Origin of the sequence: Bradyrhizobium sp. DOA1 (assembly GCF_001593325.1) — a bacterium.
Lineage (GTDB): Bacteria > Pseudomonadota > Alphaproteobacteria > Rhizobiales > Xanthobacteraceae > Bradyrhizobium.
The window spans coordinates 3,691,501-3,732,622 of sequence record NZ_JXJM01000001.1; the positions used below are offsets into that span (position 1 = coordinate 3,691,501).

At 64.3% G+C, this 41,122-nt stretch carries 37 protein-coding genes and 1 pseudogene; 10 read left to right on the forward strand and 28 right to left on the reverse strand.

What is annotated here, in order from left to right; translation table 11 throughout:
- Positions 1 to 172: 172 nt before the first annotated feature.
- The 6 genes from SE91_RS17605 to SE91_RS17630 all read right to left on the reverse strand — a co-directional run bounded on the left by SE91_RS17605 (position 173) and on the right by SE91_RS17630 (position 7,113).
- Positions 173 to 652, reverse strand: a complete 480-nt coding sequence (locus SE91_RS17605; protein ID WP_061848472.1) for a MaoC family dehydratase — start codon at positions 650 to 652, stop codon at positions 173 to 175.
- Entirely contained in the window at positions 653 to 2,371 is a 1,719-nt protein-coding gene (locus tag SE91_RS17610; protein WP_061848473.1) for an AMP-binding protein, read from the reverse strand.
- Positions 2,371 to 3,261 (reverse strand): 3-hydroxyisobutyrate dehydrogenase, encoded by an 891-nt coding sequence (gene mmsB, locus SE91_RS17615; RefSeq protein WP_061848474.1) that lies wholly within the window; start codon positions 3,259 to 3,261, stop codon positions 2,371 to 2,373. Before mmsB ends, SE91_RS17610 begins: the two co-directional genes overlap by 1 nt.
- Positions 3,262 to 3,285: 24 nt before the next feature.
- Positions 3,286 to 4,353: an enoyl-CoA hydratase/isomerase family protein gene (locus tag SE91_RS17620; RefSeq protein ID WP_061848475.1), complete on the reverse strand. Its 1,068-nt coding sequence runs from the start codon at positions 4,351 to 4,353 to the stop codon at positions 3,286 to 3,288.
- A complete protein-coding gene (locus tag SE91_RS17625; protein WP_061848476.1) occupies positions 4,350 to 5,495 on the reverse strand; it encodes an isobutyryl-CoA dehydrogenase in 1,146 nt (381 codons plus the stop codon). The genes SE91_RS17620 and SE91_RS17625 overlap by 4 nt, the downstream gene beginning before the upstream one ends.
- 121 nt (positions 5,496 to 5,616) lie before the next feature.
- Positions 5,617 to 7,113, reverse strand: coding sequence for a CoA-acylating methylmalonate-semialdehyde dehydrogenase (locus SE91_RS17630; RefSeq protein WP_061848477.1), 1,497 nt, complete (start codon positions 7,111 to 7,113; stop codon positions 5,617 to 5,619).
- 102 nt (positions 7,114 to 7,215) lie between these two features.
- Here SE91_RS17630 and SE91_RS17635 point away from each other — a divergent pair, with 102 nt between their 5' ends.
- Positions 7,216 to 8,130: a LysR family transcriptional regulator gene (locus SE91_RS17635; protein ID WP_061848478.1), complete on the forward strand. Its 915-nt coding sequence runs from the start codon at positions 7,216 to 7,218 to the stop codon at positions 8,128 to 8,130.
- Between the two features lie 103 nt (positions 8,131 to 8,233).
- On the opposite strand, the gene SE91_RS17640 is transcribed toward SE91_RS17635, so the two are convergent.
- Together SE91_RS17640 and SE91_RS17645 are read right to left on the reverse strand one after the other, a co-directional pair.
- Positions 8,234 to 8,848, reverse strand: coding sequence for a TetR/AcrR family transcriptional regulator (locus SE91_RS17640; protein WP_061848479.1), 615 nt, complete (start codon positions 8,846 to 8,848; stop codon positions 8,234 to 8,236).
- A 68-nt stretch (positions 8,849 to 8,916) separates the two neighbouring features.
- Positions 8,917 to 9,447, reverse strand: a complete 531-nt coding sequence (locus SE91_RS17645) for a PaaI family thioesterase (RefSeq protein WP_061848480.1) — start codon at positions 9,445 to 9,447, stop codon at positions 8,917 to 8,919.
- A gap of 152 nt (positions 9,448 to 9,599) precedes the next feature.
- Between SE91_RS17645 and SE91_RS17650 the strand changes: the two genes are divergently transcribed.
- The 4 genes from SE91_RS17650 (at position 9,600) to SE91_RS17665 (ending at position 14,941) form a co-directional block, all read left to right on the forward strand.
- The gene (locus SE91_RS17650; protein WP_061848481.1) at positions 9,600 to 10,370 is read left to right on the forward strand and encodes an enoyl-CoA hydratase; all 771 of its coding nucleotides are present in this window, start codon (positions 9,600 to 9,602) and stop codon (positions 10,368 to 10,370) included.
- A gap of 322 nt (positions 10,371 to 10,692) precedes the next feature.
- Positions 10,693 to 11,889, forward strand: coding sequence for an acetyl-CoA C-acyltransferase (locus SE91_RS17655; RefSeq protein ID WP_061848482.1), 1,197 nt, complete (start codon positions 10,693 to 10,695; stop codon positions 11,887 to 11,889).
- Between the two features lie 111 nt (positions 11,890 to 12,000).
- Complete coding sequence (locus SE91_RS17660; RefSeq protein ID WP_061848483.1) at positions 12,001 to 13,290, forward strand: MFS transporter; 1,290 nt, start codon at positions 12,001 to 12,003, stop codon at positions 13,288 to 13,290.
- A gap of 175 nt (positions 13,291 to 13,465) precedes the next feature.
- Complete coding sequence (locus SE91_RS17665) at positions 13,466 to 14,941, forward strand: FAD-binding oxidoreductase (RefSeq protein WP_061851182.1); 1,476 nt, start codon at positions 13,466 to 13,468, stop codon at positions 14,939 to 14,941.
- 7 nt (positions 14,942 to 14,948) lie between these two features.
- Here the strand turns inward: SE91_RS17665 and SE91_RS17670 are convergent, their stop codons facing one another.
- The 6 genes from SE91_RS17670 to SE91_RS17695 all read right to left on the reverse strand — a co-directional run bounded on the left by SE91_RS17670 (position 14,949) and on the right by SE91_RS17695 (position 22,198).
- Positions 14,949 to 15,602, reverse strand: a complete 654-nt coding sequence (locus tag SE91_RS17670; RefSeq protein WP_082813918.1) for a TadE/TadG family type IV pilus assembly protein — start codon at positions 15,600 to 15,602, stop codon at positions 14,949 to 14,951.
- Complete coding sequence (locus SE91_RS17675) at positions 15,602 to 16,153, reverse strand: TadE/TadG family type IV pilus assembly protein (protein WP_061848484.1); 552 nt, start codon at positions 16,151 to 16,153, stop codon at positions 15,602 to 15,604. Before SE91_RS17675 ends, SE91_RS17670 begins: the two co-directional genes overlap by 1 nt.
- A gap of 12 nt (positions 16,154 to 16,165) precedes the next feature.
- Positions 16,166 to 17,575, reverse strand: a complete 1,410-nt coding sequence (locus SE91_RS17680; RefSeq protein ID WP_060737684.1) for a TadE/TadG family type IV pilus assembly protein — start codon at positions 17,573 to 17,575, stop codon at positions 16,166 to 16,168.
- 355 nt (positions 17,576 to 17,930) lie between these two features.
- Positions 17,931 to 19,625 carry a GMC family oxidoreductase gene (locus SE91_RS17685; RefSeq protein ID WP_008552311.1) on the reverse strand — a complete coding sequence of 565 codons (1,695 nt, stop codon included), beginning with the start codon at positions 19,623 to 19,625 and terminating at the stop codon, positions 17,931 to 17,933.
- A 109-nt stretch (positions 19,626 to 19,734) separates the two neighbouring features.
- Positions 19,735 to 21,294, reverse strand: coding sequence for an acyl-CoA carboxylase subunit beta (locus tag SE91_RS17690; RefSeq protein WP_060735801.1), 1,560 nt, complete (start codon positions 21,292 to 21,294; stop codon positions 19,735 to 19,737).
- Positions 21,224 to 22,198 carry an IclR family transcriptional regulator gene (locus tag SE91_RS17695; RefSeq protein ID WP_061848485.1) on the reverse strand — a complete coding sequence of 325 codons (975 nt, stop codon included), beginning with the start codon at positions 22,196 to 22,198 and terminating at the stop codon, positions 21,224 to 21,226. Before SE91_RS17695 ends, SE91_RS17690 begins: the two co-directional genes overlap by 71 nt.
- 94 nt (positions 22,199 to 22,292) lie before the next feature.
- On the opposite strand from SE91_RS17695, the gene SE91_RS17700 reads away from it, so the two are divergent.
- The 4 genes from SE91_RS17700 (at position 22,293) to glsA (ending at position 27,929) form a co-directional block, all read left to right on the forward strand.
- Positions 22,293 to 22,514: an acyl-CoA carboxylase biotin carboxyl carrier protein subunit gene (locus SE91_RS17700; protein WP_008552338.1), complete on the forward strand. Its 222-nt coding sequence runs from the start codon at positions 22,293 to 22,295 to the stop codon at positions 22,512 to 22,514.
- A gap of 167 nt (positions 22,515 to 22,681) precedes the next feature.
- Positions 22,682 to 23,848, forward strand: a complete 1,167-nt coding sequence (locus tag SE91_RS17705) for a TAXI family TRAP transporter solute-binding subunit (protein ID WP_060737683.1) — start codon at positions 22,682 to 22,684, stop codon at positions 23,846 to 23,848.
- A 139-nt stretch (positions 23,849 to 23,987) separates the two neighbouring features.
- Positions 23,988 to 26,060 carry a TRAP transporter permease gene (locus SE91_RS17710; RefSeq protein ID WP_061848486.1) on the forward strand — a complete coding sequence of 691 codons (2,073 nt, stop codon included), beginning with the start codon at positions 23,988 to 23,990 and terminating at the stop codon, positions 26,058 to 26,060.
- 21 nt (positions 26,061 to 26,081) lie between these two features.
- Positions 26,082 to 27,929 (forward strand): glutaminase A, encoded by a 1,848-nt coding sequence (glsA, locus tag SE91_RS17715; protein ID WP_061848487.1) that lies wholly within the window; start codon positions 26,082 to 26,084, stop codon positions 27,927 to 27,929.
- A gap of 157 nt (positions 27,930 to 28,086) precedes the next feature.
- Here the strand turns inward: glsA and SE91_RS17720 are convergent, their stop codons facing one another.
- The 14 genes and pseudogenes from SE91_RS17720 to SE91_RS17785 all read right to left on the reverse strand — a co-directional run bounded on the left by SE91_RS17720 (position 28,087) and on the right by SE91_RS17785 (position 40,133).
- A complete protein-coding gene (locus tag SE91_RS17720) occupies positions 28,087 to 28,389 on the reverse strand; it encodes a nucleoside triphosphate pyrophosphohydrolase family protein (RefSeq protein WP_008552344.1) in 303 nt (100 codons plus the stop codon).
- Between the two features lie 25 nt (positions 28,390 to 28,414).
- The gene (locus tag SE91_RS17725) at positions 28,415 to 28,942 is read right to left on the reverse strand and encodes a carboxymuconolactone decarboxylase family protein (protein ID WP_061848488.1); all 528 of its coding nucleotides are present in this window, start codon (positions 28,940 to 28,942) and stop codon (positions 28,415 to 28,417) included.
- A gap of 483 nt (positions 28,943 to 29,425) precedes the next feature.
- Positions 29,426 to 29,785, reverse strand: a complete 360-nt coding sequence (locus tag SE91_RS17730) for a Zn-ribbon domain-containing OB-fold protein (RefSeq protein WP_061848489.1) — start codon at positions 29,783 to 29,785, stop codon at positions 29,426 to 29,428.
- The gene (locus SE91_RS17735) at positions 29,782 to 30,918 is read right to left on the reverse strand and encodes a thiolase family protein (protein ID WP_061848490.1); all 1,137 of its coding nucleotides are present in this window, start codon (positions 30,916 to 30,918) and stop codon (positions 29,782 to 29,784) included. The genes SE91_RS17730 and SE91_RS17735 overlap by 4 nt, the downstream gene beginning before the upstream one ends.
- A 141-nt stretch (positions 30,919 to 31,059) precedes the next feature.
- Positions 31,060 to 31,299, reverse strand: a pseudogene (locus SE91_RS17740) (CoA transferase); the annotation flags it as partial.
- 125 nt (positions 31,300 to 31,424) lie between these two features.
- Positions 31,425 to 31,631: a hypothetical protein gene (locus SE91_RS17745; RefSeq protein WP_008552364.1), complete on the reverse strand. Its 207-nt coding sequence runs from the start codon at positions 31,629 to 31,631 to the stop codon at positions 31,425 to 31,427.
- Positions 31,632 to 31,772: 141 nt separating this feature from the next.
- Positions 31,773 to 32,942: an acetyl-CoA acetyltransferase gene (locus SE91_RS17750; protein WP_061848492.1), complete on the reverse strand. Its 1,170-nt coding sequence runs from the start codon at positions 32,940 to 32,942 to the stop codon at positions 31,773 to 31,775.
- A 60-nt stretch (positions 32,943 to 33,002) separates the two neighbouring features.
- A complete protein-coding gene (gene eda, locus SE91_RS17755; RefSeq protein WP_008552369.1) occupies positions 33,003 to 33,653 on the reverse strand; it encodes a bifunctional 4-hydroxy-2-oxoglutarate aldolase/2-dehydro-3-deoxy-phosphogluconate aldolase in 651 nt (216 codons plus the stop codon).
- Positions 33,654 to 33,678: 25 nt separating this feature from the next.
- Positions 33,679 to 34,665 (reverse strand): sugar kinase, encoded by a 987-nt coding sequence (locus tag SE91_RS17760; protein WP_061848493.1) that lies wholly within the window; start codon positions 34,663 to 34,665, stop codon positions 33,679 to 33,681.
- Between the two features lie 23 nt (positions 34,666 to 34,688).
- On the reverse strand, positions 34,689 to 35,675 hold the full coding sequence (gene denD / locus SE91_RS17765; RefSeq protein WP_061848494.1) for a D-erythronate dehydrogenase: 987 nt from the start codon (positions 35,673 to 35,675) through the stop codon (positions 34,689 to 34,691).
- A gap of 80 nt (positions 35,676 to 35,755) precedes the next feature.
- The gene (locus tag SE91_RS17770; protein WP_060735798.1) at positions 35,756 to 36,679 is read right to left on the reverse strand and encodes a carbohydrate ABC transporter permease; all 924 of its coding nucleotides are present in this window, start codon (positions 36,677 to 36,679) and stop codon (positions 35,756 to 35,758) included.
- A complete protein-coding gene (locus SE91_RS17775) occupies positions 36,672 to 37,625 on the reverse strand; it encodes a carbohydrate ABC transporter permease (RefSeq protein WP_082813746.1) in 954 nt (317 codons plus the stop codon). The genes SE91_RS17770 and SE91_RS17775 overlap by 8 nt, the downstream gene beginning before the upstream one ends.
- A 65-nt stretch (positions 37,626 to 37,690) precedes the next feature.
- Positions 37,691 to 39,010 (reverse strand): ABC transporter substrate-binding protein, encoded by a 1,320-nt coding sequence (locus SE91_RS17780; protein WP_060735797.1) that lies wholly within the window; start codon positions 39,008 to 39,010, stop codon positions 37,691 to 37,693.
- Positions 39,011 to 39,065: 55 nt separating this feature from the next.
- On the reverse strand, positions 39,066 to 40,133 hold the full coding sequence (locus SE91_RS17785) for an ABC transporter ATP-binding protein (protein ID WP_060735796.1): 1,068 nt from the start codon (positions 40,131 to 40,133) through the stop codon (positions 39,066 to 39,068).
- Between the two features lie 203 nt (positions 40,134 to 40,336).
- Between SE91_RS17785 and SE91_RS17790 the strand changes: the two genes are divergently transcribed.
- The coding region (locus SE91_RS17790) for a LacI family DNA-binding transcriptional regulator (protein WP_061848496.1) at positions 40,337 to 41,122 on the forward strand (786 nt) is incomplete at its 3' end.

Consider the following 41,122-nt stretch of genomic DNA (forward strand, 5'->3'; position numbering starts at 1 on the left):
AGCGCCGGATGAGGGTTGTCTTTACAAGCGAGTCCGCGGAGAGAGACCCCTCACCCGGCTTCGCTCCGCGAAGCCACCCTCTCCCACAAGGGGAGAGGGCGAAAACGCGCGATTTGACAGCTTTTTGAGCAGCGATGGGTTGCCGGGTCAAGCCCGGCAACGACGGCGGAGCCTACGCGAAATAGATCAGACCCAGCCATTCCGCGACCAGCGCGGGCTTGTCCTCGCCTTCGATCTCGATGGTGACATTGGTGCGGGACTGCAATTCGTTCGGCTTGCGCAGCTTGGCTTCGGCCAGCACGAAGCGGCCGCGAACGCGCTTGCCCGAGCGGACCGGCGAGATGAAGCGCAGCTTGTCGAAGCCGTAGTTCACACCCATCGTGGTGCCCGCGATCACGGGCATCACCTCGTAGGACATGATCGACATCAGCGACATCGTGAGGAAGCCGTGGGCGATGGTGGTGCCGAACGCGGTCTCTTTCTTCGCGCGTTCGGGATCGACGTGGATGAACTGGTGATCCTCGATCACGTCGGCATAAGTATCGATGCGGGGCTGGTCGATCAGGTGCCACGACGACACGCCGATCTCCTTGCCGACCATGGCCTGATAGGCATCGAGCGTAATCGGCGGCTTCTTCCAGACTTCGTTCACTTAGGCCTCACCTCGTGTCTTCGCCAGCTCCGGGAAATCCTCCTCACGGAATTCCCGGCCGCGCAGCGGATCATTGCGATCATCGTCGCGTTCCAGCCTGCGTAGCTGAACGCGGCGGATCTTTCCAGAAATCGTCTTCGGCAGCTCCGTGACGATTTCGAGGCGGCGGATGCGCTTGAACGGCGCAAGGCGCGTGTGCAGGTGCTTGAAGATGGAGAGAGCGGTCTCCGGCGAGCGCTCCGCACCTGAGGTCAGCAGCACGAAGGCCTTGGGAATGGCGAGCCGGATCGGGTCGGGGCTCGGCACCACCGCGGCTTCCGCTACCAGCTCATGCTCGAGCAGCACGCTCTCCAGCTCGAAAGGGCTGATGCGGTAGTCCGAGGATTTGAACACGTCGTCGGAACGACCGACGAAGGTGAGATAGCCGTCGTCATCGGCGAACACCACGTCGCCGCTGCGATAGAGCTGGCCTTCGGCACCGGAGAGCTTGCCGTCATCGCCCTGGTAGCCCTGCATCAGGCCGGCGGGGCGATCCGGGCCGAGCAGCAAAGCCACCTCGCCTTCCCTAGCCGGATGGCCGTCGGCATCGCTGACCTGCACGCGGTAGCCGGGCAGCGGCCGGCCCATCGAGCCGATCTTGATGGGTTGCCCGGGCGAGTTGCCGGCGAGCGCGGTGGTCTCGGTCTGGCCGTAGCCATCACGAATGGTCAGGCCCCAGGCGGCCTGCACCTGGTCGATCACTTCGGGATTGAGCGGCTCGCCGGCGCCGCAGACTTCGCGAAGCGCGACCTTGAACGAGGCCAGGTTCTCCTGGATGAACAACCGCCACACCGTCGGCGGCGCGCACAGCGTGGTGACGCCGCAGCGGCCGATGGTAGCGAGCAGAGCTCTTGCGTCGAAGCGCGGCTGGTTGACCACGAACACCGTGGCGCCCGCATTCCACGGAGCAAAAAAACAGCTCCAGGCGTGCTTGGCCCAGCCGGGCGACGAGATGTTGAGATGGACGTCACCGGGCTGTAGCCCGATCCAGTACATGGTTGAGAGATGACCGACCGGGTAGCTGCGCTGGCTGTGCCGCACCAGCTTTGGTTTCGCCGTCGTGCCCGAGGTGAAATAGAGCAGCATCGGGTCATCAGCGTTGGTCGGGCCGTCGGCTGAAAAACTGTCCGAGGCGTTCGCCGCCTCGTCATAGGCCAGCCAGCCATCGGATGCCGTGCCGACCACGATGCGAACGATGTTCTCGACCCCAAGGCTGGCGAATTTCGCGACCTGGTCCTCGGCCGCCACCACCGCCTTCGCCCTGCCGCGATCGAGCCGGTCGCGAAGTTCTTCGGCGGTCAGCAGCGTCGTCGCGGGGATCACGACAACGCCGAGCTTCATCGCCGCCAGCATCGTCTCCCATAGCGGAACCACATTGCCGAGGAGCAGCAGAAGGTGATCGCCGCGATTCAAGCCCTGCGCGCGCAGGAAGTTGGCGATCTGGTTCGAACGCTTCGAGAGTGCCGCGAAAGACAGCTTGGTCTGCTTGTCCTGGGCAGCATCGACGATCCAGAGCGCGGGGCGATCCTTGCTGTCCGCATTCGCCGCCAGTTCGGCGTCGAACCAGTCGAGCGCCCAATTGAAGGGAACCGGATCGGGCCAGCGAAAACCTTCGACCGCTGCCTCGTAATCCGTGCGGTGCTTTAGCAGAAACGCGCGCGCTTCCTGGAATGTCGTCATCAAGCTTTCCCGGCTAGACTCCTAACGTGCTTGATAATTCCGGAAAAATCCACCCCGCCCTGGCCTGCTGCGTCGAAAGACTGATAGATCTCCTGCGCATGCTTGCCGAGCGGCGTTGCCGCGCCCGCAGCCTTCGCCGCGTCCTGCGCCAGGGTCAGATCCTTCACCATCAGGGCCGAGGCAAAGCCGGGCTTGTAATCGTTGTTGGCCGGCGAGGTCGGCACCGGACCCGGAACCGGACAATAGGTCGTCAGCGACCAGCACTGGCCCGACGAGGTCGAGGCGACGTCGAACAGCGCCTGATATGAGAGCCCAAGCTTCTCACCGAGTGCAAAAGCCTCGCTCACCGCGATCATGGAAATGCCGAGGATCATGTTGTTGCAGATCTTGGCCGCCTGCCCCGCGCCGCCGCCGCCGCAATGCACGATCTTCTTGCCCATCTTCTCCAGCACGGGCTTGGCCGCCGCAAACGCGCTCTCCTCGCCGCCGCACATGAAGGTGAGTGTCGCGCCTTTGGCGCCGCCGGTGCCGCCGGAGACCGGCGCGTCGACCGAGAGCACGCCGTGCTTGGCGGCGAGCGCATGGGCCTGACGCGCGCTTTCGACGTCGATGGTGGAGCTATCGATGATCAGCGCGCCCTTGGTCATGGCGGGAACGACCTCGTTCCAGACGCCGAGCACGTGCTTGCCGGCCGGCAGCATGGTGACCACGACATCGGCGCCCTTCACTGCACCCGCTGCGCTGTCGGCAATATCAGCGCCATCGGTCTTGGCCTGTGCGCGCGAGGCTTCGACGAGGTCGAAGGCCACCACCTTGTGGCCAGCCTTGACCAGGTTGGCCGCCATCGGGCCGCCCATATTGCCGAGACCGATGAATGCGATCGTCGCCATTGTCGTTCCTCCGCTGTCGCGTTGTCAGTTGAACTTCAGCTCATCGGCGCCGATCTCGGCGAGATACGGCGCAAGCATCTCAAGCGTCACATCCTCGATCCGCGGCGGTGACCAGGTCGGGTTGCGGTCCTTGTCGATCACGGCCGCACGCACGCCCTCGCGGAAATCGTCGCTGCGGAACACCTCCAGCGCCGCGCGATATTCTCGCACCAGACACTCTTCCAGGCTCGAAGATTTGCGCGCGAGCCGCAGCAGCTTCAGCGTCACCACCATGCCACGCGGCGATTTTTCGTTGAGCGTCTTCAGCGTGGCCATTGCGAATTCGGAGCCGTCGCGCGCAAGCGCAGCGAAGATGTCCTCCATCCGGTCAAACCCGAACAGCGCATCGATCGCCGCCTGTTTGGCGGCGACCGGTCCGGCCGTCTCGCCCGTCGCGAAGCCATCGATGAGCTTGCTGACATCGGCTGCGCTCGCGCCCTGACGAACCCTGGTCAGCGCCTCGCGCAATTCCGGCCATTTCGCCGCCGGCACCACGGCGTCCGCGAACCTGGCGTGGATCGCATCGGGGCCGTTCATGGTCTGGCCGGTCAGGCCGAAATAAGTCCCGATCTCGCCGGGCGAGCGCGAGAGCAGCCAGGTGCCGCCGACATCCGGGAAGAAGCCGAGCCCGACCTCGGGCATCGCAAGCTTGGTGCGATCGGTGACGACACGATGGCTGGCGTGGCCGGACAGGCCGACGCCGCCGCCCATCACGAGGCCGTCCATGAACGCGACATAAGGCTTCGGATATTTCGCGATCCGGGCGTTCATCACGTATTCTTGGCGCCAGAACCGCGCGCCGAGGTCGCCGCCTGCGTGCGAACTCTCCCAGAGGCCCCTGATATCGCCGCCGGCGCAAAGGCCGCGCTCGCCCGCGCCCTCCAGCACGATCACGGCGACGTCCGGATCAGCCTCGAAACGATCCAGTGCCCCGTCGATGCCGATGGACATCTCCAAGGTCATGGCATTGAGCGCCTTGGGACGGTTGAGCCGGATCACGCCCGCTGCGCCCTCGCGGCGAACGATGAGATCGCCCTCTTCCACTGAACTCATCGCGCGCCCTCGATCAGTTTGCGCGCCACGATGAGCCGCATGATTTCGTTGGTGCCTTCGAGGATCTGGTGCACGCGCAGATCGCGTACGATCTTCTCGATGCCGTATTCGCTGAGATAGCCGTAGCCGCCGTGAAGCTGCAGCGCGTGGTTGGCGACCTCGAAGCCGACATCGGTCCCGAAGCGTTTTGCCATGGCGCACAGCATGGTGGCATCGGGGTCCTTGCGGTCGAGCGCCGCTGCCGCCCGCCACAAAAAGGTGCGCGCGGCCTCGAGCTCGATCGCCATGTCGGCGAGGCGGAATTGCAGCGCCTGGAATTCGTCGAGCCGCTTTCCGAACGCCTTGCGTTCCTTCATGTAGCTGCGCGCCTTGTCGAGCGCGGTCTGCGCGCCCCCCAGCGAACAGGCCGTGATGTTGAGACGGCCGCCGTCGAGGCCAGCCATCGCGATCTTGAAGCCGACGCCCTCCTCGCTCAAGCGATTGGCCACCGGCACGCGGGCGTTCTCGAACATCACGGCGCGGGTCGGCTGCGCGTTCCAGCCCATCTTGCGCTCGTTGGCGCCGAAGGAGACGCCCGGCGTCTTGCCGTCGATCACGAGGGTCGAGATGCCGCCAGGACCGTCACCGCCGGTCCTGACCATCGCGACCAGGAGATCGGTACCGCCGGCGCCCGAAATGAACTGCTTCTGGCCATTCAGGACGTAATGATCGCCTTCGCGCACCGCGCGGGTGCGGAGCGCCGCCGCGTCGGAGCCCGCGCCCGGCTCGGTCAGGCAGTAGCTCGCGATCAGCTCCATCGAGCAGAGCTTCGGCAACCACTTCTGGCGCTGGGTGTCGCTGCCGAAGGCATCGATCATCCAGCTCGCCATGTTGTGGATGGAGATGAACGCTGAGGTGGTCGGGCATCCCGTTGCCAGCGCCTCGAAGATCAGCGCCGCGTCGAACCGCGTCATGGCGGAGCCGCCGACATCGTCGCGGATGTAGATTCCGCCCATGCCGAGGCTTGCCGCCTCGCGCATCACCTCGACGGGAAAATGTTTCTCCTCGTCCCAGCGCAGCGCGTGCGGCGCGATTTTCTCGGCCGCAAACGCGAGCGCCATGTCGCGAACCGCGATCTGATCCTCGTTCAGAGCGAACTGCATGCTGGGCTCCTCACCATCCTCGTCATTGCGAGGAGCGAAGCGACGAAGCAATCCAGACCGTCTCTGCGGAAAGATTCTGGATTGCTTCGCTGCGCTCGCAATGACGGGCTGGGCTACAGCCTTACTTCATCAGCGGGATCGAGAATTCCGCGCCTTCCTTGACGCCGGACGGCCAGCGCGAGGTCACCGTCTTGGTCTTGGTGTAGAAGCGGACCGAATCCGGGCCGTGCTGGTTGAGATCGCCGAAGCCCGACTTCTTCCAGCCGCCGAAGGTGTAGTACGCGATCGGCACGGGGATCGGCACATTGATGCCGACCATGCCGACATTGACCTTGGCCGCGAAGTCGCGGGCGGCGTCGCCGTCGCGGGTGAAGATGGCAACGCCGTTGCCGTAGTCGTGATCCGACGGCAGCGCCAGCGCCTCCTTGTAGTCATGCGCACGGACGACCGAGAGCACGGGGCCGAAGATCTCTTCCTTGTAGATCCGCATGTCCTTGGTGACGTTGTCGAACAGCGAACCGCCGAGGTAGAAGCCCTTCTCGTAGCCCTGCATCTTGAAGCCGCGGCCGTCGACGGCCAGCGTCGCGCCTTCCTTGATGCCGATGTCGATGTAGCTCTTAACCTTCTCGACTGCCTCGCGCGTGACCAGCGGACCGTAATCGGCCGACGGGTCGATCGAGGTGCCGATCTTGAGGCTCTCGACGCGCGGGATCAGCTTCTCCATCAGGCGATCGGCGGTGGACTTGCCGACGGGAACGGCGACCGAGACCGCCATGCAGCGCTCGCCGGCCGAGCCGTAGCCGGCGCCGATCAGCGCGTCGACAGCCTGGTCCATATCCGCATCGGGCATGATGATGGCGTGGTTCTTGGCACCGCCGAAGCACTGGCAACGCTTGCCGGTCTGCGCGGAGCGCTCATAGATGTACTGCGCGATCGGCGTGGAGCCGACGAAGCCCACGGCCTTGATATCGGGATCGTCGAGGATGGCATCGACTGCCTCCTTGTCGCCGTTGACGACGTTGAGGATGCCGGCCGGCAGGCCCGCTTCCATCATGAGCTCGGCCAGGAGCATCGGCACGCCGGGATCGCGCTCCGACGGCTTGAGGATGAAGGCGTTGCCGCAGGCGATCGCGGGCGCGAATTTCCACATCGGAATCATCGCCGGGAAATTGAACGGCGTGATGCCGGCGACGACGCCGAGCGGCTGGCGCAGCGAATAGATGTCGATGCCGGGGCCGGCGCCTTCGGTGTACTCGCCCTTCATCAGATGCGGGATGCCGCAGGCGAATTCGGCGACTTCGAGGCCGCGCTGGATATCGCCCTTGGCGTCGGGAACGGTCTTGCCGTGCTCGCGGGCGAGCAGCTCGGCAAGCTTGTCGTAGTCGCGCTGCACCAGCTCGACGAATTTCATCATGACGCGGGCGCGGCGCTGCGGATTGGTCGCCGCCCATTCCGGCTGCGCGGCGCGCGCGTTTTCGACGGCGGCGCGGACCTCGGCCTTGGACGCCAGCGCGACCTTGGCCTGGACGTCACCGGTCATCGGCTCAAAGACGTCTGCCGTCCGGCCGGACGTGCCCTTCACTTCCTTGCCACCGATGAAATGTCCGACTGAACGCATGGAATGATCTCCTTGAGGCCGAGCGTGAACGCTTTGACAAATCCTATCGACCTGCATTTTATAGGATTCAAGTCTGAGATATTGCACCATAGATGTGCGAAAATGCTGGATCAAGGTAGCATCGACTGGGACGACTTTCGCTTCGTGCTCGCCATCGTGCGGGGCGGCTCGGTGTCGGCTGCGGCAAAACAGCTCGGTGTGGACCATGCCACGGTGATCCGCCGCGTCGACCGGCTGGAGAAGCACCTGTCGGCCAAGCTGTTTGACCGGCGCAAGACCGGCTACCTCCTCACCGAGGCCGGGCAGCGCGTGGCCGACAGCGCCGAAGCGATGGAATCGACCATCGTCGCCAACCAGGAGCAGGTCGGCGGCTCCGTGGCACGGCTGACCGGCACCGTGCGGATCGGTGCGCCCGACGGGTTCGGCACCGCCTTTCTGGCGCCACGGCTAGCCCCGTTCGCGGACCGCTATCCCGATCTCGACCTGCAACTCGTGGCGACCGCGCGGCTGTTCAGCCTCTCCAAGCGCGAGGCCGACATCGCCATCAGCCTGACCATGCCGAAGGAAGGCCGTATCGTTGGCCGCAAGCTGCTCGACTACCGCCTCGGGCTATATGCCGCCCCCGCCTATCTCGACCGCTTTCCAAAGATCGCCTCCCGGCAGGACCTGCCGCAGCACCGCTTCGTCGGTTATATCGAGGAGCTGCTGTTCACGCCGGAGCTCGACTATCTGCCGCAGGTGTCGCCGAAGATCTCCGCGCGCTTCCGCAGCGCCAACCTGATCGCGCAGCTCAATGCCACGCTCTCCGGCTTCGGCATTGCGGTGCTGCCGCATTTCATGGCGAGCGACTATCCGCAGCTCGTGGCGGTGCTGCCGGAGGAGATCTCGATCACGCGGACGTTCTGGATGCTGATGCACGCCGACAGCAAGGATCTCGCGCGGATCCGGGCGGTGGCGGATTATATCGGCGAGATCGTGGACCGCGAACGGGCGTTGTTTGCGGGGCGCACTTCGTAGGGTGGGTTAGCCGAAGGCGTAACCCACCACGTCTGTCTCCGCAGCAATCGGAGAGGTGGATTACGCTTCGCTAATCCACCCTACGCATTCAACGGCACCTCGCCTAGGACTTGGTCTTCTTCGCTGCAACCTTCGGCTCGCGCTTCGCGCCTTCGAGCGCGCTGTCCCGGCCGGCCTTCAGCACCTCGTCCGACAGCTCGCTGGAGCCGGCGATGCGCGCCAGCAGCATGGTGCCGGCCATCGTCGCCAATGTCGCGATCGCCTGCTTGCGTGCCGCCTTGCGCGGCAGGTTGGGAATGTAGTCGGTCATCATCTCGATCATCTCGTCGAGCTTGCCGGCGAAGGCCTTGCGCGTCTTCGGGCTTTCGCGCGCGATCTCCGCGCCGAGCGCGGGGATCGAGCAGCCATGGCCGGGATTGTCGCGATGCAGCGCGGAGAGATAGCTCTCCGCGACCAGGGCCAGCCGCTTTTCGGGCGCGACCTCAACGGTGAGCTTGCGCCAATGGTCCATGGAGCGATCCATGGCATAGGCGAAAGCCTCGATCACCAGCGCCTCGCGGGAATCGAAATGCGCGTAGAAGCCACCATGTGTCAGGCCCGCCTCCTTCATGAGGTCGGCGACACCGATGCCGTGGGCCCCCTTCTCGCGCAGCCGCACCGAGGCCTTTTTCACGATGCGGTCGTGGGTTTCCTGCTTGTGTTCCCGGGAATAACGCATACGGGTCCTATTAAATGTCGAAGATCATCTCATAACACAGAATGGACCAGACGGTGAATTAAATCATGTCAAGTTGTTGCGCTGATCATCGAGAAGGTTGCAGTTGCATGGACCGCGAGCGCGCCTTTGCCGTCGCGCACAAAGCCTTCGGTATAGCTGGTCTGGCGTCCCAGCTTGATCACCTTGCCCTCGGCCGAGATCAACCCCGAGCGGACCGAGAGCGGACGCAGGAAGGTCATCTTCAGATCGAGCGTCACGGACGATTGCCCTGCTTCCAACCGGGTCGAGATAGCGCATCCCATCGCGGTATCGATCAGCGCCGCCGCCGTCGCCCCGTGCAGGAGGCCGATGGTGTTCTCGAGATCCTCGCGCGGCTCCAGTTCCATGACAATCCGGCCCGGCTCGACCACGGCCATGGTGAACCCGATCAGCTTGGCGAAGGGCGGCGGCGGCAGCCGGCCGTCGCGAATGCCCAGCATGGCGTCCATGCCCGACAGGCCCATCGCCACTTTCGCGACCGGCGCGGGCACCTGCCAGTCCACCACCCGCTCACGGCGCTGTTCGGGCGAAAACAGATTCAGTCGATCGGATCCGGTCATGGCGGCCTCTTTGTATGATATACATCATACTATGTCACGGATTTCAGGCTGGCAACTCCGTCGCCGCCCGCTTGACAAGCGGCCCGTTCAGACCGGAAGTGATCCGGACATCCATAGGCGTCCCGACACCACCAATCTTTCGAGATCAAACGATGGAAATGCTCAATCAACACTGCGGCATCACGCGTGATGACCGCGGCGTCGTTCATGTCGCGATCTGCAATGCCGGCTCGCTCAACATTCTCGGCTCGCCCGTCACCGATGCAGTGCGCGAAGGCCTCGAGCAGCTCGCATCTGACCGAAGCATCCGCATCGTCGTGCTGCGCGGCCAGAGCGAGAAGAGCATGATCGGGGGTGCCGATATCAAGGAGATGGCTAAGCTCGACCAAAGATCAGCCGAGGCCTTCATCAGCCGCCTTCGCGATCTCTGCGAAGCGGTGCGCCAGTTCCCTGCTCCCGTGATCGCGCGCATGCCCGGCTGGTGCCTCGGCGGCGGGCTCGAGGTCGCCGCCGCCTGCGATTTCCGCATTGCCGCGCACGATGCGCATTTTGGAATGCCGGAGGTCCGCGTCGGCATCCCATCTGTGATTCACGCCGCGCTCTTGCCGCGCCTGATCGGGTGGGCTCGCGCCCGCTGGCTGGTGATGACCGCGGAGAACATCGACGCACCGACGGCGCTGGCCTGGGGACTGGTCGACAAGGTCGCGCCGGAAGGCGGACTCGATGCCGAGGTCGAGCATGTCGTGAAAGCGCTGCTCGCATGCGGCCCCGAGGCGCTGCGGTCGCAGAAGGCGCTGCTGCGGCAATGGGAGGAATTGCCGCTGACGGAGTCGGTGAACTTGAGCGTCAAGGTATTCGGCCAGTCGTTCCTGACGGACGAGCCGACACGGCTGATGCAGGCGTTCGTGAACAGGAAGCGGTAGGCCTATCGCCTCTGCGCCAATGGGGCACCCTCCAAGCGAAAGGTGTCATGCCCCGGCTTGACCGGGGCATCCAGTACGCCGCGGCTTCTCGGCTTAAACACGACGGCCTCTGGAATACTGGATTGCCCGCCTTCGCGGGCAATGACAGGGTCGTGTGGGACGACGGTTGTACCCACAGGAGCAGCCCATTTGCCCACCTCCTCAATAGAACGAACAAATCTCATCCGACCCACGACATTTTCTCATCCCGAGCGTGGTTGCATTTTTTGCGCCGCATCATATGATGATCATAATCTTATTGGTTACCGCACGGAGTTCCGTCATGGCCGAAGCCGCCGATCCCGTCGTCATCGTCTCCGCAGCCCGCACCCCGCTCGGCCGCTTCATGGGCGAGCTGTCGCCGCTCCCCGCGCACAAGCTCGGCTCTCACGTGATCAGCGCGGCGCTGGAGCGCGCCAAGCTTGCGCCCGAGAAGGTCGACGAAGTCTTCATGGGCTGCGTGCTGCCGGCCGGACAGGGCCAGGCGCCAGCGCGGCAGGCGGCGCGCGCGGCGGGCCTGCCCGATGCCACGGGTGCGACCACCGTCAACAAGGTCTGCGGCTCCGGCATGAAGGCGACCATGCTGGCGCACGACATCATTCGCGCGGGATCTGCCGAGATCGTCGTGTCCGGCGGCATGGAGAGCATGAGCAACGCGCCCTACCTGCTCGCGAAGGCACGCGGCGGCTATCGCGCCGGCCACGACCGCATTATCGACCACATGATGATGGACGGGCTGGAGGACGCCTACGAGACCGGACGCACCATGGGCGATTTCGGCGAGGCCACCGCGGAGGCCTACCAGTTCACCCGCAAGGACCAGGACGCCTATGCGATGGAGACACTCAGCCGCGCGCGCAAGGCCGTCGAGGGTGGCACGTTCAAGGCCGAGATCGCGCCGATCACCCTGACGGAGAAAGCAGGTCCCCGCGTCATCACCAATGACGAGCATCCGCTGAAGGTCGACCCGGCAAAGATTCCCGGTCTCAAGCCGGCATTCCGTGCCAATGGCACCATCACGCCGGCCGCCTCCTCCGCCAACGCCGACGGCGCCGCGGCGCTGGTGCTGACCAGACGCTCGCTCGCCGACCGCGGCGGGCTGCCGGTTCTGGCCGAGATCAGGGGCCACGCCACCCACAGCCAGGAGCCGCAATGGTTCACCACGGCGCCAATTCCGGCGATCCGCAAGCTGCTCGATAAGGTCGGCTGGGCTGCCTCCGATGTTGACCTGTTCGAGATCAACGAGGCCTTCGCCGTCGTGGCGATGGCGGCGCAGCGTGACCTCGGCATCCCCCGCGACAAGCTGAACGTCAATGGCGGCGCCTGCGCGCTCGGCCATCCCATCGGCGCGACCGGCGCACGACTGATCGTAACGCTGCTGCATGCGCTCGAGGCGCAGAACCTCAGGCGTGGCGTCGCGGCGCTCTGCATCGGTGGCGGCGAAGCCACCGCCATCGCGGTGGAGCGGCCGGCGCACTGACGCGAGAAAGTCCGTAAACGAGGGAACTCTGTCATTTGCGACAGACACGTCCCGTGTCATCCTGCAAACTGAGGCGGGTCTCTTGCGACCTGCCATCGATACCGAGGCCCAATGATCTCGAACTGGCTCGCGGCAGCGCTTTCCCGCCGCAACATCCACTACGGCTGGGTGATGGTCGGCGTCACCTTCCTCGCCGCGCTGATCAGCGCCGGCACGGTCGGCGCGCCCGGCGTATTCATCGTTCCCCTCCAAAAGGAATTCGGCTGGAGCACGGCGGAGATCTCGTCCGCGCTGTCGATCCGCTTCATCCTGTTCGGGCTGATGGCGCCGTTCGCGGCCGCCCTGCTCAACCGCTATGGCCTGCGCAACGTCACGTTGGCCGCCCAGCTCATCGTGGTCTCGGCGCTCGTGCTCTCGCTCGGCATGACCGAGGTCTGGCAGCTCATCGCCCTCTGGGGTGTGGTGATCGGCATCGGCACCGGCATGACGGCGCTCGTGCTCGGCGCGACCATTGCCACGCGCTGGTTCGCGGCCAGGCGCGGTCTCGTGGTCGGCATCATGACCGCGAGCGTCGCCACCGGCCAGCTCGTGTTCCTGCCGCTCTTGGCGAGCCTTACCGAACGCTATGGCTGGCGCCTCGCGCTCGGCCTGGTCTGCATCATGCTCGTGATCTCGTCGCTGGCGGTGGTGCTCGCGATGTGCGACCGGCCGAGCGATGTCGGCCTGCGACCGTTCGGTGACGAGGGCACCGCGCCCCTGCCCGCCCCGCCCGCCAGCCACGGCTCGATCACGGGCGTGGCGCTCGGCACGTTGCGCGACGCCTCGAAGTCGACCGCGTTCTGGATCCTGTTTGCGACCTTCTTCGTCTGCGGCGCTTCGACCAACGGCCTTGTCCAGGTGCACTTGATCCCGATGTGCCTCGATTTCGGCATTCCGCAGGTGCAGGCGGCGAGCCTGCTGGCGGCAATGGGCATCTTCGACTTCTTCGGCACGATCATGTCGGGCTGGCTGTCGGACCGCTACGACAATCGCTGGCTGCTGTTCTGGTACTACGGCCTGCGCGGGCTCTCGCTGATCTTCCTGCCCTTCAGCGATTTCTCGTTCTACGGTCTCTCGCTCTTCGCGATGTTCTACGGGCTCGACTGGATCGCCACGGTGCCGCCGACGGTGCGGCTCACGGCCCAGAAGTTCGGACCCGAGCGCGCCAATCTGGTGTTCGGCTGGATCTTTGCCGGCCACCAGCTCGGTGCCGGGGCGGCCGCCTTCGGCGCGGGCTTCTCGCGGACGGTGTATCAGAGCTATCTGCCCGCCTTCTTCATCGCCGGTGCGCTGTGCGTGTTCGCCGCGCTGATCGTGCTGGGGCTGTCACGGCAGCCTAAACTACAGACGGCTGCGGCGTGAGGCCGGTTTAGTATCCAATCGCGATCGCGGCGCCGAGCCCGGCGGCGTCGCCATCCACTAGGCGCAGTGGAGCCTTTGCGCGCCACATTCCTGTTAGACTCCTCGCCGCAAACGTGGACAATGTCCTGAGCACGTCACGTGCGCAGTGCACACCAAGATGCGCCAGAGGAAACACATGCCGGCTGCCCTCCCGTCCTCAGCCCCCCTCATCCCGACCGTTCCCTTGAGCGCCGAGATGCGCGATGCGTTGCGCGCGATCGTGGGCGAGAAAGGCATGATCGAGGACGAGCACGGCAAGCAGCCGTTCGTGACGGATTGGCGGGGATTGCTGGTCGGCGGTGCCGGAGCTGTCGTGCGTCCTGGCAGCACGGAAGAAGCGTCGAGAGTAGTCCGGCTTTGCCATGAGCACGGCATCGCCATCGTGCCGCAGGGCGGCAACACCGGCCTGATGGGCGGGGCGACGCCCTGGCCCGCGCATACCGGCATCGTGTTGTCGCTGGGCCGCATGAATCGCGTGCTGGAGGTCGATCCCGTCGGCTATTCGATGACGGTCGAGGCCGGCTGCGTCTTGCAGACACTCCAGGAGACTGCAGCCAGTCACGACAGGTTCCTGCCGCTCAGCCTCGGCGCCCAGGGCTCCTGCATGATCGGGGGCAATCTGTCGACGAACGCTGGCGGCGTGCAGGTGCTGCGTTATGGCAATGCGCGCAACCTCGTCCTGGGGCTTGAGGTCGTCCTGCCCAATGGCGATGTCTGGGACGGGTTGCGTGCGCTCAAGAAGGACAACACCGGCTACGACCTCAAGCACCTCTTCATGGGCGCCGAAGGCACGCTGGGCGTCATCACCAAAGCCGTGCTCAAGCTATGGCCGGCGCCGAAGGATGTCAGCACCGCGTGGCTGGCGATCCGTGATCCCCGCGCGGCCCTGGAGATCCTGTCCGAAGCGCATGCGGCGTCCGAGGACAATGTCGGCTCCTGCGAGCTGATGAGCCGCGCTGCCATCGACATGGTGCTGCGCCACATTCCCGGCACCCAGGATCCGCTGACAGCGGACACGCCATGGTATCTCCTGCTGGAATGGTCGTCTGCGCGGCCACGCCGGGATGGGGCCGAGGGCATGTCCGAGAAGCTGGAGCAGTTCCTCGCCGATCAGCTCGAGGCCGGCCGCGTGCTCGATGCCGCGATCGCACAAACGGTCAGCCACTCGCGCAACATGTGGCGCATCCGCGAAGGCGTCGCCGAGGCCTCGCGGGCCGAGGGGCCGGGACTGAGCTACGATGTCTCGGTCGCGATCTCAAAAATCCCTGTCTTCATCGACAAGGGACTTGCGGCCGTGCGCGACATTCTCCCGACCATCCGCCCCTACCCCCTTGGACACATCGGCGACGGCAATCTGCACTTCTCGTTCATGGGGCCGGCGGGCATGGATCAGCAGACCCTGGCCCAATACAAGGGCGCTATCACGCGCGCCGTGAACGACCTCCTCACCTCCATGGGCGGCTCGATCTCGGCGGAGCACGGCATCGGCATCGACAAGCTCGACGAGCTCAGCCACTATCGTTCGAAGACGGAACTCGACATCATGCGCACCATCAAGCGCGCGCTCGATCCGCAGAACATCATGAATCCCGGCAAGGTGTTGCGGTTGTAACCTGGGATCAACAGGTCTTCTGCTGCAAGTGCTGGACGCAGGTGCAGGTGGAGGTCGCCGGATACTTCACGTCGTAATAAGGAAAGCTCGAGGTGGCCGGTCCGTTCGTCGAGCAGCGCGGGAATAAATAGTAGCTGTCCGACAGCTTTACGGTCCCGGCGATGGTGAAGCCCAGATTTGGCGTATAGTCGTAGGACACCTCGCTCAGAACCAGCGAGATATTGGCGTTGCTGGTGCCGCTTGGCCCTGTGAAGTTCGACAAGGTCATCTGTTGACCGACGGCTCGCGCCCCGGAGGAGCTCGTGGATTTGCTCCATTGCACGGTTGCTTTGCCGCTGCTGTCGGTCGACACGCCCGAGACCGTGATCGTCATCAAGGAGGTGCTACCGCTCTTGATCGGATAAGGAGCCATGATGGCGCTCGACGCCGCGAGAATGCCTTCCATCTGAGACGTGGTGACAGCCGTGTTCTGCGTGATCATGTCGGCGACGCTGTGCGCGGTCGAGCTGACCTTGACGTTCATGGCCAGGCCGTTGCCGAGCTCGACGCCACCGACATAGAGCACCAGCATGAACGGCACCACCATGGCGAACTCCGTCGCTGCGACGGCGCGGTTATCGGCGAACAAGTGCCGAGCGCGAGACGATAGGGCGGACATCATCATGATGGCTCGTTCTGGAACGCGGCGGTCGACATGATCAGCCGATTGCCATTGCTGAGGTTCGAGAGGTTAAAACCGAGCGGCCCGAGGACGACCGGCCACTCATACATGACGCGGAGCACAACGATATCGCCGCGGTCGCCGTAGTTGTACTGCCAGGTATTGCTGACCTTGCCCGAGCCATCGTAGGTCAGGCTGGGCATTCCCGTGTTCGCCGAGGTCCACGAAGTCGCAACCTGCATATCGACCATCAAGCCGTTGCAATTGAACAGGATCACGATCTGGTCGCAAACCTTCTGCTTGAAAACGGCCTGGCTCATCTGCGCAGATCGAACCTGCCCTGTCATGACGAGGCGACCCGACTGGCGCACGACGGATTCGAGCATCTGCTGGGCAAAGAAGACCAGGAACGTCTGGATCAGCGCGATGATGAGCGCGAGGAACGGCGCAGCGACCAGCGCGAACTCCACGGCCGTCGCGCCCCTGCTGTCCCGCGCAAAGGCGGCGCAGCGGTCGCGGCGTCTCTTGGTCGTTGCGGCGTGGCCGATCATGTCGCGTGTTCTCTACTTCACAAGGCTGGCCGTGCTGGATGCGACCTTGAGGAACAGGTCCGTCAGCGCCGCGGAGATGTCGCCGCCGGTCTGGACGCTCTTGTACAGACCCGGCGAAGCACATGATTGCAGCCGTTGCGCGATCTGGCCCGTGGATGAGGACGGATTGTTGAACTGCGCGATACGGCTGTTGTACCAGCCATCGGTCGGCAACTGCAGATACTCGGTGTAGAGCACCGCGATGCGAATGCCCCGGTTCTTAATCGTCGTGCAGGCCGCTGCATTGAGCGGCTGCTGGCATCGCACTTGCGTGCTGCCGACCGTCGGAAGTGGATAGGTGGCGTTCGGATCGCAGCTTGCTGACTTCAGGATCAGCTTGTCTTCGACCCCGTCGGTTACAAGGAACACCACCTCCTGCGGCGTGTCGCCAGACTGATTTGTGCCGCCGCCTGGCGCGGGCATGATGTTGTTCACGCTCGTCAACCCGCCGGCAATGTCCGAGCCGTAGTCGGTAGAACATTGGTTGATGATCACGCAGTTCTGGTGATCCACCGGCATGAGCTTAATGTTGCCGATCTGCGTGCCCGCGGTCGTCGGTGTCGTCAGCGTCTGGACCGTGTTCAATTTATAATCGAAAGTGTAGATGGCGGCCTTGTATGTCGTGTTGTTGAGCGCGGCCATGCATTGCATGACACCGCCCGAAACACCCGACTGGGGACACGTCCAGGGCCCCACGATCAACTGCTTGACGGCATTGGTCACGAGATCGATGCGCAGCGTGATGTTGTTGGCGCGCGCGACGGTGAGATTGTCCTTGTTCGATGAGCTCGGGTTCTGGTTGTTGGGATGAACCTCATGGCAGGCGAACGCACAGTTCCTCGCGTAAGCCGGCTGACTGCTCGTCGCCGTGATCATGCTGTTGATGTCAGCCTGCGTTGCCCCAAGCGCCATCGACGGAGACACGTCCAACAGCAAATAGAAGTTCATGTTGGGCGCGCTGGACGCCTGCGCCGTGGCGGAGCCGTTGACTTGCCAGGTCTGCTTGCCGAGAACGCCGGGAAAATTGTTGATGGACTGCGCGGTGTAGGCAACCGTGATCGTCCGTGCGAGACCGGAATCGGTGACCGTGACCGTGGGCGTTGGCACCGACGACAGGCCGGGAAGGTTCGCCTTCGTGGCGAACACGGCTTCCGCGGTCGCCTTGACGACGGCCGTGTCGGTCTGCGTCAGCATCGAGGGCCGCACGGCTGCGATTGCGGCGGCATCAGCGGCGGCGTCCAATTGCTCGCGCTTGCGCAAGGCAAGCGTGTAGTCGAGCGTCATGCCCAGAAGAAAGATGATCGGCACCATCATGAGCGCGAAGATAATGGCGACGTTGGCCTTCCGATCTCTCGCGAAATGACGCACTACGCGGCGGAGCATGACCTTCATCCTGATTGCCGGCTTTGCGGCAAAAACACTTCCTGAAATCTCAAGACGCTAAGGGGGCGCAGCTGTCCCGCTGCCGATCCTCCGCGCATCGCAAACCGGAATATGGATATGGCCTTCTTAATCAACGCTTACGGCCACCAGACAAACATGGACCGCAGCGAGGTGCGATCTATCGTATTGAGAAGGCATCATTAACGTCGCCTAAAGGCGATCGCAGAGACTCCGGTAAGGACGAACCCGTCACAGGCCGGGATGCCTGGCTGCCTGTCCTAACTTGAGACACCATGGCTCGAGCTACGGAGGCCCGCAGCTGCGCTCGATACCGGAGGTTTACCCCGCTTGCGCCTTACTGCATCGCAGCCGCGATCTTTTCCGCTGACATCAGGACCGGGAAGTTGGTGTTGGCGCAGGGCACCACCGGGAAGATCGAGGCATCGACGACACGCAGGCCCTGCACACCCTTGACGCGGCCCTGGCTATCGACCACCGCCATGGGATCGTCGGCCCGGCCCATGCGGCACGAGCACGAGGCATGCCACACGCCGATGGTTGCCTTGCGCACGAAGGCCTCCAGCGCCTCGTCGTCGTTCAGCACCTGGTCGAAGGTGAAGCCTTCGACCACGAAATTGTCGATCATGTAGTGACGCAACGCTGCCGGTCCGTCCATCAACGTTGCGGCGATCTTGGTCAGGATCTTGTTCCTGGTGTTGACGACGCCGATCTTGCGGACGCGATCGGTATAGGCGGCCGGAAACGGCTTGTCCGTCACCTTCCTGACGACCTCACTCATCTGCACGGCGGCCATCTTGCGGAAGCCGCTCATCAGCCGATCGAGGTCGCGGCGGTCGGACAGCAGGTTGAACTCGACGATCGGCTCGGCTGCGGGATCGCGCGAGGCGAGCTTGACCTGCCCGGTCTCGGAATAAGTCTTGTTGACGAAGGTAAGGAGCGAGCCGATCTGCGCGCCGACCGCGTGCCAGGCCGATTTGCTGATGACGACGACGAACATGTCGCCCTTCGGTACATCAGGCAGCCCGGAGGAATAACGCAGGCCGAGTTGCATGTGACGCCTGGTGTGCTCGTTCATGCGCGCGTCGCGTCGGACGAAGGACGACAGCGAGATCGAGGGATGATCCATCAGGCGCTGGCCGACGCCCGGAAGCCCCATCAGCACGGGAATGCCCAAATCCTTGAGATGACCGACCGGCCCGATGCCGGCCCGCAAGAGATGCGCCGGCGAATGGATCGCGCCGCTCGAGAGGATGATCTCGCGGCCGCGGAATTCCTGCTCGCGCCCGTCGACCATTGCCTTCACGCCGACGCATTGCGTGCCCTCGAACAGCAGCTCGCGGACTTGCGTGTTGGTGGAGATCGTGAGGTTGGCCCGCTTGCGCGTGTCGCGGTCGAGATAGCCCATCGCGGCCGAGACGCGCTGCTCGGCCTGGTTGGAATGCGTCACCGGGAAATAGCCGTCGACGAACTCACCGTTCTGGTCGGGCACGAACTGGTGGCCGGCCTGCTGGAAGGCTTGCGCGAACGCTTCCGAATGCCGCGTCCAGTGCTCCCGCGGGATGCGGCGGACCGGGATCCGGCCGTCCTTGCCGTGGTACGGCCCGTCGAAATCGAGATCGCGCTCGACCTTCTTGAAGAAGGGCAGCACGTCGGCCCAACTCCAGCCCTCGGCGCCGCGCGCCTGCCACTCGTCGTAATCGGTCGGCGCGCCGCGATTGGCCATCTGGCCGTTGATCGAGGAGCCGCCGCCGAGCACCCGCGCCTGCTCGTATTTGCGCAAGGGCGGACGTCCCTCGTTCGGATTGTTGTGGCTGACGATCTGGGTGGTGACCTTGAGCTCGGTCCAGTGGAAGCGCGGATCGAAATAGGCCGTGCCCGGATAGCTGTCCCTGATCTCGGCCGGCTCGTTGCCGGGTGGCGTGTCCTGTCCGGCTTCGCACAACAGGACCTTGTTGGTGCTCTTTGCAGAGAGCCTGTGGGCCAGCACGGACCCTGCCGAGCCGCCGCCCACGATGATGAAGTCAAACACGATTGGCGCGTCCTCTTGTTCTTATCCGGGGAACGTAGCGCGTTCTTGTTTCGCGGTCACGCCATTGCGGTCGCGACAAGATCGTCGCAGCCGCGATGATGGCTGAACATCACGGCCTAATGGAAAAATTCTCGGGCGGGCCGGCCTTGCGCAGCGGCTCGGCGAGGCGCGCGAACTCGCACAGCAGCGACCGCGTCTTCCTGGGGTCGATGATCTCTTCGACCCAGAATTTTTCGGCCGAGCGGAACGGCGAGCGCAGCTTGTTGAGGCGCTCCTCGATCTCCCTGAGCTTGGCAGCCTTGTCCTCGGCCGCGTCGATGTCGGCGCGGTAGGCAGCTTCAATGCCGCCTTCCAGCGGCAGCGAGCCCCAATAGGCGGACGGCCAGGCGTAGCGGATCGAGAAGCGGTCGGCCGGCTGATGCACGACGCCGGCGACGCCGAAGGCGTTGCGCAGGATCACTGTGCACCAGGGCACGGTGGTCTGGTTCACCGCGGCCATGGCACGGACGCCGTGGCGGATGGTGGCGGCTTTCTCCGCATCGAGGCCGATCATGAAGCCGGGGCAGTCCATGAGATAGACGACCGGCAGATGGAAGGTTTCGGCGAAATCGACCCAGCGCACCACCTTCTGGCACGCATCGGCCGTCCAGGACCCGCCGTAGTGGAAGCTGTCGCTGGCGAGCACCATCACCGCCCTGCCCTCGAGCCGCGCGAGGCCGACAATGATCGGCTTGCCGAAGTTCTTGGCGACCTCGAAGAACGAGCCCTTGTCGACGACGGACTCGATGATGGGCCGCATCTTGTAGACCTGCTTGCGGTTGCGCGGCACCGCGCTCAACAGTGCTTCGTCACCGCGCTCCGGATCGTCCCTGCACGGCAGGGTCGGCGGCAGCTCGTAGACTGACGACGGCAGATAAGACAGGAAACGCCGCGCGCAGGCGAACGCTTCTTCTTCCGTGTCGACGGCATGATCGACCGCGCCGGCGCGGGTCTGGATGTCGGCGCCGCCGAGCTCTTCCTTCGAAAGATCCTGCCCCAGCGCCTTCACCACTGGAGGCCCCGCGACGAACATCGCGGACTTCCTCGTCATGATGGAATAGTGGCTGGCGGCCAGACGCGCGGCACCCAAGCCCGCCACCGAGCCGAGGCCGAGTGCCACGACCGGCACGCGCGACAAATTCTCCGTCGTGAAGCGATACCAGCGCGTGCCGCCGATGCCGCCGGGCAGGTTCGCCGCGCCCTTGGTCTCGATGGTCTTGACCGAGCCGCCGCCGCCGGAGCCTTCGATGATGCGGACGATGGGCAGGCGGAAGTCGTGCGCCATCTCCTCCGCCATCAGCGGCTTTGCGGAAATGGATGCATCGGCCGAGCCGCCGCGCACGGTGAAATCATCGCCGACCACGACAATCGTGCGACCGTCGACGCGCGCCCGGCCGAACACGCAGTTGGCCGGTGTCAGCTTCTTCAGCTCGCCGCTGGAATCGTACTCACCGATGCCGGAGACGGCACCGATCTCGTGAAAGCTTCCCTTGTCGATCAGTCCGTCGATGCGCTCCCGAACAGTCAGCCGGCCCTGGTCATGTTGTCGCTTGACCTTGTCAACGCCGCCCATCTCCCGCGCGAAGGCTTCGCGCCGGGCGAGCTCGTCGAGTTCCGGCTTCCAGTTCATTCACTCCCTCCGAATTGATCGGCTTGTTATTGTTGTGCACGGCGATTGCGACCGGCTTACGCGAGATACGGTTGTTGAAGACGTCGCCCTCGGCGCCTTCCATCAGACTGCCGAGCGAGCGACCGAGCGTGAGCATCAGCGGCGCGACTTCGTCATGCAGGCGCTGTTCGTCATACATCGCCGAGAGCAGGCCGATCGTGATGACCACGAAGGTCTGATATTGCGGCGACCAGATCGGCACCGCGAGCCCGTTGATGTGCGGGCTCCACAAGCCGCAGGCCACGACATAGCCGCGCTCGCGCAGCGACTGCCGGTTGGCCTCGATGCGGGGCTTGAGGATCTTCGCGGCCTCGGGGGCCTCCCGCTCCATGTCGGCGATGAAGGCGTCGCCGATCTCAGGCGCCAGCGCGGCGGTGTAGGCTGCGCCTGCCGCGGTCGAGGCCATCGAGATGCGGCTGCCGGTGCCCTCGTGCAGGCCGAGCGCGCTCGCCGAGCGCGCAAACTGGAGATAGACGAGATGGAAACGATCGGGCACGACGAAGCCGACCGTGCCAGGAAGCTGGTCGGCAACCTCCTGCAGCCGCTGGCGGATCATGCTGCGCAGCTGCGCGCCCTTCATCATCGAGGCGCTCATTGCCACCGCGCTCGGGCCGATACGATATTTTTGATCGCGCGGCAGATAGACGAGCTGGCCCATGCGGGTCAGCGTGTGCGTGAGCCGCGACACCGTCGAGCGCGGCAGACCGCAGCGATTTGAGATCTCGAGATTGCCGAGTCGCGCCTCGTGGCCCTCGAAACATCGCAACACGTCGAACGCGCGCGACACCACCTGAATGACATCACCCTCACCGGCATCGCCAGCGAGCGCGCCTTGCCTACTCAACCGCTCCGATCGTCGTCCCATGTTCCCTACCGTTTGTTCCGCTCTGCGGAATTAAATTCCACTTGCAGACGACGCTACCTCAGGCATTTTGCGACGACAACAAAAAGGCGATGGCATGCCAGAAATTAAGATCGTCACGGAGATCGCGGGCCGGATCTGCGCAACTCCCGTGCAAGTTGGAGGAACCGTCGCGGATGGCGATGAGATTGTGGTAGTCGAAGCGATGAAGATGGAGATACCGGTGCCCTCGCCCGCGAGCGGCACGATCACATCGCTTCTGGTGAAGCTCGACGACGTCGTTGCGGAGGGACAGACCATCGCGATCGTCGCGAGTTGACTGCATGATCCGCTGATTCCGCGACATTCTGTCAGCGCCGTTTCTGCATTCGCGGTCCGGCGTTGCCATCGCTCGATCGCAGTGACATGATCTGCTGCAAACAAAACGTTGTTTCAAACAAAGAACGAAATTCTTCGCGGCAAACGCGAGGATCGATGGAGGGAAACATGCTTCGTGGGCTGCTCGTGCTCGCGCCTGCCTTGGTGGCGGGCATTTCTTTTGTGTCTACTCGCTACGCGTCCGCCGAGGATCTCAAGTTGCCGGCGACGTTGACGTTCACCGCTTATGACACCGGCACCGCCGGCTTCAACATCGCGGTCGGCGTCGGCAAGATGATGAAGGACAAATACGGCACCGATGTGCGCGTGCTCCCCGCGGGCAACGACGTCGCACGCCTCGCGCCGCTGCGTGCCAAGCGCGCGGTCTCGTCCGCGATGGGATCAGGCACCTATTTCGCGCAGGAGGGCGTGTTCGAGTTCGGATCGAAGGAATGGGGACCGCAGCCGCTCCAGATCCTGCTCTCGTCCGTCGACTGCAATTGCGGCTCGCTCGGCGTTGCCGCCGACACCGGAGTGAAGGAGCTGAAAGACCTCAAGGGCAAGCGCGTCGGCTTCGTGGTCGGCTCGCCTGCGCTGAACCAGAACTCGCTCGCGGTGCTGGCTTTCGCAGGCCTCACGCAGAAGGACGTCAAGGCCGTCGAGTTCGCCAGCTACGGCGCGATGTGGAAAGGGCTGATCAACAACGATGTCGACGCCGCCTTCGGCACCACCATCACCGGCCCGGCCAAGGAAGCGGAGACCTCGCCGCGCGGCCTGATCTGGCCGCCGCTGCCCGCCAAGGACAAGGAAGGCTGGGCGCGGATGCAGAAGGTCGGCTCGTTCTTCTTCCCGCAGCTTGCGACCTGCGGCGCCGGCATCACACCGCAGAAGCCGGTGGAGCTCGGCAACTACCCCTACCCGATCTTCGTCACCTATGCATCGCAACCGGCTGACCAGATCTATGCGATCACCAAGTCGATGATCGTGAACTACGATGCCTACAAGGACTCAGCGCCCGGCGCCGGCGGCCTCGGCGCCGACCGCCAGACCAAGAACTGGGTGGTGCCGGTGCATCCCGGCGCGGTGAAGGCGCTGAAGGAAGCCGGCCATTGGAGCGACGCGCAGGAGGCGCACAACAACAAACTGATCAAGCGCCAGGAGGTGCTCGGCGCGGCGTGGACGGACTATGGCAAGTCGAATCCGCCGTCCGACGACAAGGCGTTCGTCGACGGCTGGATGAAGGCGCGCGCCGCGGCGCTTGCCAAGGCCGACATGCCGAACGGGTTCGAGGAATAGACGAATGGCGTCACGCTAGGCGCTAAGAGGCAAGTGCGCAACCTCTCCCGCACGCGGGAGAGGTTGAGCCCGCGGCGCGAGCGTTCGACCAATAGTCATTAGCCTAATCTGCTTTCAGTAGCCCACCAGCGGGGTCGCTATGTCTTCTTCCACTTCCACCGCCCCGCAAGACGCGACCAAGCGAGTCGTGTTCGACGATCCTCACGGCGCCGCCGGCAACATGCAGGAGGCGGAAGTCACGCGCGTGCGCACGTTGCGCGGCACCTGGCGCTGGACGCTTGTGGTCGCGACGGCCGCGACCATCCTGCTCTGCATCAACCAGCAATTCTCGCTGCGCTTCTTCGTCGGCTACACCCAGCTCAACACGGAGTATTTCTATCTCCTGATCGCGTTGATGCTGCCCTTCACCTTCCTGATCTTTCCGGGCGCTGAACGCGCCCCGCTCGACCGGATTCCCTGGTACGACCTCGTCCTGTTCGTGGCGACATTCGCTGCGGCCATCATGCTGATGTCGAACGTGCGCAAGGCCGCTGAGGCCGGCTGGGAATTCGGCGGCGCGCCGCCCCCCGTGATCGCCGCGGGCCTCGTGATGTGGGCGATGCTGATGGAGGCGCTGCGCCGCACCGGCGGCTGGAGCCTGCTCCTGAGCGTGATGCCCTTCACCGTCTATCCGCTGTTCGCCGAGGCCAGCTGGCTCGGGCCGTTCCGCGGCACGCAATCGACGCTGGAACAGGCGACCGCCTATCACGTGCTTTCCGGCGAAAGCCTGCTCGGCATTCCCATCCAGGCCTTTGCCGACACCGTGATCGGCTTCCTGGTGTTCGGAACCGCACTGATGATGACGGGCGCCGGCAAATTCTTCATCAATCTCTCCTTCGCGATGTGCGGCACCTTCCGCGGCGGTGCCGCGAAGGTCTGCATCTTTGCCAGCGGTCTGCTCGGCATGATGTCGGGCTCGATCATCTCCAACGTGCTCACCGCGGGCACCATGACCATCCCCGTGATGAAGAAGAGCGGCTTCCGCGCCTCCTATGCCGCCGCCATCGAGGCCTGCGCCTCTACAGGCGCGGTGCTGGCGCCGCCGGTGATGGGCGCGACCGCCTTCGTGATCGCACAGTTCCTCAACGTCAGCTACGCGGAAGTCGCGCTCGCCGCCATCATCCCGGCCGCGCTCTACTACGTCGGCCTGTTCATGCAGGTCGACACCTACGCCGCGCGTCACGGGCTGAAGGGCATCCCGCGCGCCGACCTGCCGCGGGTCATGGATACGATCAAGGACGGCTGGTACTACGTATTCGTCATCGCGCTCCTGATCGTGATGCTGCTTTATTTCAAACGCGAGAGCCACGCTCCATTCTACGCCACCGCGCTGCTGCTGGTCCTCAACCAGCTCTTCTCCAAGGACACGCGCTGGACGTTCGCGACGATCGGAAAATTCCTGGAGGTCAACGGCCGCACCTTCGTCGAGCTGGTCGGCATCCTCGCCGGCTGCGGCCTTCTGATCGGCGCGTTCTCGATGACCGGCGTGGTCTCGAGCCTTGCCAATGACCTGCTGCACATCGCGGGCGACAATGCCTTCCTGCTGCTCGGCATGTGCGCCCTCACCAGCCTCATTCTCGGCCTCGGGTTGACGACGACGGCCTGCTACATCTTCCTCGCCATCCTGGTCGCTCCCGCGCTGGAGAAGCTCGGGCTCAACCGCATGGCCGTGCACATGTTCATCTTCTATTGGGGCATGCTGTCGTCGATCACGCCGCCGGTCGCGATCGCCTCGTTCGCCGCAGCAGGCATCGCCGGCTCGCCGGCGATGAAGACCGGCTGGGAATCGATGTGGGTTGGCAGCATCATCTATTTCATCCCGTTCTTCTTCGTGCTCAATCCGGCGCTGGTGCTGCAGGGGCCGAGCCCCTATTTCGCCGGCCTCGGCCTGATGGGTCTCGCCGCGTTCGGCACGCTGTTCATCTGCGGCGGCATCCAGGGCTACCAGCCTTTCGTCGGCGACTTGCGCGGCACCGGTGCCCTGGAATGGCCGATCCGCGTGCTCCTGGTGATCGGCGGCTTCGTGGTGGCGACGCCGGGCGGCGGGATCATGCCGCTGTCGCAGCTGCAGGTCACGCTGCTCGGCCTTGCGATCCTCCTGCCCACGGTCTTGCTCGCCCTGCTCCTGGTTCGCCGGCAGAGCATAGTTCCGGACGGGTTGCGCGCACCCTGATTGCGTTGCACAAGTGGGGCGATGAAGCCGTCATCGCCCGCCACCTCCGCCTGGACCCGCTCGAGACCGCCTTTGCTGCGGTTTCTGGACAATTGCCTCAATGAATTCTCGGCCGAGATCTCGGGCAGCGTCGCCGGCTACATTCCCGAGCTGAGCAAGGCGGACCCTGCCTATTTCGGCATCAGCCTCGCGACGCTCGACGGCCATGTCTACGAAGTCGGAGACAGCCGAGTGCCCTTCACCATCCAGTCGATGTCCAAGCCCTTCGTGTTCGGGCTGGCGCTGGACCTTCTGGGTGCAGGGAAGGTCGAAAGCGCCATCGGCGTCGAGCCCTCTGGCGATCCCTTCAACTCGATCCGGCTCAATTCCGACAACCATCCGTTCAACCCGATGGTCAATGCCGGCGCGATCGCCTGCACCGGGCTCATCTATGACAGCAAAGGCGCGGGCGCTTTCGAGCAGATCCGTCTCGCGCTCAGCCGCTTTGCCGGACGCGACCTCGCCGTTGACGAGGCCGTCTACACATCCGAAAGCCAGACCGGCGACCGCAACCGCGCGATCGGCTATCTGCTCAAGACCAATGCCGTGATCTCCGACAATGTCGCCGGCGTCCTCGACGTCTATTTCCGGCAATGCGCGGTGCTGGTCACCGCACGCGACATCGCGGTGATGGCGGCGACGCTCGCCAATCGCGGCATCAATCCGGTAACGGGCGAGCAGGTGCTGACGCCGTACGCGATCTCCCGCACGCTCTCAGTCATGACCTCGTCGGGCATGTACGACTATGCCGGCGAATGGATCTACCGGATCGGCCTTCCCGCCAAGAGCGGCGTCGGCGGCGGCATCCTCGCCGCGCTCCCTGCCCGGCTCGGGCTCGGCAGCTACTCGCCGAGGCTGGACAAGCACGGCAACAGCGTGCGCGGCATCAAGGTCTGCGAGGCACTGTCCTCGCACTACGATCTGCACATGCTCAACCGCAGCGACGACGCGCGCAACGCGGTTATAGCGGACTATGACATCGGCAAGAGCCCGTCCCGCCGCGTGCGCCGGCCACAAGAGCGCGAGATCCTGGCCGCGCACGAGCAGGAGGTGCGGATCATCGAGCTGGTCGGCACGCTGTCGCTTTCCGCCGTCGACTATGTCTCACGACGGCTCGCGGGCCGGCCGCGCCCGCAATTCGTGATCTTCGATCTGCACCGCGTCACCTCGACCACGCGCGCCGGCGCGCGGCTCGTCGCCGAGGCCTTCGAAGAGCTGGCGGCGCTGAACGTCACCGTCGTGATCTCAGGCATCCGGCGCGCCTCCAAGGAATGGGACAGCTTGCGGGAATGGACAGCGGAGCTGAAGAACGTCCGCGATTTCTACCTGCTGGATACCGCGATCGAATGGACGGAGGACCAGATCGTCTACCGCTATGGCGGCTCGATCGACTTCCACGAGACCACCGAGCTTGCCGAGCAGCCGCTGCTCGCCGGGCTGAGCGAGGACGAGCTGTCCGATCTCGCAGCGCTCTGCACGATCAGGAGCTATCCCTCCGGCGCGAAGATCGTGACGACTGGCGATGCCGCCGATACCGTGTTCTTCCTCCGAAGCGGCGCGGTCCATGTCACGCTGCCCGACGGCGTCAGGCTGGCAACGCTCACCGCCGGCATGGCCTTCGGTGAGATGGCACTGCTGGAGGCAACGCGCTCCGCCGACGTGTTTGCCGACATGGCGGCGACCGTGTTCGAGGTGCCGCTCAAGGACTTCGAGCGCTTCCGCGAACAGCACCCGCGCGCCAGCGAGCGCATCATGCGCAATCTGGCGCAGCTGTTGGCCGACCGCCTGATCGTCGCCAACGCAAAGGTGGATATTCTGACGTCGACCTGAACGCACGCCTCGTCCTTCGAGACGACCGCTGCGCGGTCTCCTCAGGATGAGGCTAAGCGGCACTGCGGCTGGTTGAAAACTGTTGCCGCGCACTCGGTCCTCATCCTGAGGGCCCGCCAACGGCGGGCGTCTCGAAGGATGGCTACACAGAAATGCATCAGCGGCTCGCGGCCTCGCCCAACCGTCGCTTGATCTTGGCCGCGCTGGCCTCGAGCAGTTCGGACGGCTTCCGGCCGGTCGCGGCGCACAGGCAGGCCCAGTAGTAGATGACGTCGCCGAGCTCATCGACCAGACCTGCCTTGTCGAGCCAATCATCGCGCAGCAGTTTCTTGATGTGATCGGCGACCTCGCCGGCTTCGCTGGCGAGGCCGAGCCCGAGATAGGACAGCCGCTCGTTGGACGGATGCTCTTCGACTTTCGCAATGGTTGCGGCCCAGGCCGCGTAGTCATCGATCGTCATCGGCATCCCTCGCCGCTCTTGTCGATCAGCCCACCACTTCCGTGACCGGCTGAAGATCAATCTCGAAGGTTTCCAGGAATTTCGACGTCATGATGTAGAAGCCGACCGAGAGCTGAAGCTCGACCAGCGCGGCCGGCGTCAGCTTCGATGCGATCGCCTTGAAGGTGGCGTTCGTCGGTTTGTTCAATTTCACGATCTCGTCGGTGAAGGCGAGCGCGGCGCGCTGCGTCTCGTCAAAACACTTGGCAGCTTGCCAGTTCTCGAGCGCCTCGTTCTGCTCGTCGGTGACGCCGACATTCTTGCCGATGCGCCTGTGCGCGACGATCTCGTATGGCGCCTCACACAAGATCCCCGTACGGGTAATCGCGAGCTCCCGCACGATCGGATCGAGCTCGCCCTTATGGCGGATGGCGCCGCCCAGGCGGCAGTACTGCTCGAAGTAACTCGGCGAGTGCGCCATCATACGGAAAATGTTGGCATTACGGTTCTTGTCGAGGATTTCGCGGGTGCGGTCGGAGGCCTTGGACGGGTCGCTGTACTGAATGCGGGCCATGATTTTCCTGAAGTTTTCCCTGAATTTTTGACGCTTTTTGTCGCCATCGGCGAGGGGTCTCTGAAACTCTATTCTTGCACCGACGCAGGAGCAACATCATCGAGTCAAATTGCCGCCGCATTGCTGATCGACCCTGACACAGTCGATATTCGCCGCGTGGGGACAGTTCGCGGTGAGTACTCGCAAGTGGGGTGTTCCGAGTAAAAACAATTGGCCGTCCTTGCGCTTCACCGCGCAACGATGAGTCACGCCCAAGTCTAGGGAGAAAAAGGCATGAAGGAAGCCATCAAGGGGGCGGCCTCGGGAGCGCTCGCGCACATGCTGGCGGTGACGGCGATGCTCGTCATCGCCAGCATCTTGTTCTACGGGCGTTAGTAAGCGTTCTCAGAGTTTTCGTCATTCCGGGGTGGCTCTCGCACAAGCCAGGCCCAGAATACCCGTTCCAGGTTCGGTCGTAAGACCGCCCCCGAATGACGAATCCCTTTACGTGCCCTTCGCGAAGAACGGCACGAGCTTCCCGGCAAACGGCTTGAAGCTCGCACTGACCGAATCGCCGATGGCGAGGTCATTCGCGCCGTGGGCCATCATGCGAAACCCCTCAGCACAATCGACCAGCAGGATGTTGTAGGGCACGTGCGCACGCGTCTCCGGCGTGGCGGCGCGGCAGACAAGCGACGTCGCGTACACCCTGCCCTGGCCGCTGGCGCGAGCTTCGGACAGATCGGACGCGCCGCAGGCAGAGCAGAAGGCGCGGTGAAAATACTGCACATGGCCGCAGGCGGCGCAGGTCTGATAGGTGATGGCCGGCTCGCCCTTGGTCCAGTCCGCCAGTTGCTCGCTCATCGCACCCGCTCCAGGAACATGCTGACATGCGACGACAGCACACCGCCGTCCCCGTGCAGCAGTACGATCGAGGCGTCGCGCACCTGTCGATTCGCAGCCCGCCCCGTCATCTGCAAATGCGCCTCAACCAGATGCGCCATGGCGCCGCCGACGCCGCAATGGCCGTAGCTGAGCAGGCCGCCATGGGTGTTGAGCGGCATCGCGCCGTCACGGCTGAAATGGCCCGATCGGACGCGGGCTGCGGCCTCGCCGCGGCCGGCAAGGCCCAGGTCTTCCAGCAGCATCGCCAGGGTGATGGTGAAACTGTCGTAGATGGCGGCGTAGCGCACGTCGGAGATCGCAAGGCCCGTGGCATCCCTGGCGCGCGCAACGGAGATCTCGGCGCCAAGTTCGCTGAGTACGGGCGCGGCCGTGACGTGCTGATGGGTGTGGGCCTGGGCGCAGCCGCGGATGCGCACGCCCGTCTCGCCGGTCCGCTCACGGCTGATGACGAATGCCGCGCCGCCGTCGGACACCGGGCAGCAGTCGAGCAATTTCAGCGGCATCGCCACCGGCTTCGAGGCCATGACGTCGGCCACCGTGATGGGTTCGTGGAATTGCGCGCCGGGATGGGTGCAGGCGTGCGCGCGCATCAGCACCGCGAATTCAGCGAGGTCTTCTTGGGTCACCCCATATTCGTGCATGTACCTGTTGGCAACGAGCCCGTAATAGGCGGGAATGGTCGGTCCGAGCGGCACCTCGTAATCGGGATGGCCGACCTGCGCCAGCGCCTGGATCGAGGCATCGCGGCTCTGCCCGGTGAGACGGTTCTCGCCGGCGACGACGAGCACGTTGCGCGCGACGCCTGTATCGACGAGGTGATGGGCAAGCATGGTCATCGCGAGACCCGTCGCACCGCCGACCTGCACCGCGTGGGCGTAGGCGGGACGGATGCCGAAATGCTCGGCGAAGACGGTGGCCAGCATGATGTGCGGCGAGACGGTGGAGTATCCGCAGAGGATGCCGTCGATGTCCGAGCGTTTCAGCCCGGCATCGTCGAGCGCGGCTTGGGCGGCCTTGCTCATCAGGTCGAGCGAGGATGAGCCTTCGTGCTTGCCGAACGGCGTGAGGCCGACGCCGGTGATGAAGCTCATCTCTTTACCTCTCCGCTGTCATTCCGGGGCGCGACGAAGTCGCGAGCCCGGAATCCATAACCACCCTCGGGAGTATGGATTCCGGGCTCGCGCCCCAAGAGGGCGCGCCCCGGAATGACGGATGAGAGAATCTTTGCCATTGCTCTCGCGTCCCGCGGGCTTCTTCAGGTCGAGGCAGATCGAGCGCTTGCTGCGGTTGGTGTTGAGGAACACCGGGCCCATGCCGGCATGCCGCGTCGGGCCGATCAGCCGGGTGACGTCGCCGTCCAGCGATTCCACCTTGATGATGTCGGCGCCGTAATCGCCGAGCATCTGGGTCGCATAGGGTCCCATCAGCACGGTGGTCATGTCGACGACCTTGATGCCTTTCAGCGGCCCCATCTTTCGCTCCCGATTGCGCAGGGCCGAAGCGCCCTCGCGGTTTCGATCCAGCTAACGGCAGCGCCGCCGCCCGCGCAAGGGCGAGCGGCGTATGGCGGCATGCGTCGCTCGGCGATATCGCGGAGCTATTTCTTCTGGCGGGATTCGCGGATCTTGATGAGACGGTCGAGCTCGTCGTTCTGCTGGCTGATGCGGTCTGCGATCCGCGACTCGTTCTGCTCGCCGGACGCGGCCGCGGCCTGCTCGATGAGCTGGCGGATATTGTCCTCGAGAATCGCGATGCGATCGTTGAGGGCGTCCATCGACAGCGAGGCTTCGTAGTCAGTGCTCATGATGCAGTTCCCGCAAATCAATCAGGAGCGTCAAGGTGGGCAAAACGAACCATGCCCACCTTGATCTAGCGCAAAAGCCGCGGGGTGGATTTGCCGAAGGCGTCGTCCACCGCGTCTATCTCCCGCGGAGACAGACCAAGCCTACTTCAACGGCTCAAGCACGGAGACATAGTTGGCGACCGCCGCGCCGCCCATGTTGAAGATGCCGCCGAGCTTTGCGTTCTTGAGCTGCATTCCCTCGGGGGCCTGCCCGGCAAGCTGCATCGCGGTCATCACATGCATGGAGACGCCGGTAGCGCCGATCGGATGGCCCTTGGCCTTCAGGCCGCCCGACGGATTGACCGGCAGCTTGCCGTCCTTGAGCGTCCAGCCCTCCTTGATGGCGCGGGCGCCCTGCCCCTTCGGCGTCAGGCCCATGGCTTCGTACTCGATCAGCTCGGCGACCGTGAAGCAGTCATGGGTCTCGACGAAGGAGAGATCGGACAGGGTGACACCCGCCTGCTCCAGCGCGCGCTGCCAGGCGACCGTGCAGCCCTCGAACTGGAGGATGTCACGCTTGCTCATCGGCAGGAAGTCCTGGGCGTGCGCGGTGGCGCGGAAGCCGATCGACTTGCTCATGGTCTTGGCAGTCTCGGCATCGGCCAGCACCAGCGCCGCGGCGCCGTCGGAGACCAGGGAGCAGTCGGTTCGCTTCAGGGGACCGGCGACGAAGGGGTTCTTCTCGCTCTCGGCGCGGCAGAAGTCGAAGCCAAAATCCTTGCGCATCTGAGCGAAGGGGTTGGCGACGCCGTTCTTATGGTTCTTGGCTGCGATCAGCGCCAGCGCGTCGGATTGGTCGCCGTATTTCTGGAAATAAGAGCTGGCGATCTTGCCGAACACGCCAGCGAAGCCGCCGACCGTGTCGCCGTCCTCGGGCAGGTAGGACGCCTTGAGCAGGTTCTTGCCGATCTCCGGACCGGGGGTGCGCGTCATCTGCTCGACGCCGACGACCAGCACGATCTTGGCCGCGCCTGCGGCAATCGCGCGCAGGCCCTGGTGCACGGCGGCAGAGCCCGTGGCGCAGGCGTTCTCGACGCGGGTCGCCGGCTTGAAGCGCAGCTTCGGGTCGGCCTGGAGCACCAGCGACGCCGTGAAATCCTGGGGCGAGAAGCCGGCGTTGAAATGGCCGAGCACGATCTCGTCGACGTCGGAGGCGGAAATGCCGGCGTCGGCCAGCGCCTCGTTGGCGACGCGGGTGACGAGACTTTCGACGGTTTCGGTGTCGAACTTGCCGAACGGCGTATGCGCCCATCCGACGATGCTGGCGGTCATGGTCTTTTCTCCCTGGCGGTCTCTTCCTGACCTAAGTCTTAGCCCAGGGATGGCAAGACTTCACGCGGCTTTCAGCGCCTTGAGGGCCCGCTCGCAGATGGCAGTTATGCCGGCCCAGTTCCCGGCCCTGATCTCGGCCGTCGGGCACAGCCAGGAACCGCCGACCGCGACCACATTTGGCTCGGCGAGCCAGCTCGCTGCATTGGTCTCTCCGACCCCGCCGGTCGGGCAGAACCGCACATGGGGGAACGGGCCACCAAGGGAGCGCAGGCCCTTGATGCCGCCGGCCTGCTCGGCCGGGAAGAATTTTGCGACGTCGAAACCGTGCGACAGCGCCAGCATCAGCTCGGAGGCGGTCGCGATGCCAGGCGCAAACGGCAGGGAGCTGTGGGCGGCGGCCTTGAGGAGGTCGGGGGTGAGGCCGGGGCTGATCCCAAAGGCAACGCCGAGCTTCTCGACGCGGGTGAAGTCGGCCGGATTGAGGATCGTGCCGATACCGACGACCGCCTCGGGCACCTCGGCCATCATCGCCCTCGCCGCCTCGATCGCGACGGGGGTGCGCATCGTCACCTCCAGCGTGCGGACGCCGCCGGCGACCAGCGCACGTGCCAGCGGCACGGCATCCTGGATCCGCTCGATGGTGAGAACGGGAATGACGGTCGCGGCTTTGAACAGCGCGACTAGGTGGTTTTGTTGGGCAGCCGTTGGCATAGGTCTCTATTTCAGTTGGTCTCGTTTACTTGGGGGCCTGGCGAGAGGCCGCCGGCCGATGCCGCTTCTTCGGCGGCATGGCATAGCCCGGAATAATGGCGCCGGGATAGCAGATCACGAGGCTGGCGAGGCGATGCCCGGCCTGGGCCGCCTCGACCGGCTCGGCGCCGCCGAGCCGAGCCGCGATATAGGCCGCGGCAAAGCTGTCGCCGGCCGCTGTGGTATCCACCACCGGCTTGGTCATGGGCTCGGCGCGAACTTCGCTAGTGCCGCCGGGGAAGCGCAAGAGGCTTACCGGTTCAGTGAGGCGGAACACCAGCTCAGGCGTGGGGATGCGCCCCATCAACTGCTCGTGGCTCTCGCCGGGATAGAGCGCGAGCAGATCCTCGGTCGAAGTCAGCACAATATCGGCAGCCGCGAAGGCCGCAGCGAACACCTCGCGCGCGATATCGCGGTCCGGCCAGCCGCGTGCGCGGAAATTGGTGTCGAACACGAAGCGGGTGCCGAGCAGGCGCGCGCGCTTGATCGCCGCGAACAGACGCTCGCGTCCGGGCGCATCGTAGATCGAGAGCGTGATCGCGGATAGATAGACGATGTCGTAGCTCATCAGCGAATTGAGGAGCTCATCCGTCTCGGGCAGGCTCATCAGCTGCCGCGCCGCCGCGCTGTCGCGCCAGTGGAAGAACTGGCGCTCGCCCTTGGCATCCGTCTGGATCATGTAGAGACCGGGCAGCTTGCCCGGCAGGCGTACAACGCGCCGCGTGCCGACACCCTCGGCGTTCCAGGCCGCGATCATCTCATCGCTGAGGGCATCGTCGCCGAGCGCGGTGAGATAATCGACCTTGACCTCGAGCCGCGCCAGATAGACGGCGGTGTTGAGGGTGTCGCCGCCGAAGCCGCGCGAGTACAGGCCGCCGCCCTGCCCCTGCCCGGCAGACGCGCCGGAGGAATGTCCCCCTTGGGCCTGCCGGAGCTCGACCATGCATTCGCCGATGCAAGCAACGCTCGCCATCACTTGGCTCGCTCAGTCAGAGATCAGGCGACGAAATTGCCGCCGAGCTCGTCTTCGATGTGAATGCGGATGATGTCGTCAAAATTCTTCTCGGCCGTGGTGAAACCGAGCTCCAGCGACCGCTTGGCGTTGAAATTGCGCGGCCAGCCGCCGACGATGCCGACGATGAAAGGATCCGGCTCCCGCTTGATGCGGGCGGCGACCTTGTCGCCGGCGACGCGCTTCAACGCGGCGATCTGTTCGCCGACGGTGGCCGACAGGCCCGGCATGGTCAAGTTGCGGCGCGGACCGACTGTCGCAAGGTCCATGGTGCCGGCATGGAGCAGGAAGCCGACGGCCGAGCGCGGCGTCGCGTGCCAGTGGCGGACGTCCTCGGACACCGGGAGGATCGCCTCCTTGCCGGCCAGCGGCTCGCGCAGGATGTTGGAGAAGAAGCCCGATGCCGCCTTGTTGGGCAGGCCGGGCCGGATGCAGATGGTCGGCAGGCGGATGCCGATGCCGTCGAGGAAGCCGCGGCGGGAATAGTCGGCCAGCAGGAGTTCGCCGATCGCCTTCTGGGTGCCGTAGCTGAGCAGCGGGGTGTGGAAGAACTCGTCGCCGATCGCATCGGGGAACGGTGCGCCGAACACCGCGATCGAGGACGTGAACACCACGCGCGGCTTGTAGCCGCCACCGACGAGCCTGATCGCGTCGAGCAGCATCCGGGTGCCGTCGAGGTTGATGCGATAGCCCTTGTCGAAATCGAGCTCGGCTTCGCCCGAGACGATCGCGGCGAGATGGAAGATCACGTCGGGGCGGCCGGCGATCAACTTTTCGGCCGCGCCCGGCACGGCGAAATCGCCCGACATGGTCTCGACCGGGAAGCCGGCCTTCTCCGGCTTCTTCGGCTCGACCACGTCATGCATGGTCACTTTCGTGATGTCGCTCTTGCCGAGCCGGCCATCGCGCAACAGCCGTTCACAGAGTTTGCGGCCGACCATGCCGGCGGCGCCGAGAACCAGAATGTGCAAGAGCTCAACTCCTTCTTATCGACCGGGCGCCTATTGACCGGAGCGCGCCGCTCCGGACGCGCCCTCGGCAAGTCCCGCGATCATTCCTTCACGGCGCCCGTCATCGCCGACACATAATGCTCGACGAAGAAGGCGTAAAGGATGACGAGCGGCAGCGAACCGGCCAGCGCCCCCGCCATCAGGGATCCCCAACGGTAGATGTCGCCATCCACGAACTCATTGACGATCGCGACCGGCACTGTCTTGTTGCTGGTCGATTGCAGGAACGTCAGCGCGTAGATGAATTCGTTCCAGCACAGCGTGAAGCAGAAGATGAAGGCCGAGATGAGGCCGGGGATCGCCAGCGGCACCACGATCTTGATCAGGATCTGCCACCGGCTCGCGCCGTCGATCAGCGCGCATTCCTCGAGCTCGAAGGGAATGGTCTTGAAATAGCCCATCAACAACCAGGTCGAGAACGGGATTAGGATCGTCGGATAGGTCAGGATCAGCGCCAGCGGCGAGTCGAACAGGCCGTACTGATAGACGACCGTGGCGAGCGGAATGAACAGGATCGAGGGCGGCACCAGATAGGCGAGGAAGATCAGCCCGCCGACGAGATTGGCGCCCTTGTAACGCAACCGCACGATGGCGTAGGCCGCGAACACCGAGGCCACGATCGACAGCACCGTGGCGCAGATCGCCACGTACATCGTGTTCCAGAGCCAGTACGGATAATAGCTCTCGAACAGCAGCTTGTGGAAGTGCTTGAACGTCGGATTCCAGGTCCAGAACGGATTGTACTTGTCGAGATCGAGCAGCTGCTCGTCCGGCTTCACGGATGTCAGCGCCATCCAATAAAACGGGAACAGCAGCACGACGACGATGATCGCGAGCGGCAGATAGAGCGTCACGAGCCGGCGCGGCACGGACTGCAAATAGCTCATGCCCTCGCTGTTATCGACGCGCGCCGGCGACGATATCACGGACTTGAGATCGACTTTCGCGGCAGGAAGATCAGTCATTGCTCTCTCCCTGTTGCCACCTGCGGCGCTGCAGGCCGAACCAGGACACCATGATCGCAGCGAGCAGGAACGGAATCATGGCGCTGGAGATCGCGGCGCCCTCGCCGAGCTGCCCGGCGATGATCGCGCGCTGGTAGGACAGCGTCGCCATCAGGTGGGTGGCATTGACCGGGCCGCCGCGCGTCATCGCCCAGATCAGCTGGAAGTCCGTGAATGTGAAGAGCACGGAGAAGGTCATCACGACGGCGATGATCGGCGTCAGCAGCGGATAGGTGATGAAGCGGAAATTCTGCCACCGCGTGGCGCCGTCGAGCGTCGCCGCCTCATAGAGCGACGGCGAGACGGTCTGCAGGCCTGCGAGCAGCGTGATCGCCACGAACGGCACACCGCGCCAGATATTGGCGAAGATTACGCAAATCCGCGCCCAGGTCGTGTCACCGAGGAAGTTGATGTTCTGGTTGATCAGGCCGAGCTGCTTCAGCGACCAGGAGATGATCGAGAATTGCGAATCGAAGATCCACCAGAAGGCCAGTGCCGAGAGCACCGTCGGAACGATGAACGGGATGAGCACCATCGCGCGCAGCATCGCCTTGAACGGCATGTGCTCGTTGAGCAGCAGCGCGAGATAGAGCCCGATCGCGAATTTGAGGGCGCTAGCGACGAAGGTGTAGAGCAGCGTGTTGAACACCGACAGCCAGAAGATTGAATCGTCCCAGAGCCATTCGTAGTTCTCGGTGGCGACGAACTGCCCCACCCTGCCGATGCGGGTGTCGGTGAAGGACAGCCAGATGCCGAGCCCGAGCGGATAGGCCAGGAAGAAGATCAGGAACGCCATGGCCGGCACCATGAACCAGAAGCCGAGCCAGTTGCGATTGTGTTTGAGCTGGGTCCAGGCGCTCGCCTCGCTTATCTGAGGCTTGGCCCGGGGAATTGCGACATCAGCCATGCCCGATATCCCTGATCGAAAATGTTGACGAGCGGGCGGCCGGATGGCCGCCCGCTCCGTGATTATCAGCGATAGATGCGCTTCAGCTGGCGCTCGGCTTCAGCCATCGCGCCCTTCGCATCCTTGGCGCCGGTGCAGTAATTGGCGAACATGTCGACGACGATGAAGTCGGCGATTGCGGTCGCCGCCTTTTCGCCGACCGTGCCGATGCCGGCCGCCGGCAGCGTGCGCTTGGAGGCCTGCGAGAACACCTCGTTCTTGGGATCGGCCTTCCAGATCGGGGCGGACTCATAGGCGTTCAAGGTCTGCGTCAGATAGCCTTGCGCGCCGGACAGCCACTTCTCGTAGTTCTCCTTCTCCAGCATGAAGGCGACGAAAGCCTTTGCGGCGTTCGGATATTTGGTGAAGTTGAAGGCGAGAATCGGCAGCGCCAGTTGCAGCTCGGTCGGCTTGCCGACCGGGCCAACCGGCCAGAGCGCGTGGTAGGTATCCTCCGCCAACTCCTTCTTGCTGGCATCAGTCTTGGCGGCGACGTAGATCGAGATGCCGTTCGCCGTGCAATAGAGCTCCCCGGCGAGGTACGCCTTGTTGTTGGAGGAATCGTTCCAGGACGCCGTGCCCGGAATGAAGCTGTCGTAGAGCGCCTTGCAATATTCCAGCGCCTTCGCCGTCTCCGGCGAGTTGATGACGATCTTGTCGTTCTGGTCGACCGTGTAGGCGCCGTGCCCCCACAGCACCCAGTGCAGCCACGCATTGCCGTCGCCCGAGGCGTGGCCGAGTGCGAAGCCGGCGGGCGTGTTGTTGGCCTTGAGCGCCTTGCACATCTCGAGGAAGCTGGGGAAGTCCTTCGGGAATTCCTTGAAGCCTGCTTTGTCGAGCGCCGACTTGCGGTAGGTCAGGTAACCGCCGTTGGTCGCCACGGGGATGCCAAGCCAGTCGTTGCCGAGCTTGCAGGTCTTGGCCGCTGCATCGGTCCATCCGCCATATTTGCCGCCGAGGTAATCGGCGACGTCGTTCATCTTCAGAACCTTGGTCGGGAACAGCTGGGGCAGCGTGTGCAGGCCCCAGGCGAGATCGAGTCCTGAGCCGGTGTTCGCCGCAACCGATGCCTTCGGCTGCACGTCCTCGAAGGACTCGCTGAACACGTTCATCTCGGTGCCCGTTGCAGCCTTGAACGCCGCAACCATCGCGTTGAACGCATCGTCCTCTGCCGGCACGAAGCGCTTCCAGCGCATCACGGTCAGCTTGGCGCCGGGCTCCGCCTTCCAAGGCGCGCTCTGCGCCCAGGCCTTGGCGAAGTCGAACAATGCCGGCCCGGTCAGCATGCCGGTCGCAGCCAGTGCCGTTCCGCCTTGAAGCAGAGTCCGGCGGGTAAAGTCCTTCATGTCGTCCTCCCTGTGATGCTTTTTCTTGTCTTACGTCTTGCTCTCGCCTGCCGCGCTAGGCGTTCATGCGCTTGCCCGTCGCCTCGTCGAACAGATGCACGAGCGAAGGATCGGGCTTCAGCCGCACCTTGTCGCCCGGGTTGAACTGGTGGCGCTCGCGGAAGACCGCGACGACCTGCTCGCCGCCGACCTTGGCGAACACCTGCGTCTCTGAGCCGGTTGGCTCGACCACGATTATCTCGGCCTCGGCGCCGTCATCGGCGATGGTGAAGTGCTCGGGCCGCACGCCGTAGACGGCCGGACGGCCGTCGGAATTGGCCGGCGCGGTCTTGAGCGGCAGCTTGACGCCGTTCGGCCCCTCGAAGGTGGCAACGCCGTTGACGCGCACATGGCCCTTGAGGAAGTTCATCGCGGGCGAGCCGATGAAGCCGGCGACGAACTGATTGTCGGGCTTGTCGTAGAGCTCGAGCGGCGTGCCCATCTGCTCGACGATGCCGTCATGCATGACGACGATCTTGTCGGCCATGGTCATGGCCTCGATCTGGTCGTGGGTGACGTAGACCGTCGTCGTCTTCAGCCGCTGATGCAGCTCCTTGATCTCGGTGCGCATGGCGACGCGCAGCTTGGCATCGAGGTTTGACAGCGGCTCGTCGAACAGGAACACCTGCGGATCGCGCACGATGGCGCGGCCCATGGCGACGCGCTGGCGCTGACCGCCCGAGAGCTGGCGCGGATAGCGGTCGAGCAGCGGCGACAGAGCCAAAATCTCGGCAGCACGCTTGACCCGCTTGTTGATCTCGTCGGAGCTGGCGTTCCGCAGCTTCAGCGAGAAGCCCATGTTGTCGGCCACCGTCATGTGCGGATAGAGCGCGTAGTTCTGGAAGACCATCGCAATGTCCCGCTCCTTGGGCTGGACATTGTTGACGACGCGGTCGCCGATCGAGATCGTGCCGGAGGTGATGTTCTCGAGGCCGGCGAGCATGCGCAGAAGCGTCGACTTGCCGCAGCCGGAAGGGCCAACCAGGACGACGAACTGGCCGTCCTCGATCGGAATCGTCACGCCGTGCAGGACTTCAAAATTGCCGAACGATTTCCGCACGTCGCGGATTTGCACAGACGACATCTAGCTCCCTCCTCGAAAGTCCACGACGACTCTAGCGCCGCGACCGTCTTGTTCTTTTTGGACTTCACCGAACGAAGCCCGATCATAGCGGGCGACATTGTCGGTAGTTTGTGCGGTTTTGGCAATTTGTCTTTGGTTAGTCGTTGCTGGTAGCGCTGTCAACGATCCTTTGTTTGCGTCAGTGGCTATGCTATGAGCAGCAAATGGGTCGAAAACGCACCAAGTCAGGCAAAATCCGGTTGGCTGAAGTGGCCGAGCTTGCCGGCGTCAGCCCGATCACGGCGTCGCGGTTCTTCCGCAATCCGGAAGCGCTGTCGGTTGCCAAGCGGACCCGGGTCGAGAGCGCCGCCAAGGAGCTCGGCTATGTGCCCAACCTTGCGGCGCGGGCGCTGGCCTCGCAACGTACCGAGGTGATCGGTGTATTGATCCCCTCCCTCACCAATAACGTGTTCTCGGATGTGCTGCGCGGCATCTATGACGCCTCCGAAGGCAGCCGCTACTCGATCCAATTGTCCAACACACGCTACAGTATTCTCCAGGAGGAGAAGCTGCTGCGCCTGTTCCTGGCGCAGAAGCCGGCCGGACTGATCGTTACCGGCATCGACCAGACCACGGAGTCCCGCGCGATGCTGGAGGCCGCGGACTGCCCGATCGTGCAGATCATGGAGATTGGCCCGGATCCAGTCGACATGATGATCGGCTTTTCGCACTATGATGCAGCCCGCGCAGCGGTTGCCCACCTGTTCGAGCAAGGCCACAGCAAGATCGGCTTCGTCGGCGCACGCATGGATCCGCGGGTGCAGCGGCGCCTCGACGGATATGTCTCGGCCATGAAAGATGCAGGACTATTCGACCAGCGCCTCGTCGTCACAACGGCGACGCCGACTTCGGTGACGCTCGGCGGCGCCCTGTTCACCGATCTGCTGGCGCGGGAGCCCCTCGATGCCGTGTTCTGCGCCAATGACGATCTCGCGCTCGGCGTGCTATTC

Excerpts from the sequence above, each read along its gene's own strand:
- SE91_RS17770 (WP_060735798.1), bottom strand. The coding sequence starts at position 36,679 with ATGACTGATCTTCCTGCCGCGAAAGTCGATCTCAAGTCCGTGATATCG.
- SE91_RS17670 (WP_082813918.1), bottom strand. The coding sequence starts at position 15,602 with ATGATGTCCGCCCTATCGTCTCGCGCTCGGCACTTGTTCGCCGATAAC.
- SE91_RS17650 (WP_061848481.1), top strand. The coding sequence starts at position 9,600 with ATGGAAATGCTCAATCAACACTGCGGCATCACGCGTGATGACCGCGGC.
- SE91_RS17730 (WP_061848489.1), bottom strand. The coding sequence starts at position 29,785 with ATGAGCGAGCAACTGGCGGACTGGACCAAGGGCGAGCCGGCCATCACC.
- SE91_RS17690 (WP_060735801.1), bottom strand. The coding sequence starts at position 21,294 with ATGAACTGGAAGCCGGAACTCGACGAGCTCGCCCGGCGCGAAGCCTTC.
- SE91_RS17640 (WP_061848479.1), bottom strand. The coding sequence starts at position 8,848 with ATGCGTTATTCCCGGGAACACAAGCAGGAAACCCACGACCGCATCGTG.
- SE91_RS17645 (WP_061848480.1), bottom strand. The coding sequence starts at position 9,447 with ATGACCGGATCCGATCGACTGAATCTGTTTTCGCCCGAACAGCGCCGT.
- SE91_RS17775 (WP_082813746.1), bottom strand. The coding sequence starts at position 37,625 with ATGGCTGATGTCGCAATTCCCCGGGCCAAGCCTCAGATAAGCGAGGCG.
- SE91_RS17785 (WP_060735796.1), bottom strand. The coding sequence starts at position 40,133 with ATGTCGTCTGTGCAAATCCGCGACGTGCGGAAATCGTTCGGCAATTTT.
- SE91_RS17720 (WP_008552344.1), bottom strand. The coding sequence starts at position 28,389 with ATGACGATCGATGACTACGCGGCCTGGGCCGCAACCATTGCGAAAGTC.
- SE91_RS17705 (WP_060737683.1), top strand. The coding sequence starts at position 22,682 with ATGCTTCGTGGGCTGCTCGTGCTCGCGCCTGCCTTGGTGGCGGGCATT.
- SE91_RS17760 (WP_061848493.1), bottom strand. The coding sequence starts at position 34,665 with ATGGCGAGCGTTGCTTGCATCGGCGAATGCATGGTCGAGCTCCGGCAG.
- SE91_RS17750 (WP_061848492.1), bottom strand. The coding sequence starts at position 32,942 with ATGACCGCCAGCATCGTCGGATGGGCGCATACGCCGTTCGGCAAGTTC.
- eda (WP_008552369.1), bottom strand. The coding sequence starts at position 33,653 with ATGCCAACGGCTGCCCAACAAAACCACCTAGTCGCGCTGTTCAAAGCC.
- SE91_RS17735 (WP_061848490.1), bottom strand. The coding sequence starts at position 30,918 with ATGAGCTTCATCACCGGCGTCGGCCTCACGCCGTTCGGCAAGCACGAA.
- SE91_RS17655 (WP_061848482.1), top strand. The coding sequence starts at position 10,693 with ATGGCCGAAGCCGCCGATCCCGTCGTCATCGTCTCCGCAGCCCGCACC.
- SE91_RS17675 (WP_061848484.1), bottom strand. The coding sequence starts at position 16,153 with ATGATCGGCCACGCCGCAACGACCAAGAGACGCCGCGACCGCTGCGCC.
- SE91_RS17710 (WP_061848486.1), top strand. The coding sequence starts at position 23,988 with ATGTCTTCTTCCACTTCCACCGCCCCGCAAGACGCGACCAAGCGAGTC.
- SE91_RS17635 (WP_061848478.1), top strand. The coding sequence starts at position 7,216 with ATGCTGGATCAAGGTAGCATCGACTGGGACGACTTTCGCTTCGTGCTC.
- SE91_RS17725 (WP_061848488.1), bottom strand. The coding sequence starts at position 28,942 with ATGGCCCGCATTCAGTACAGCGACCCGTCCAAGGCCTCCGACCGCACC.
- glsA (WP_061848487.1), top strand. The coding sequence starts at position 26,082 with ATGAAGCCGTCATCGCCCGCCACCTCCGCCTGGACCCGCTCGAGACCG.
- SE91_RS17620 (WP_061848475.1), bottom strand. The coding sequence starts at position 4,353 with ATGAGTTCAGTGGAAGAGGGCGATCTCATCGTTCGCCGCGAGGGCGCA.
- SE91_RS17660 (WP_061848483.1), top strand. The coding sequence starts at position 12,001 with ATGATCTCGAACTGGCTCGCGGCAGCGCTTTCCCGCCGCAACATCCAC.
- SE91_RS17625 (WP_061848476.1), bottom strand. The coding sequence starts at position 5,495 with ATGCAGTTCGCTCTGAACGAGGATCAGATCGCGGTTCGCGACATGGCG.
- SE91_RS17780 (WP_060735797.1), bottom strand. The coding sequence starts at position 39,010 with ATGAAGGACTTTACCCGCCGGACTCTGCTTCAAGGCGGAACGGCACTG.
- SE91_RS17680 (WP_060737684.1), bottom strand. The coding sequence starts at position 17,575 with ATGCTCCGCCGCGTAGTGCGTCATTTCGCGAGAGATCGGAAGGCCAAC.
- SE91_RS17630 (WP_061848477.1), bottom strand. The coding sequence starts at position 7,113 with ATGCGTTCAGTCGGACATTTCATCGGTGGCAAGGAAGTGAAGGGCACG.
- SE91_RS17745 (WP_008552364.1), bottom strand. The coding sequence starts at position 31,631 with ATGAGCACTGACTACGAAGCCTCGCTGTCGATGGACGCCCTCAACGAT.
- SE91_RS17610 (WP_061848473.1), bottom strand. The coding sequence starts at position 2,371 with ATGACGACATTCCAGGAAGCGCGCGCGTTTCTGCTAAAGCACCGCACG.
- SE91_RS17665 (WP_061851182.1), top strand. The coding sequence starts at position 13,466 with ATGCCGGCTGCCCTCCCGTCCTCAGCCCCCCTCATCCCGACCGTTCCC.
- SE91_RS17700 (WP_008552338.1), top strand. The coding sequence starts at position 22,293 with ATGCCAGAAATTAAGATCGTCACGGAGATCGCGGGCCGGATCTGCGCA.
- mmsB (WP_061848474.1), bottom strand. The coding sequence starts at position 3,261 with ATGGCGACGATCGCATTCATCGGTCTCGGCAATATGGGCGGCCCGATG.
- SE91_RS17695 (WP_061848485.1), bottom strand. The coding sequence starts at position 22,198 with ATGGGACGACGATCGGAGCGGTTGAGTAGGCAAGGCGCGCTCGCTGGC.